The sequence below is a fragment of the Flagellimonas maritima genome, assembly GCF_003269425.1.
GTDB lineage: Bacteria > Bacteroidota > Bacteroidia > Flavobacteriales > Flavobacteriaceae > Flagellimonas > Flagellimonas maritima.
In genome coordinates this window covers 3,461,714-3,519,384 of the sequence record NZ_CP030104.1, presented here as the reverse complement: position 1 = coordinate 3,519,384, position 57,671 = coordinate 3,461,714, and the positions used below count along the sequence as shown (strand labels likewise).

Annotated in this window: 51 protein-coding genes and 1 pseudogene (2 of these 52 running past the window's edge); 35 read left to right on the top strand and 17 right to left on the bottom strand. The window is 35.7% G+C overall.

The genetic code is table 11. The features are described from left to right. The 4 genes in view from HME9304_RS15640 to HME9304_RS15625 are tightly spaced (at most 16 nt apart) and all read left to right on the top strand, a layout consistent with a single transcriptional unit that may run on beyond the window. A protein-coding gene (locus HME9304_RS15640) for a 3-hydroxyacyl-ACP dehydratase FabZ family protein (RefSeq protein WP_112379468.1) crosses the window boundary here: on the top strand, positions 1-28 show its end. It extends 431 nt beyond the left edge of the window; 28 of the gene's 459 nt are visible here — the last part of the coding sequence; its start codon lies beyond the left edge, outside the window; its stop codon occupies positions 26-28. Next, positions 18-1,298: a beta-ketoacyl-[acyl-carrier-protein] synthase family protein gene (locus tag HME9304_RS15635; protein WP_112379467.1), complete on the top strand. Its 1,281-nt coding sequence runs from the start codon at positions 18-20 to the stop codon at positions 1,296-1,298. The genes HME9304_RS15640 and HME9304_RS15635 overlap by 11 nt, the downstream gene beginning before the upstream one ends. 16 nt (positions 1,299-1,314) lie before the next feature. Then, positions 1,315-1,569 (top strand): acyl carrier protein, encoded by a 255-nt coding sequence (locus HME9304_RS15630; protein ID WP_112379866.1) that lies wholly within the window; start codon positions 1,315-1,317, stop codon positions 1,567-1,569. After that, a complete protein-coding gene (locus tag HME9304_RS15625) occupies positions 1,566-1,994 on the top strand; it encodes a hypothetical protein (RefSeq protein WP_112379466.1) in 429 nt (142 codons plus the stop codon). Before HME9304_RS15630 ends, HME9304_RS15625 begins: the two co-directional genes overlap by 4 nt. 18 nt (positions 1,995-2,012) lie before the next feature. Here HME9304_RS15625 and HME9304_RS15620 read toward each other — a convergent pair whose 3' ends face one another. Next, complete coding sequence (locus tag HME9304_RS15620) at positions 2,013-2,528, bottom strand: YceI family protein (RefSeq protein WP_112379465.1); 516 nt, start codon at positions 2,526-2,528, stop codon at positions 2,013-2,015. A 269-nt stretch (positions 2,529-2,797) separates the two neighbouring features. On the opposite strand from HME9304_RS15620, the gene HME9304_RS15615 reads away from it, so the two are divergent. The 11 genes and pseudogenes from HME9304_RS15615 (at position 2,798) to HME9304_RS15565 (ending at position 15,863) form a co-directional block, all read left to right on the top strand. Continuing rightward, positions 2,798-3,166, top strand: a complete 369-nt coding sequence (locus HME9304_RS15615; RefSeq protein ID WP_112379464.1) for a hypothetical protein — start codon at positions 2,798-2,800, stop codon at positions 3,164-3,166. Positions 3,167-3,255: 89 nt separating this feature from the next. Then, positions 3,256-4,172: pseudogene (locus HME9304_RS15610) on the top strand (EamA family transporter). A 171-nt stretch (positions 4,173-4,343) separates the two neighbouring features. Continuing rightward, the gene (locus HME9304_RS15605; RefSeq protein ID WP_112379463.1) at positions 4,344-4,802 is read left to right on the top strand and encodes a cold-shock protein; all 459 of its coding nucleotides are present in this window, start codon (positions 4,344-4,346) and stop codon (positions 4,800-4,802) included. A 118-nt stretch (positions 4,803-4,920) separates the two neighbouring features. Continuing rightward, entirely contained in the window at positions 4,921-5,478 is a 558-nt protein-coding gene (locus HME9304_RS15600; RefSeq protein ID WP_112379462.1) for a DUF4251 domain-containing protein, read from the top strand. A 177-nt stretch (positions 5,479-5,655) separates the two neighbouring features. Beyond that, entirely contained in the window at positions 5,656-6,396 is a 741-nt protein-coding gene (locus HME9304_RS15595) for a hypothetical protein (RefSeq protein WP_112379461.1), read from the top strand. 10 nt (positions 6,397-6,406) lie between these two features. Next, positions 6,407-9,181 (top strand): TonB-dependent receptor, encoded by a 2,775-nt coding sequence (locus tag HME9304_RS15590; protein WP_112379460.1) that lies wholly within the window; start codon positions 6,407-6,409, stop codon positions 9,179-9,181. A 53-nt stretch (positions 9,182-9,234) separates the two neighbouring features. After that, positions 9,235-10,362 carry a DUF4249 domain-containing protein gene (locus tag HME9304_RS15585; RefSeq protein WP_164674860.1) on the top strand — a complete coding sequence of 376 codons (1,128 nt, stop codon included), beginning with the start codon at positions 9,235-9,237 and terminating at the stop codon, positions 10,360-10,362. A 13-nt stretch (positions 10,363-10,375) separates the two neighbouring features. Continuing rightward, positions 10,376-12,148 carry a hypothetical protein gene (locus tag HME9304_RS15580; RefSeq protein ID WP_123877550.1) on the top strand — a complete coding sequence of 591 codons (1,773 nt, stop codon included), beginning with the start codon at positions 10,376-10,378 and terminating at the stop codon, positions 12,146-12,148. 9 nt (positions 12,149-12,157) lie between these two features. Further along, a complete protein-coding gene (locus HME9304_RS15575; RefSeq protein WP_112379457.1) occupies positions 12,158-13,354 on the top strand; it encodes a DUF4249 domain-containing protein in 1,197 nt (398 codons plus the stop codon). Positions 13,355-13,509: 155 nt separating this feature from the next. Then, positions 13,510-14,709: a PQQ-dependent sugar dehydrogenase gene (locus tag HME9304_RS15570; protein ID WP_112379865.1), complete on the top strand. Its 1,200-nt coding sequence runs from the start codon at positions 13,510-13,512 to the stop codon at positions 14,707-14,709. Positions 14,710-14,759: 50 nt separating this feature from the next. Beyond that, positions 14,760-15,863 (top strand): MBL fold metallo-hydrolase, encoded by a 1,104-nt coding sequence (locus tag HME9304_RS15565; protein WP_112379456.1) that lies wholly within the window; start codon positions 14,760-14,762, stop codon positions 15,861-15,863. Between the two features lie 24 nt (positions 15,864-15,887). Here HME9304_RS15565 and HME9304_RS15560 read toward each other — a convergent pair whose 3' ends face one another. Next, positions 15,888-17,156, bottom strand: a complete 1,269-nt coding sequence (locus HME9304_RS15560; protein WP_112379455.1) for a mechanosensitive ion channel family protein — start codon at positions 17,154-17,156, stop codon at positions 15,888-15,890. A gap of 94 nt (positions 17,157-17,250) precedes the next feature. Beyond that, positions 17,251-18,258: an App1 family protein gene (locus tag HME9304_RS15555; RefSeq protein WP_112379454.1), complete on the bottom strand. Its 1,008-nt coding sequence runs from the start codon at positions 18,256-18,258 to the stop codon at positions 17,251-17,253. 297 nt (positions 18,259-18,555) lie between these two features. Here HME9304_RS15555 and HME9304_RS15550 point away from each other — a divergent pair, with 297 nt between their 5' ends. Continuing rightward, positions 18,556-19,074 carry a hypothetical protein gene (locus HME9304_RS15550; RefSeq protein WP_112379453.1) on the top strand — a complete coding sequence of 173 codons (519 nt, stop codon included), beginning with the start codon at positions 18,556-18,558 and terminating at the stop codon, positions 19,072-19,074. A 71-nt stretch (positions 19,075-19,145) separates the two neighbouring features. Further along, a complete protein-coding gene (locus HME9304_RS15545) occupies positions 19,146-20,279 on the top strand; it encodes a DUF2254 domain-containing protein (protein WP_112379452.1) in 1,134 nt (377 codons plus the stop codon). On the opposite strand, the gene HME9304_RS15540 is transcribed toward HME9304_RS15545, so the two are convergent. Both HME9304_RS15540 and HME9304_RS15535 read right to left on the bottom strand, forming a co-directional pair. Further along, positions 20,276-20,683, bottom strand: a complete 408-nt coding sequence (locus HME9304_RS15540) for a hypothetical protein (protein WP_123877544.1) — start codon at positions 20,681-20,683, stop codon at positions 20,276-20,278. The genes HME9304_RS15545 and HME9304_RS15540 overlap by 4 nt on opposite strands. 16 nt (positions 20,684-20,699) lie before the next feature. Further along, complete coding sequence (locus tag HME9304_RS15535; protein WP_112379450.1) at positions 20,700-21,011, bottom strand: hypothetical protein; 312 nt, start codon at positions 21,009-21,011, stop codon at positions 20,700-20,702. Between the two features lie 167 nt (positions 21,012-21,178). On the opposite strand from HME9304_RS15535, the gene HME9304_RS15530 reads away from it, so the two are divergent. The 5 genes from HME9304_RS15530 to HME9304_RS15510 all read left to right on the top strand — a co-directional run bounded on the left by HME9304_RS15530 (position 21,179) and on the right by HME9304_RS15510 (position 25,581). Continuing rightward, positions 21,179-21,547: a hypothetical protein gene (locus tag HME9304_RS15530; RefSeq protein WP_112379449.1), complete on the top strand. Its 369-nt coding sequence runs from the start codon at positions 21,179-21,181 to the stop codon at positions 21,545-21,547. Between the two features lie 139 nt (positions 21,548-21,686). Continuing rightward, positions 21,687-22,061, top strand: coding sequence for a cupin domain-containing protein (locus HME9304_RS15525; protein ID WP_112379864.1), 375 nt, complete (start codon positions 21,687-21,689; stop codon positions 22,059-22,061). A 287-nt stretch (positions 22,062-22,348) separates the two neighbouring features. Then, positions 22,349-23,518 carry a BamA/TamA family outer membrane protein gene (locus HME9304_RS15520; protein ID WP_112379448.1) on the top strand — a complete coding sequence of 390 codons (1,170 nt, stop codon included), beginning with the start codon at positions 22,349-22,351 and terminating at the stop codon, positions 23,516-23,518. Between the two features lie 217 nt (positions 23,519-23,735). Continuing rightward, positions 23,736-25,280 (top strand): vitamin K epoxide reductase family protein, encoded by a 1,545-nt coding sequence (locus tag HME9304_RS15515; RefSeq protein ID WP_112379447.1) that lies wholly within the window; start codon positions 23,736-23,738, stop codon positions 25,278-25,280. A 100-nt stretch (positions 25,281-25,380) separates the two neighbouring features. Further along, positions 25,381-25,581, top strand: coding sequence for a TIGR04149 family rSAM-modified RiPP (locus HME9304_RS15510; protein ID WP_112379446.1), 201 nt, complete (start codon positions 25,381-25,383; stop codon positions 25,579-25,581). A gap of 141 nt (positions 25,582-25,722) precedes the next feature. Here the strand turns inward: HME9304_RS15510 and HME9304_RS15505 are convergent, their stop codons facing one another. Both HME9304_RS15505 and HME9304_RS15500 read right to left on the bottom strand, forming a co-directional pair. Next, positions 25,723-26,349: a hypothetical protein gene (locus HME9304_RS15505; protein ID WP_112379445.1), complete on the bottom strand. Its 627-nt coding sequence runs from the start codon at positions 26,347-26,349 to the stop codon at positions 25,723-25,725. Beyond that, positions 26,346-27,230, bottom strand: coding sequence for a DUF6734 family protein (locus tag HME9304_RS15500; RefSeq protein ID WP_112379444.1), 885 nt, complete (start codon positions 27,228-27,230; stop codon positions 26,346-26,348). The genes HME9304_RS15505 and HME9304_RS15500 overlap by 4 nt, the downstream gene beginning before the upstream one ends. Before the next feature lie 308 nt (positions 27,231-27,538). Between HME9304_RS15500 and HME9304_RS15495 the strand changes: the two genes are divergently transcribed. Then, a complete protein-coding gene (locus HME9304_RS15495) occupies positions 27,539-28,804 on the top strand; it encodes an amidohydrolase family protein (protein WP_112379443.1) in 1,266 nt (421 codons plus the stop codon). 287 nt (positions 28,805-29,091) lie between these two features. Continuing rightward, positions 29,092-29,976, top strand: a complete 885-nt coding sequence (locus HME9304_RS15490) for a LytTR family transcriptional regulator DNA-binding domain-containing protein (RefSeq protein WP_112379442.1) — start codon at positions 29,092-29,094, stop codon at positions 29,974-29,976. A gap of 156 nt (positions 29,977-30,132) precedes the next feature. On the opposite strand, the gene HME9304_RS15485 is transcribed toward HME9304_RS15490, so the two are convergent. From HME9304_RS15485 to HME9304_RS15475, 3 genes are all read right to left on the bottom strand, one after another. Further along, complete coding sequence (locus tag HME9304_RS15485; protein WP_112379441.1) at positions 30,133-30,993, bottom strand: sigma-70 family RNA polymerase sigma factor; 861 nt, start codon at positions 30,991-30,993, stop codon at positions 30,133-30,135. 177 nt (positions 30,994-31,170) lie between these two features. Beyond that, a complete protein-coding gene (locus HME9304_RS15480; RefSeq protein WP_112379440.1) occupies positions 31,171-32,301 on the bottom strand; it encodes a M23 family metallopeptidase in 1,131 nt (376 codons plus the stop codon). Between the two features lie 70 nt (positions 32,302-32,371). Further along, complete coding sequence (locus HME9304_RS15475) at positions 32,372-33,202, bottom strand: alpha/beta fold hydrolase (protein WP_112379439.1); 831 nt, start codon at positions 33,200-33,202, stop codon at positions 32,372-32,374. A gap of 338 nt (positions 33,203-33,540) precedes the next feature. Here HME9304_RS15475 and dcm point away from each other — a divergent pair, with 338 nt between their 5' ends. The 3 genes from dcm to HME9304_RS15460 are packed head-to-tail and all read left to right on the top strand — an operon-like array spanning position 33,541 to position 38,465. Further along, positions 33,541-34,590 (top strand): DNA (cytosine-5-)-methyltransferase, encoded by a 1,050-nt coding sequence (gene dcm, locus HME9304_RS15470; protein ID WP_112379438.1) that lies wholly within the window; start codon positions 33,541-33,543, stop codon positions 34,588-34,590. A gap of 3 nt (positions 34,591-34,593) precedes the next feature. Next, entirely contained in the window at positions 34,594-37,173 is a 2,580-nt protein-coding gene (locus HME9304_RS15465; protein ID WP_112379437.1) for an ATP-binding protein, read from the top strand. Continuing rightward, positions 37,170-38,465, top strand: coding sequence for a hypothetical protein (locus tag HME9304_RS15460; RefSeq protein ID WP_112379436.1), 1,296 nt, complete (start codon positions 37,170-37,172; stop codon positions 38,463-38,465). The genes HME9304_RS15465 and HME9304_RS15460 overlap by 4 nt, the downstream gene beginning before the upstream one ends. Positions 38,466-38,563: 98 nt before the next feature. Here HME9304_RS15460 and HME9304_RS15455 read toward each other — a convergent pair whose 3' ends face one another. Both HME9304_RS15455 and HME9304_RS15445 read right to left on the bottom strand, forming a co-directional pair. Beyond that, positions 38,564-39,184 (bottom strand): JAB domain-containing protein, encoded by a 621-nt coding sequence (locus HME9304_RS15455; RefSeq protein WP_112379435.1) that lies wholly within the window; start codon positions 39,182-39,184, stop codon positions 38,564-38,566. Between the two features lie 508 nt (positions 39,185-39,692). Next, positions 39,693-40,955 carry a TlpA family protein disulfide reductase gene (locus tag HME9304_RS15445; protein WP_112379433.1) on the bottom strand — a complete coding sequence of 421 codons (1,263 nt, stop codon included), beginning with the start codon at positions 40,953-40,955 and terminating at the stop codon, positions 39,693-39,695. Between the two features lie 885 nt (positions 40,956-41,840). Here HME9304_RS15445 and HME9304_RS15435 point away from each other — a divergent pair. The 4 genes from HME9304_RS15435 (at position 41,841) to HME9304_RS15420 (ending at position 48,240) form a co-directional block, all read left to right on the top strand. After that, a complete protein-coding gene (locus HME9304_RS15435) occupies positions 41,841-43,331 on the top strand; it encodes a hypothetical protein (protein ID WP_112379431.1) in 1,491 nt (496 codons plus the stop codon). A gap of 497 nt (positions 43,332-43,828) precedes the next feature. After that, positions 43,829-44,086, top strand: a complete 258-nt coding sequence (locus tag HME9304_RS15430) for a type II toxin-antitoxin system ParD family antitoxin (protein ID WP_112379430.1) — start codon at positions 43,829-43,831, stop codon at positions 44,084-44,086. Further along, positions 44,073-44,372 (top strand): type II toxin-antitoxin system RelE/ParE family toxin, encoded by a 300-nt coding sequence (locus tag HME9304_RS15425; protein WP_112379429.1) that lies wholly within the window; start codon positions 44,073-44,075, stop codon positions 44,370-44,372. Before HME9304_RS15430 ends, HME9304_RS15425 begins: the two co-directional genes overlap by 14 nt. A 373-nt stretch (positions 44,373-44,745) precedes the next feature. Further along, positions 44,746-48,240: an nSTAND3 domain-containing NTPase gene (locus HME9304_RS15420; RefSeq protein ID WP_112379428.1), complete on the top strand. Its 3,495-nt coding sequence runs from the start codon at positions 44,746-44,748 to the stop codon at positions 48,238-48,240. Positions 48,241-49,184: 944 nt separating this feature from the next. On the opposite strand, the gene HME9304_RS15415 is transcribed toward HME9304_RS15420, so the two are convergent. Continuing rightward, positions 49,185-50,000 (bottom strand): universal stress protein, encoded by an 816-nt coding sequence (locus HME9304_RS15415; protein ID WP_112379427.1) that lies wholly within the window; start codon positions 49,998-50,000, stop codon positions 49,185-49,187. 187 nt (positions 50,001-50,187) lie between these two features. Here HME9304_RS15415 and HME9304_RS15410 point away from each other — a divergent pair, with 187 nt between their 5' ends. The 3 genes from HME9304_RS15410 to HME9304_RS15400 are packed head-to-tail and all read left to right on the top strand — an operon-like array spanning position 50,188 to position 53,514. After that, positions 50,188-50,802, top strand: a complete 615-nt coding sequence (locus HME9304_RS15410; RefSeq protein WP_112379426.1) for a hypothetical protein — start codon at positions 50,188-50,190, stop codon at positions 50,800-50,802. Between the two features lie 10 nt (positions 50,803-50,812). Beyond that, on the top strand, positions 50,813-51,313 hold the full coding sequence (locus HME9304_RS15405; RefSeq protein WP_112379425.1) for a (2Fe-2S)-binding protein: 501 nt from the start codon (positions 50,813-50,815) through the stop codon (positions 51,311-51,313). 5 nt (positions 51,314-51,318) lie between these two features. Further along, complete coding sequence (locus tag HME9304_RS15400; RefSeq protein WP_112379424.1) at positions 51,319-53,514, top strand: xanthine dehydrogenase family protein molybdopterin-binding subunit; 2,196 nt, start codon at positions 51,319-51,321, stop codon at positions 53,512-53,514. A 20-nt stretch (positions 53,515-53,534) separates the two neighbouring features. On the opposite strand, the gene HME9304_RS15395 is transcribed toward HME9304_RS15400, so the two are convergent. From HME9304_RS15395 to HME9304_RS15385, 3 genes are all read right to left on the bottom strand, one after another. Next, entirely contained in the window at positions 53,535-54,329 is a 795-nt protein-coding gene (locus tag HME9304_RS15395; protein WP_112379423.1) for a hypothetical protein, read from the bottom strand. 120 nt (positions 54,330-54,449) lie between these two features. Further along, entirely contained in the window at positions 54,450-55,643 is a 1,194-nt protein-coding gene (locus HME9304_RS15390; protein WP_112379422.1) for a Gfo/Idh/MocA family protein, read from the bottom strand. 11 nt (positions 55,644-55,654) lie between these two features. Next, positions 55,655-56,953 (bottom strand): alpha/beta hydrolase family protein, encoded by a 1,299-nt coding sequence (locus HME9304_RS15385; protein ID WP_112379421.1) that lies wholly within the window; start codon positions 56,951-56,953, stop codon positions 55,655-55,657. A 134-nt stretch (positions 56,954-57,087) separates the two neighbouring features. Here HME9304_RS15385 and HME9304_RS15380 point away from each other — a divergent pair, with 134 nt between their 5' ends. Continuing rightward, positions 57,088-57,567 (top strand): hypothetical protein, encoded by a 480-nt coding sequence (locus HME9304_RS15380; RefSeq protein ID WP_112379420.1) that lies wholly within the window; start codon positions 57,088-57,090, stop codon positions 57,565-57,567. 60 nt (positions 57,568-57,627) lie between these two features. On the opposite strand, the gene HME9304_RS15375 is transcribed toward HME9304_RS15380, so the two are convergent. Continuing rightward, positions 57,628-57,671, bottom strand: partial view of a class I SAM-dependent methyltransferase gene (locus tag HME9304_RS15375; RefSeq protein ID WP_112379419.1) — the final stretch only. Its footprint extends 610 nt past the window's final position; the window shows 44 of its 654 coding nt (coding positions 611-654); the start codon falls outside the window, past its right edge; the stop codon is at positions 57,628-57,630.

The following is a 57,671-nucleotide window of genomic DNA, read 5'->3' as shown; positions in this document are numbered from 1 at the left end:
GCTAAAACTTAATCTTGATGGAAAATAGGGTAGTGGTCACCGGTTTGGGGGTATGTGCACCCAATGGAATCAATCTTAAGGAATTTGCAAATTCCTTAAAAAAAGGTATCAGTGGCATTCGATTTCATTCCGAGTTAGAACAACTAAATTTTGGATGCCAAATAGCTGGTAAGCCATTAATTAAAGAATCTCATTTAAACAATTACTTTACTAAATTACAATTAAGGGGTCTTAATGCAAGTGGTATAGTTTATGGTGTGCTTGCAGGTATAGATGCTTGGAGCGATGCAAATCTTCCAATTCCAGAAAGTGATGAAAATCCTGATTGGAACAGCGGAATCATTTTTGGTACGGGAATCCTTGGGGTAGATAAGTTTAGGGAAGCAATCTATAAGGTAGATGAAGGCAACGTGCGACGATTGGGCAGTACTTCAGTAATCCAGACCATGGCAAGTGGAATCAGTGCGTATCTGGGCGGTATGCTAGGTTGCGGAAACCAAGTAACTACAAATTCCTCTGCATGTACTACTGGGACTGAAGCTATTTTAATGGGATATGAGCGTATTAAATACCAAAAAGCACAAAGAATGCTGGTCGGGAGCTGTAGTGATAGTGGTCCTTATGTGTGGGGAGGTTTTGACGCTATGCGAATACTCCCAAGAGATTATAATACCAATCCGGAAGCTGCGAGCAGGCCCATGAGCGCTTCTGCCGCTGGTTTTGTTCCCGGTAGTGGGGCAGGAGCTTTGATATTGGAATCTTTGGAAAGTGCAGTACGGCGAGGAGCAAAAATATATGGGGAAATTCTTGGTGGTTGCATTAATAGCGGAGGGCAAAGAGGCGGAGGTACCATGACAGCTCCAAATAACGATGCCGTGGTACGTTGCATACAATCAGCAATACAAAATGCCGGCATTGGTCCACAAGAGATTGATGCTATCAACGGACATTTAACAGCTACCATAAAAGATACAGTTGAAATACATAACTGGAGAAAAGCTTTGAAATTTTCCAATGGTGAATTTCCTTTGATTAATTCATCTAAAAGTCTGTTCGGGCACTGCCTTGCCGCAGCGGGAAGCATTGAGTGTGTGGCAACCTTGTTGCAATTTCGAGAAAAACAGATTTTTGGAAATATTAATTGTGAAGATGTGCATCCTGAGATATCCAAAATGATAAGTATTTCTAAGATTCCCCAAACTACAATTGATTTTATTCCAAAAATTATCGCAAAAGCAAGTTTTGGCTTTGGTGATGTAAATGCCTGTATTATTTTTAAATCTTTTAGTCAGGATTAAAACATTAATATTGAAAATGCAAGAAAAAGAAAGATATCAAAAGTTAAAGGAAATTGTAAAAATCTATCTGCCAGATGATGTTTCTGCAGATTCCATAACAATGGAAAGCAATTTTACGCAAGATTTGAATATCAATTCGGCAAATTTAGTGGATATCGTACTGGACGTCGAAGATAAATTTGATATTATGTTGGAAAATGATGATATGGATGGAATGCAGACCGTTAGAGATGCTTTGGGCATTATAGATAAAAAAATTGCTGAAAAGTGAAAGACTTTAAGAGTTTTGCTTTGCAAAAACTTAATGTGGATAAGCAATTGTTGCTGCTTTATTGCGTCATCTACTTTCTATGGGGATTGGGGATGAACTGGTTCGGTGCCCAGGTAGAGATTGCAAAATTTACTTTTTGGTGGCAAGTGATTACTTGCTATATATTGTATATGGTACCCATATCATTGCTATTGCGAGGGTTACCTTTTCATGCACAGTATGCTTATGGTTTGGTGGCCATGGGCATTTTGGAATTCAGCGGTTATGCTTTGCAAACTTCCTATGCTTTTCCCAATAATATTTTAGATGAGCTTTTCAATATCCGTAATTTTAGTTTGGGCATGGCCCTTTTCTTTGCACTGTATTTTCCGTTGGGAAATTGGGGAGTGAATAAAATTTATAGTTTCATCTTTGATAAAAAATAGAAATGTTTAAAAGATAACCTATTGGTCTGTATCAAATACCATTTTAACCTTCACTAGATTATCTTCTCTATTCTTCTTTATTTTAATTCCGTAATCAATTGAATAAAGGCTTGTTGTTCCAATAAGTTGATTTTTATTTTGGGTAAAATTTATTGTGATTGGCTTTGTAATGTTCTTTATGGTCAAATCGCCTGTTACCACCAGTTTCTTTTTGTGTAGTTTTACTTGTTTGCTCTGAAACGAGATTATTGGATAATCATCCACATCAAAATATTTCCCGCTTTTTAATGACCAATTACGCAATCCGTTGTTGGTGTCGAGGGTCTCTGACGCAACCGAGCCCTTAAAGACCGAGTTCTCGAGATTTTTCCAATCAATTGAAGAATTTGATTTAAAACCGGATATAGTCCCCTTGGTTTCCTTGGAAACAAACTCAAAGGATATAACAGCACTTTTAATCTTTATCGTTTGCCCTTTAACAGTACAGTGAATTAAACTAATAACAATAATTATTGAAAAGAAAAATTTTCGCATAGGGAAGATTTTTTGTTTAAAAGTAGGAATTAGGAATTTAAGAAGAATGAGAAAAATAAAAATCGATTTTGTTTAACCTTGACTAATTAATTGATTTTTGTTGCTTGAGGAAAACATATCACTAACAAAAATTTTGAGACACCCATATTGAAAAATATCAAATAATTGTACATCAATATTTTACATTTAATATTTTATGTTGCCGTGAGTGTTAAATATTTAAAAACCACGTTAATTTTTGAAAAATATATAGGATAATTACTAACTTAATGAAAAGTTTAAACCCTTTGATCGATAAACAAACTGCAATGACTGATATAGATGCAAAAGACACAGTCAAAATCCAAGAACTATTGGTTCGCATGGAGCGGAACAACAATATCATTCAAAGACTTTCCAAAAAATTAAATTCATACACGTGTGAGCCACATGATTCCCATTGTTTTGAAAAGCTTTACGACCTTAGGCATAATTTTAAAAATTTTTCAGGGCAACAAAACCAAATCATGAGACTGCTCAAACAAAAAAACGTAGTAGCAGAAGGTTTACGAAAAGAAATACAATTGCATCTTGAACGTTTTAAAAAATTGGAAAGGGATATTGCTTCCTATCTACTCGATATCAATCAGTATTCTTGATTCTTCAGGCTTTTTATCAATAGTATGCAAAACATCGATTATCTTCTCTTGAACATCCGTAATATTGTAGATTATTCTTCAATATCGAAATGGGAAAATCTTCAAACAAAATACTTATAATAGTTGCTTTTTTTGCCATTTATGTAATATGGGGGTCAACATATCTTTTGAACAAGATTGCGGTTTTGGAACTTCCTGCCTTCATGTTGGCTTCGTTTAGATTTACTATTGCAGGAATTTTAATATTGGTCTTGGCAAAACTCATGGGAATTAAAATCAGAGTTGCCAAGAAACAACTTCTGAATTCGATTATAGCTGGTTTTCTTTTTTTAAGCTTTGGCAACGGGATAGTTGTTTGGGCACTTCGTTATGTTGATACAGGTTTTGCCGCACTTGAAATATCTGCTCAACCTCTCATTGTTTTGTTGCTTATGCGTATCCTTCATGGTAAAAAGATTCAACCCATGTCAGTAATTGGCGTTGTATTCGGTATCATTGGAATCTATCTTTTGGTAAGTCAAAAAGAGATTATAGCAAAAGAAAATTCCGTTACCGGGATGGTCATGATTTTTTTATGTATGCTAAGTTGGGGGTATGGCAGTCTTTTTGTTGCTAAAGCAGATATGCCTTCCAATTATTTTGTAAATACAGGATATCAGATGTTTACGGGGGGATAATACTTGCGTTTATGAGTTTGGGATTTGGCGAGGAATGGATTTCTCCAATAAATTGGAGCGAAAAAGTTCAATGGGTCATGGTGCTTTTAATTGTCTTTGGGAGTATTCTGGCTTTTACATCATTCAATTATCTACTAAAATCCGTTTCTCCTGAAAAAGTGGCAACTTCTACTTATGTAAATCCCATAGTAGCTCTAATATTGGGATGGTATTTTTTAAATGAACAGATAACGACACAATCCATTATCGCCGCAATAGTTTTACTTACAGGGGTTTATTTCATCAATACAACAAAAACTTTGGCGATTTTTGAAAGATTCAAAAAGTAAGTGCCATATCCCTAATTTTAACTACATAAGTTTCAATTATTGGTAGTACGGTACAATAATTATGAATCACTAATAATTATTGAAAAAATGGTGCTTTAACATGGTGTCATTTATTATCTTTAAACAATTCAACAATATTAACTTTATAAAAACAATTCGCAGGTAAAATTTATGGCTAAATCGCAACAGACATACAACAAATCGGAAAGGGAAAAAAAACGCTTAAAGAAAAAAGAGGAAAAGCAGAAGAAGAAAAATGCCCGAAAAGCGGAAGCAAAAGAAAGTGGTAAAACAGGGATTCAATTTGCATATGTTGATTACAATGGAAATCTGACGGACACACCACCTGATCCATCCCAAAAAATAGCTGTTGAAGCAGAGAACATAACTCTTGGCATACCCAAAAAAGAAGATGTGGAAGAAGAGGAGTTCGATCCAATAAGAAATGGAAAAGTTTCTTTCTTTGATACTTCAAAAGGATTTGGCTTTATCATTGATTCTGAAACACAGGAAAAATACTTTTGCCATGTTAGCGGTTTAATTGATGAAATTGCTGAAAATGATAAAGTATCCTTTGAATTGGAAAAGGGGATGAAAGGGATGAATGCTGTAAGGGTGAAAAAGATTTAGTAGTCTTATCCAGTTCTTTTTTTAAAATCGATAATCTAAAACTCTCCCCTATAAAATAAATTCAAATGGGAAAAGATTAAAATTTCATATTTTGAAGTGTATCTATAATATATCAAGTATGAATTCACCAAAAAGAACAATATTCATTTTACTTTCTATAGCCATTATTGGTTGTGCATCAAACCCTAAGCCTGAATATTCTAAAGAACAGGTCGAGAGGTTAGATCAAATTGTTTCCAATAATTCTTTTGCCATAACAGCCCGTTGGGCTTGGCCGTTAGCTACAGGCAGTCTTGGTAATTTGGCAAATGCCGGTTTGCTTCCATGGGGTAGTACTGCAAGTATGATTGATATATCTGGAAGCAATAATTACTTACATATCTTAAAAGATAGTGTTGTAGCAAAGTTACCTTATTATGGCGAGAGGCAAATGGGCGGTACTTATGGCAATACGAACAATGGCATTCAATTTGACGGAGCTCCCAAAAACTTTAGAATGACAAAAAACGATGATGGCAAAGGATACAAACTTGATTTCCTTATAAACAATAACATGGAAACCTATGATGTAAACGTGAATCTATATCCTAATCTACAAAGCCGTATTAATATAACCAGTTCGCACAGAACCACAATATCTTATAAAGGGGAGATTAGTGACTTTTCTTCCAATTAATTTATTTTAAAATAATTTTCTGAAAACTAACTCAAAAATTCAAGATATATCTTTCTTCAAAATAAATCTCATCCATAAAAAAATTGAATCTTACTAATAAGAATTTATTATGAAAACTAAAGTGTTAATATCCTACAATACAGTCAGAGATATAAAATCTTGTTTTATTTTTAAAGCATGAGAAAGTATTTCTTCATTACTTCCAAGTTAATTTTTACAATTCTATTTATAAATAATATTGAGGCTCAGTCAGATATTAAAAAAGACGATTTGTATGAAACCTTCGATAAAATTGTTGGGGTGGAAGTCTCAGGCCTTTATAATGGTATTCAGTACAATAATGAATATATTGTTTTAGATGAAAAACATCAGTTTCTTGAAACTGATGAGTTCTTAGAAGGTTTCATAGGATATGATGGTCAAGATTATTATGGGACTTATATGAAGTATGATTTGTTTTATGATGAAATTATCGTGAGACCGCAAAATTCATCAAGTGGTTTGGCATTTAAAATTATTAAGTCTCTTGTAGACGAATTTTCACTGAATAGTAAGAGGTTTATCAATATCAAAGCACTAAACAGCAAAACCAATGAGCCTTTTGGGTATTGTGAGCTACTTTCAGAAACCGAATTCTTCAATCTCTATAAAAAGTATAAAAAGAAACCGGCAAAAAAAGCTAGGAGCGGTAAAATATTCTACGAGTTCAATCAAAGTAGTACCTATTATCTAAAATACGGGAACGAATATAATCCTGTAACAACAAGAAATGATTTAATTTCAATTTTCCCCGATTATAAATCTGTGATAAAGGATTATTATAAGGGATATAGACAACTTTTAAAATCAGACCAAGACACCTTTATCAAATTGCTTATAGCTCGATTAAATGAGTTAGAGCAGTTAAAAACAGCGTAGAACCAACCACATGAGATTAATCTTTTTACTAATATGTTTGATAACGGTAAATTTTGCCCTAGGGCAAAATGATACAACAAAAATATCCTTATCCTTTGATGATATTACTATTTCTGAAGCATTGTCAAAGATTGAAGAAGTTTCGGATTATGAGTTTTACTATCTAAAAGAATGGCTTGGAACAAATTTAATATCAGGGGATTACAATTCTACTATAGATGTTATTTTAGAAGATATTTTAGGGAAAATAGAAGTTAATTTCTATATACTAGAAGCGAATAAAATAGTCTTGACGAAAAATAGTATTATTTATGACTCGCTACCGAAGGTTTTTCAAAGAAATAGCACAGCAGATACCATAACCAACCAAGATTTACAGCTCTTGGAAGAAGACGATATACCAATACTCGCTACAAAGTCAGATTCCAATAGTCCTTCTACCATTAAAACCTATAGAGTGGGAAAAAGAAATAGGGGACAACGCTCTAAATCTGCCATCCTCAAAGGAGTCATCCTTAACAATACAACAGGTGAACCCATACCGGATTTACAAATCATTGTAAGAAATGAGAACAAAGCTGCCATTACTGATATAAATGGAGCTTACGAAATACAATTACCACTAGGAACCCATATTTTAGAAATGATTGCTTTAGGTATTGAGAACACAAAGCAACGGGTAGTTTTATATAATGATGGCAGTCTTGATTTCACTTTAAATGAGAGTTTAGAGCTTTTGGATGAAGTTATAGTTGAGGCAGATGCAGATAAAAATGTGGCAACAACTACGAGTGGTTCTGAAAGAATTGATGCAGAAGAGTCAAAGAATATTCCATTGGTTTTAGGAGAGAGAGACGTTTTAAGAGTGGCAACCTCACTACCTGGAATATCAACGGCGGGTGAGGGTTCTGCAGGATTTAATGTAAGAGGGGGTAAATCAGACCAGAATCTAATTTTATTGGATGATGCGGTTGTTTATAATCCCCAACATTTTTTTGGGATTTTTTCAGCATTGAACCCTTTTGCCATTAGTAGCTTAAATGTCTATAAAGGGAGTTTCCCTTCAGAATATGGCGGAAGGTTATCTTCTGTATTTGATATCAAAACCAAAAACGCAGACACTCAAAAAATTAAAGGAGAGGCATCGATAGGTCCGGTTACTAGTAATGCTGTGATTGAGCTTCCTGTTTTTAAAGATAAATCTTCATTATTATTAGGAGGTCGAGGAGCGTACGCAAACTGGATTTTACGCTCATTGGACGAACCTGATCTGGAAAATAGCGAGGCCTCATTTTATGATTTTTTAGCGAATTACAATCATAAAATTAATAGTAATAACAGCATAAAGGCTACAGGTTACTATAGCAGGGATGATTTTAGTATAACATCTGATTCTCTTTTTATATATAAAAATCAGCTTGTCTCACTCAAATGGGATCATGCTTTTAACGAAAAAACCACTAGTAGCTTAATAGCGTCAAATAGTCAATATAATTTTGACATAGAATTTGATGGGGATTCTAACGATGATTTTCTGTTTGGATACAAAGTGAATGAAAGTGAGGTAAAACTAAAAATCAATCACATTAAAGACTCCAAGTTTTCATATAATTATGGAATTGCAAGTAAATTGTATAATATAGATCCCGGTAATCTAGAGCCATTGGATGAGAACAATTCTATAGTCGAGCCCAAGTTCATTGATCAAGAACGAGGATTGGAATCAGCATTCTTTCTTTCTGCAAATCTTGATATAACGGATAAATTATCAGTTGAGGCAGGAGTCAGACTTTCAAATTTTTTAGCCCTGGGACAAGGCTCCCAACTAGTCTTTGAGGAAGGTCAGCCTAGAAATCAAGGTTCAATTACCGATACGTTAAATTTTGAGAAAAATGAGGTAATAGAATCCTTTTTTAATCCAGAACCCCGCATTTCTGCTAGGTATTTATTAAATCCGAGTTTATCCATAAAAGGTGGATATGGTAGAACATACCAATATATTCATAGGCTATCCAATAACACAACTGTCTCACCGATTGATACTTGGAAAATTTCGGATTCTAACATTGAACCTCAAAGTGCGGACCAATTTACATTGGGTCTTTTCAAAAATATCGATGGAAACACATTTGAACTTAGCCTCGAAGGATTTTATAAACGTTCTGATAATATTCTTGATTTTAAAACTGGAGCCCAAATATTACTCAACGAAAACATTGTTTTGGAAACATTGCAAGGTGAAGGAGAATCATATGGGATAGAGTTCTTGATACGAAAAAATAAAGGTAAGCTCAATGGCTGGCTGGGATACACATACTCTCGCTCTTTTATTAAATTTGAAAGCGAATTTCCTGAAGAACAGATTAATAATGGTGATTTTTTTCCTTCTAATTTTGACAAGCCCCATGATTTAAGTCTAGTTACCAATTACAAATTCTCAAAAAGATTCAGTCTTTCCACTAATTTCACCTACCAGACTGGCAGACCAGTCACGGTTCCTGTTGGCAGTTTTTCTTTTAACAATTCTGAATTTGTGGTTTTTAGTGATAGAAATAGTTTTCGTATTCCAGATTTTTATAGATTGGACATCGGTCTTAATATAGAGGGTAATCATAAAATCAAAAAGTTTGCCCATAGTTTCTGGACAATATCCATATATAATGTCTTGGGAAGAAACAACCCCTTCTCGGTTTTTTTCGTTACAGAAAATGGCGAAGTGAAAGGTCAGCAAGCATCGATTTTCAATATTCCAGTACCTTCAATTACGTATAATTTTAAGTTCTAGAAAGGATGGTTTTAAATTCGAGAGTTGAATATAACATATTAACACTAGCCGTGTTGCTATTGTGTATTCTTGGCTGTACCGAACCTTTTACAGCACCAACGGAAAACTTTGAAGATATTTTGGTCATTGATGCACTTATCACAACTGAGGAAAGATCCCAAGAGGTAAATCTTTCGAGAACCTTTCTTTTTGATGCTGAACTTGAAGCGGAAAGTGGAGCTGTGGTTCGCATTATTGGAAATGATAACAGCACGTATTCTTTTACAGAACAAGAGCCCGGCAAATACATTTCCGATACTTCGTTTGGGGCGGCATCCGGGGTGCTATATTCCCTTTCCGTTGTTACACAACAGGGTGATTCCTTTACTGGAGGCCCTGTGTCAATAGAACAAAAAGCGGAATTGGAAGAAATACGGGCAGTTAGAAGTACTACAGAAGACGGCGAGGAAGGTATTGCGATTGTAGCGGATGGCTTTGACCCTACGGGAGAAGCAGTTTTTTATCGGTATGACTATGTTGAGACGTTCAAAATAGTTTCTGTTGCTAACCCTCAATTTGATTTAATCGTGGTATCTGAGAATCCACCGCTCTTGGAAAAGGTACCTAAGACCAGACAAGAAAATATATGTTATAGAACACAGTTTTCCAATTCAATTCTCCTTGCGACTTCAGAAAATCTTACTGAGAGTAGAATTGAGAATTTTCAAGTAAGGTTCATCCCTAAAACAGCCTTTGAACTTCGTACACGCTACAGCATATTGGTAAATCAATATATACAATCTCGAACGGCACAAAGCTTTTATGAAGATTTAAGGGATTTTTCCAATGTGTTAACTGTATTTGCCCAAACCCAACCTGGTTTTATAGTAGGTAATATCGTTTCTGACAATGGAAGTAGCACACGTGTTTTAGGGCTTTTCGAAGTTTCACAAGTAAGTTCAAAACGTATATTTTTTGAGTATGATGATTTTTTCTTCGATAATAGACCACCAGGATTTATAAGAGATTGCCCCGTTTTGGCAGGGGGAAGTCGAGATCCGATTTTGTTAGACCTTATTAAAAGAAAGACCCATAAATATAGAGGAGACGGGGACCCAACGGGATTTGTTGTTAGCCCATTTGGCTGTATAGATTGTACTGTTTATGGAAGTAATATCGAACCTGATTTTTGGGAAGAATAATATTGATAACAATATGAAAATTTTAATCAGTTTTTTTATAATGATTTTATCAGTCCAAAATTATGGACAAAATAAATCAATTGCAAAAGATAAAATAAAGGTATTAGAGAATACTGCCCAAGAAAGTATTTTTGTGCATTATAATTCATCTTTATTTATGGTTGGTGAATATATGTATTACAAAATTTATTGTTTGAATTCAGAAACCAACAAATTAAGTCATATAAGTAAGATAGCTTATTTAGAATTGGTAGATAAAGAAGGAGAGCGTGTATTTAAACAAAAGATAAGATTGGATAATGGTTTTGGTCAAGGGGATTTCTTTTTACCAGTTGATACGCGATCTGGAAATTATAAACTAGTTGCGTACACAAAGTGGATGAGTAACTGGGGCCAAGAAATTTTTTTTAGTGACGATGTGATTATTTTAAATCCATACAGTAATAATCAAAGGGATTTTCTTGAATCAGAAGTCTCTAAGGAAGATTTACAGAGCAAGAGTGATTTAAGACCTTCCAATTCTGCGCTATCTGAGTTAAATAAAAGTCCTCTACAATTATTTATTTCAAAAAAAAATTATGGAAAAAGAGATGAGGTTATTATGGAATTTGAAGGAATTAATTCCAAAAAAATTCCAGATGGAGAATATTCGATTTCAGTAAGAAAGTATAGCCCAGTTTTCCCAAATCAAAAAAAAACGACTGTTGATCATTTAGAGTCAAAAGAGATTTCACCACCTACATTTGATAATAATATTACACTTCCTGAGCTAAGAGGAGAACTTGTTACTGGTAGAGTCGTTGCCAAAAGTACAGATATACCGCTAGAAAATCTCAAAATAGCTTTTTCTGTTCCGGGTGAGGACTATCAATTAAAAATTGCCAGAACAGATGTCCTTGGTCAGTTCCATGCCAACATTACAAAACCCTACAGAAGTGAAGAAATTTTGATTCAACTTATCGACGATAATGTCGATGGACTTACTATTGAGTTAGATGATTTTGCTAGTCCCTTCAATTCAGATAAGGTTAAGTTTGAATCTTTCAGATTAAATCCCGAAATGAATGATTTAATATTAAAGAGAAGTATTCAGAATCAGATAGAAAATGCTTATTTTAAAGTAAAACCTGATACAATAACAAGTAATGTTAATGAACTCAATTTCTATGGTACTAAGGGTATAACTTATCTTTTAGACGACTATACTAGATTCCCTACTATCAAAGAAACGGTTCTTGAAATTTTAGATAATGTATGGCTTACAGAAAACAAAAATGATAAATATGTCTTTAATTTAAGAACACTCAATGGAGAATTTAACAATTCAGAGTTTACGTCCCTACTTATAGTAGATGGGCTTTTTGTCAAAGATCAAGATTATTTCATAAATAACTTCAGTTCAAATTCAATTGAACAAATCAATATCGTAAAAGAATATTATAGGATGGGATCCCAGATTTTTGATGGAATAATTGATATAAAAACATTCGACCAAAATTACGCTGCACTAGCAAGCAAAAATGATATGACAGCTCTGAAACTGAATAGACAGACTGAAATTAAAAACTATTTCCGCCAAAGTTATGGGAACGAATCCTCAAAAGATTTAGAACGTATTCCTGATTTGAGGCAACAACTTCTATGGCTTCCAAATTTTGAAATTGATGATACTCAACGTATAACTTTTTTTACTTCGGATTTAAAAGGTGATTTCGAAATATCTATAGAAGGATTCACTCACACTGGAAAACCGGTCTCTATTCTAGATACTATTACCGTTGAATGATTTTTGACAATGATTTATATGATATTGGAGAATTCAAAATTTAGGCGCAGCATATGTGTATTTGCAGTATTGCTGTCTTTCTTTATAGGATGTACTGAGCCTTTTGAGGCTCCTGAAGAGGACTTTGAGGATATCTTGGTTATAGATGCTCTTATTACCAGTCAAGAAAAACATCAGGAAATATATATCTCCAATACTTTTTTGTTCGGTAGTACAGTACAAACGGAGAATGGAGCAAGCGTTTCAATATCCGACGATATGGGTAACAACTTCGTATTCAGTGAGGCCGAACCTGGTACTTATATCTCTGATGCTACTTTTGGTGTTCAATCTGGAGTTTCCTATACACTTTCCATAAATACCTCAAATGGAAATTCTTTTAGAGCAGGGCCATTATTAATTTCGCAAGATGCGGAACTAGAGGGTATAATACCCGTAAGAAGTACTGATGATAATGGACAAGAGGGTATTTCAATATTGGCAAACAGCTTCGATCCAGAGGGTGAAGCAGTTTTTTACAGATATGATTATGAGGAGACCTTTAAAGTAGTTTCCGTGGCTGATCCTATTTACGATTTAGTAGTTGTTTCCGAAACACCTCCAACGCTAGAGAGAGTTGCTAAAACTAGGGAGGAAAATATTTGTTATCGAACACAGCTCTCAAACGAAATATTGATAGCGACTGCTGAAAATTTATCAGAAAGCAGGATACGGGATTTCCCAGTTAGATTCCTTCCCAAAACAGCTTTTGAACTTCGTAGTAGGTACAGTATATTAGTGAACCAGTATGTTCAATCACGGACCGCCCAGACATTTTATGAAGATTTGCGCGATTTTTCAAATGTACGTACGGTTTTTGCCCAAACGCAACCGGGTTTTATAAAAGGCAATATTGTTGCTGAAAACACTAACGGAACAAGGGTATTGGGACTTTTCGAGGTTTCACAGGTAAACTCGCAGAGAATATTCTTGGAGTACGAAGATTTTTTTTCGGACAATGACCCACCTAATTTTATAAGAGATTGTCCTACTGATCAATATCCTTTAAGTAGTCCAATACTTTTTGATCTTATCAAATCCGGTACACATAAATACAGAGGTGAGGAGCCCACTCCTCTTCAAAATCTATATATAGTAAGTCCAAGGGGATGTATAGACTGTACGGTTTATGGAACTACAGAAGTACCTGATTTTTGGGAAGAATAATTAAGAAAATATAATACAACATATTAATCAAAATATGACCTTTATATATTGAACTCTTGATTAAAGAAGTATTCACAAAAACCAGATACAATTTTATCATAGTTTTATATTTAAAAAAAAGTTTTTACGTTAAATGGAATGTAACCAACAAAATCATGAAATTAAAACCCTTGGCCCTAAAATTGATTCTTTCTTCCTTATTGATCTCATACATCACATCTTGCAACGAAAAAAAAGAAGGACCTAAAGAACCTATTGGGGAAAACGAAGAAAATCAGGTTGATACCACCAATCTCCCGATAGAAAATTTAAACCTGCCTGATGGATTTAAAATTTCGGTATTCGCAGAAGGAATCGACGGTGCTCGATCTATGGCAATGGGCGATGACGATACGCTTTTCGTGGGAACCAGAAATGAAAATACAGTTTACGCACTCAAAGACACTGATGGCGATTTTAAGGCTGAAAAAATAATGGTTTTGGATTCAACACTGGAAGTTCCAAACGGAATAGCTTTTAGGGACGGAGCTTTATATGTTGCGGAAGTTGGGCGGTTGCTCAAATATCCAAATATAGAACAGAATTTGTCCAACCCGCCACAACCCGAAGTAATTTACGATGATTATCCAAAGGAATTTCATCACGGATGGAAGTACATTGCTTTTGGTCCAGATGGAAAATTATATGTCCCCGTTGGCGCACCTTGCAATATCTGTGAAAGTGAAGATGAACGTTTTGCATCTATTACACGTATGGACCCGGACGGGAGCGATAGGGAAATATATGCCAAAGGGGTTAGAAATACAGTGGGCTTTACATGGCACCCAGAAACTGGAGAACTTTGGTTTACGGATAACGGGCGCGACATGATGGGAGACGACATACCTCCCTGTGAACTTAATAAAGTTACTGTCCCAGGTGATCATTTTGGTTATCCCTACTGCCACGGAGGAACGGTAAAGGACCCAGAGTTTGGAGATAAATTTCCATGCGCTGATTTCATACCTCCCGTACAGAATTTAGGAGCACATGTAGCCCCTTTGGCAGTTAAATTTTATACCGGCAATATGTTCCCTAGCGAGTATAAAGGCCATGCTTTTATAGCAGAACATGGCTCTTGGAACCGTTCTTCAAAAGTTGGTTATAAAATTTCACTGGTTAAATTAGAAGGTAATAAAGCTGTAAGCTATGAAACTTTTTTGGATGGTTGGCTCAATGAGGACAGCCAAGAACAATTTGGCAGGCCTGTAGATATTTTGTTCTTGGAAGACGGGTCCATGTTGATTTCCGATGACTACGGAGATGCTATTTATAGGGTTTCCTATTCTGATACTCAAGTGGCGAGCATAAACTAAGGACTGAAAAAATCCAGTTATTGAAGAGGCTAAAAAAAAATTTAAAAAGAATGCTTTTCTTCATTTTGGGCCTCATTGGGATTCTTGTCATCATATATTTCATCTTTGTAAATTTTTACCCAAGCTTTGGAGGAAATGTTACTAATGAGCTTCAAAAAAGTTATTCCGGTTCAGCTAATTTTTCAAATGGTAAATTTAAAAATGTAAAGAATGTACCTGAAGATTTGGGTTTCTGGCAGACGTTGGGAATTGCAAGAAAATTTTTCTTTACAAAAGTTCCCAAAGGAGTACCTGAAGAACCAATTCAAGTTCAAAAGTTGGATTCAGCAGCTATAGCTGATTACAATAGTGATACAAGAATGATTTGGTTTGGGCATTCTGCTTTTCTCTTACAAATAAGCAATAAAAATATATTGATAGATCCCATGCTAAGCAATGTACCGGCACCACATCCATTGTTGGGAAGTGGACGTTTTAGTAAAGAACTACCATTGCAAATAGAAAAACTGCCACAAATTGATGCTGTTTTGATCTCTCATGATCACTACGACCATCTAGATTATGAATCCATTCGCAATTTAAAACATAAGGTCGGACATTTTTACACACCGCTGGGTGTTGGTATCCATTTACGGGCGTGGGGTGTGCCACAAAATAAAATAACAGAATTGGATTGGTGGGAAGAACAAAATTTTGATGGTTTGAAATTTGTCTGTACTCCAGCGCAACATTTCTCTGGGCGAAAGATCAATGACCGTCAAAGTACATTATGGAGTTCATGGATAATCCAGTCGGAGACCGAAAACATTTTCTTTAGCGGCGATAGCGGCTATGCCAATCATTTTAAGGAAATAGGGCAAAAGTACGGCCCATTTGATTTTGCCTTGATGGAATGTGGGCAGTATAATGAATCTTGGCCTGATATTCATATGTTTCCCGAGGAGACAGTGCAAGCAGGGTTGGATGTGAAAGCCAAATACATTATGCCCATACATTGGGGAGCATTCAAGCTCTCACTTCATTCTTGGACAGACCCTATTGAGCGTATCTCCAAAACGGCAAAAGAACTCAAGGTTCCATTGATAACACCCAAAATCGGTGAACCAATAATCCTTGATAAATTTCCTGAACCAAAAGATACATGGTGGCGTTAAGAATATATCCGGAAATGCTTTAATCTATTTAGTTTCTACAATTTTGTCCAAAATTGGATTTAAAGATGTGGGTAGCTCAAAAATTTCAAGTTTAAAATAGCGGAGTGCCGCCAATAAATGGTCAAATATATCAGCCATAATATATTCATAGCTTTCCCATCGCTTGTCACTGCTAAAAGCATATATTTCCAAAGGAATTCCCTGAGGGGTTGGACTCAATTGACGTGTCATCAAAGTCATATCCTTATTGATGGCAGAATGATTTTCAAGATAATTCTCAATGTATTTACGGAAAACCCCAATGTTGGTTAGATTCCTTCCATTGATTGCCAAGTCCTTATTAATTCCGTTTTCTTTATTGTACGACCTGATTTTCTCATTTCTATTTTCCAAATATGATTGAATTAGCTCAATATTTTTAAGGGATTCAATATCTTCTGAAGTTAAAAACCGAATGCTTTTCTGCCTAATGATCAATGCTCTTCTGATTCGTCTTCCACCGGATTTCTGCATGCCCCTCCAATTTTTAAAAGAATCCGATATCAGCGCATAAGTAGGAATGGTTGTTATGGTCTTGTCAAAATTTTGCACCTTGACCGTTGCCAAACTGATTTCAATAACATCCCCGTCCGCGCCATATTTCTCAAAAGTTATCCAGTCTCCAATACGCACCATATCGTTGATGCTTACCTGTATACTTGCCACCAGACCCAATATGGAATCCTTAAAAATGAGGAGTATTACCGCGGAGGCAGCCCCTAGTGCAGTAAAGAATTTCCATATTGTAGTATCTGTAATAATTGCAAAAATTGTCAGAACACCACCAATCCAAGCAAAAATCATAAAAACCTGAATATAACTGTCAAGAGGCTTATCCCTTAAATGTGGTAAGGTTCTTAAATAATCCCTAACAGTTGCGAGCAGTTTCCTTACCAATGTCAGAACCAATAAAACGGAAAATATCAAAAGTATTTTCAAGATTATAGAACCCGCATAGTCAAAACCAATAAAAGCCAACGGCATGAGTTCAAAAAGCAATAACAACGGTATTATGTGCGCCACATATCTAGGAACACTGTTGGCCACAAGAAAATCGTCAAAATTGGTTTTTGTTCTTCTGGCTAAACGTATTGAAAATTGGCGTAAAATCTTCCATAGAACAAAATCCAATAGCCAAGCTATAACTAAGATTACCAAGAATAGAACAATCAAATTGATGTAGGAAGCCATAAATTGCTCCATTCCCGTTTTCAGTAAATATTCGTAGAGTAATCGGCTATATTTGGTGTCCATATTTACAAATAGAATAAAATCATTTTGCAAAAATATGGCTTAATCGGTAGGAAGGCTGTACTAAAGCAATACTTTTTAAATATATGAACAACCCTTAATCAATAATAAAACCTTTCAATTTAGCATGTTCCAAAATAGCTTCGGTGTTATCTACCTGTAACATTTCTACATGCTTGGTATCTTTTATATATTGGGTCAAATTTTTTGTTTTGGACCGGTTTCGAACGTTTCTAATATAAATAGATAATATTCTATTCGGGAACAGCTTCGCAATTTCAGAATAAATTTGTGGGTCAAGGTCCTCTGCATCACCGATTAGGATGAAATTCATCTTTGGATAACTTTCAAGAATATGTTTTATTTTAATAAACTTATTGCCCTCTAAAAATGAGGTTCGCTTCTTATTTTCCAAACCTATATCACGCAAGAGCAATGTGCCGCGCGGAAAATTGTTCTTTTCAAGAAAGGCAATTAGATAATCATATAGATTCCATGGGCTATTGGACAAATAGAAAAATGGATTTTCTCTGTATCCAGTGCTTCCTCCGTGTAAAAGGGTGTAGAGTTCTTGTGCACCTTCAAGCGGCAGTCTTTTATCACTGTGCTTTCCTAAAGTATTTACCAAAACTTTCCATTTTAATATGGAGTCCAAACCCGTATGTAGCACTGTTTCGTCCATATCACTGATGACTCCAAACTCACAAGTTTGGGAGGGCTTCATGACGGGGTGTGTTATGGAAAAAAGCTCCATACCGTTTTTATTTAATTTATAGGTAATGGGTATCCACAGTGTACGTTCATGGTTCAGTGACATGCCATGAGCTTTATTTAGGTATATATAGCCTTCATTATCAGAAACCAAAGTTTCTTGACCGCCTTCCCACGTTACATAGACCTTGACATTTTCCTTTTCATCAGTTTCAAATCTTTTAAATGACCTGAACAGATTGCCGGATATTGAATCGCTGGAATGTTCATCCAATCCTTCATCTTCAAGAACCCTTGCCTGTGCATGAATTTTATCGTTGGTGGCATAACCGCCATATGGCATAATGATTACTGGGTCCGGGTCATCGATTAATCGGGAAATGTATCTGAACATATTATTTTATTGATTATTGATAGAAGATTTTCTGCTCCTAAATTAGGACTCCAAATATTGATACCTTAACTCCATAAAAATAAATTTTAATCGTCTTGAAATGAAGAATATGGTCTTGGAAGGTTCAATCAATTTCTGATAAGGTTTTGTGGCAGAACCAGTATATGGGTTAAAATATAATCTTTCAGAGCCTATTTATTTTTTGCGGGAGGGTATATTGCTATTGCAATATATTTAATTCTGAAAGAATACATTTTAAGCACTATAAATAAAGATTACAATCATAAAAATTTATATATGGACAAAAAAATGAAGTATACAGTTTTTATAGTTTTCGCTACGTTGGTTTCCTGTAATCAGATTAAACAACAATTTTCAGATGGGGAATCAGAAGAAAACAATTCTGTTGAAAAAATTTCAGAAACACCAATGGAACCATTGGAAACTGCTTTTGAGCAAGAACATAAAGTAAAGGAGTATTTGATCGCTGATTTCAATACCGATGGAAAAAAAGACACTTTATTTCTATCGGCAAACGCAGAAATTGATGACCAGAGAAGAATTGTTTGGAACGATGCACAATCTTGGAAAGTATATATCAATATTAATGGAGAGGCAAAGAACATCTATGCTGAGGATATCCAACTTGGTAAACTGGAACTTTACTATGACCGTGAAAATAATTTAATCTATCTAGTGGAGAACGCTCCTTATCAAAAAAAGAAATTCAAGGTTGCTCCAAAAAGTAATTTTGAAGTGACAGAAATTGATAAAGCGCCAGAGATGATAAAATTTGAAGCTTTGACACTTGATTAATTTTTCAAAACTAAATGAATCGGATCATAACCATTCCAAGAAATCCAACTGCCTGTTACTAAAAGCTTTCCATGCTGTTGTCCCTCATTAAACGCATTTTTAAAAGTATATCTTTTATAACTTTTCTTATTTCGGCGGCGTTTGGAATGCTAGCCGTTTTATTGGTTCTCTTTCCAGACAATCTTTTTGAAAGCTACCCCAAGCTCTTGATCAAAAATCCAGATAATATAAAGTTTATCCTAGCTTTTACAATTGGTGGCCTGTTTACCCTAACTATTTTCACCTATACTATGTTGATGAACGTATTAAACAGAAGTATCAGTAATTATTCCCCTCGGCTCATACCCTTGATACTGCACGAACGTCACCACCAGATTATATTGGGCACTACCAGTGGGACCATTATTTATTGCCTTGTCCTTTCTTTGTTCGTCTCCAGTGAATCAAACGATAAATTTCCTACGCTTGGAGCACCACTGACCATTTTTTTTGGGATTGTCTGTGTTTTTATGTTCATCTATTTTATTCACGCGGTATCGCAAAGTATACATGTAAATTATGTGGTCAGGAGATCCTATGAGCATACAAAAAGAATTATTTTGGATATGTTGCAAATAAACGATAGACTTTCTTGTGTTGAGGATGATAAAGCCAGATGGAACCATTCCATCTCATTTGAACATTGCGGCTATTTGAATGCGATACGAAGGGAGAAACTTCTTCGAATCTCCGCTAAATATAATGTTCATTTCAAACTACTAAAACCAATGGGCAGCTTTGTATATGAGGGAGAGGCAGTACTAAGTATTTCCAAGGAACTTGATAAAGCATTGGAGAAGAAAATAAAAAGATGCATAGCAATAGATCGAAACGAAGCTGTGGATGTGATTGAAATCGGTTTTAAGCACCTTGTGGAAGTTGCCGTAAAAGCGAGTTCTCCTGCAATCAATGACCCGGGCACTTCCATTATAGTAATAGATTATCTTACACAGTTATTTTTATTGAGAAAAAAAATACCCTCTTTTAATAGGGTTGATTCACATAACGATGGAGTTTTATATTTTAACCTCATTCCCTTGGAACAATTAAAAAAATACGTGTTCAGGGAAATGGAAATATATATGAAAAATGACGATATACTGTTGCAAAAACTTAATGAATCCAAAAAAATTCTTTCAGAACTTAATCCTGAAGTACCGAATTAGAATTCCGTCAGTTGGTTTCGATTTCTATTACCATACCCATTTTCCATCAAATAAAAGAACAACAGGCCAGAAAAATACATGAGGACATCAAATACATCTGCTGTGTAGCGATCGTTCACACTGGGCAGGTAATATTCAAAATATATGGTGAAAATGACCGTAATGAGTACTAATAGCGAAAATGGTATGCGCAACGTAATATCAGATTTAATATAGCGGACCGCGGTTTGGCAAATAAAAAGAACAATGGGCATGCACAAAAAATCATTTAGATGGTTATTCACAAATAATGGAAGGCCAATAGCAAAGTATTGTGCCATATAAATTATTATTGCCAGTATGGTGAAGACAGGGAAATAGATTTTTGATATATAATACATTACTTTTTTTAGAAGTTTTGGCATACCAATTACTTTTAATTTATGCAGCAATATACCCAAGCACAAAGGCCAAAAAAGACCCGATCGCGATAACGATTACCCAAATGGAATAGAAAAATTTGGCCGTATATCTTATTAAGGGGTTTGAGTGTTCTTTCGTGCTTTCAAAAAACAGTGAAATTTTATTGGGTTTCTTTTCTTTATTTTCTTGCTGTTTTTTTTGTGTACGCCGTTCCCTGTCCAGCTCACGTTTTAAGTTTACGTTTATCAATTGCCCGCACTGTTTGCAATGGTCTCGGTTCAAGTTGACCGTTCCACAGTTTGTACATCTTCTATATACTTCTTTATCCATAAAATTTTAATCAAAAATCACTATATTTTTCAGAAACACTAATTTCAGTATAAAATAGAATTAAAAAATTATTTTTCCAATATAGATTTCAACCATTATTACATTTTAGGAAGGCACTATTTATCTGGACAAATCAAAAATTAATCTAACCTTAAAGTATAACGATTATGGACAATACACATTTTACACAAATCTTTGAAGCTGATTCCAAGGCCCTACAAATGGGACTGGTTTTAAGGAAGCTGGTATTTTCATCTTTTTCAAATATTGATGAATCCATTGCAGGGGGAGCGAAGGTAAAATTGGCTTTGTACAGTAGGGGAGGAAAAAATAATGTACTATGCGGAATCCAAAAAGGGGCAGGGGATTCCTGTATGCTGTACGTACATCATATAGATAAGATAGACCATGATAGATTAAAGTTCAGTGGAAGTGGTAAGCATGCAAAAAGAATCAAGTTCTTTGACGAAAAAGAAATTGTCGAAGATGATATCGTTTGGTTGTTCAATTTGGTAAAACAAAATGCACCTTATTAAATTTTGTTCTTATGGTTTCTTTAGAATAAATACTGCATATTTTCAATTTGACGTGCATTATGTTCAGAAAAAAGCTAAATATTTACTATCTTACTGGTATTCAAAGTTTTGTTCCCCTTTAACTAAAAGCATATTCAATATGAAAATAAGTAAAGAGGATATTCCCGTAACCATGCAATCTCCTGATACTATTATGAGGGCCCTCCCAAATTATGGCGGTATGACCGTATGTTTTAATGAACTTCCAAAAGGAACGGATTTTACACCTTTGCTAAAAGGTTTGGAAAACAATAGCTGTCATTGTCCACATTGGGGTTATGTTCTGGAAGGCTCCATACGCTGTATTTACGATGACGGTTCTGAAGAAACGGTAGAGGCCGGCGATGTTTTTTATTGGCCATCAGGTCATACTGCTATTGTAAAAGATGATGTAAAAATGATCGACTTTAGCCCAACGAAGGAATTCAACGAGGTTATCGCACATGTAGGTAAAATGATGGCTGAATCTAGCTGATATTGTTTGTCGTATAATTAATTGTTGCCAAGCTGAAGCTTGTGATATTTTTATCTGCTTGAATTTTTGATTGCTTAGGAAATAGGCCTTTTTTTATCTTAAATTTCTGGGAATGGTAAATACGTTCTTTAAAATCCTAAGCAATTCTTCTAATTGATTATAGCGTATTTTAATTTGCTCAATTGCCATAAAATTTACTCCAAAAGGTAACAGCTTTGTCATCTTGCCTTAATAAATTTATTTTTACGTGAATTTATCAATCAAGATTTCCCCAAATTATCCTTTACATGTTCAATCCCCGTGTTTCATGTTTTATTATTAGACCGCTACTTATTGTATTGTTATTTTTTTCGAATAATCGGCTATTAGGGCAGGATTTTAAGGATTTTAAAGAGATTTTTACGTTTTATCCCAATAAAAAGGCCGCTTTAGAGGACAGTACATTGTACATGGCCAAATTGGTGGCAGCACCCGTTATTAGCTTTTCGCCAGAAACAAGTTTAGGTATGGGCATTGGTGCCAAATACCTTTTTAAATTTAGGGGAAGTGGGGACGAGACGAGAACCTCCAATATGCCCGTAACATTGCAGTACACGTTGAACAATCAGTTTATCGTATACTCGGGGTTCGAAATATTCACCAATCAAGAAAGTTGGGTCATTGAGGGCAACCTTCGTTTTCAAAATTATCCCAGATTATTCTATGGTATCGGTCGTGATACGCCAAAGGATGTTGAGGAAGAATACAATTATTATCAAGCTCTTGTCGAACCCATTTTTTTAAAGCAAACATTTCGTTATCTCTTTGTTGGTGCCGGGATTCGGTACAATCATGTTTTTAACGTTGATACTATAGAAGAGGGTATATTGGAAACCGACCAGCCGACAGGTTATAACGGGTCTACTTCTGCTGGTGCGGAGCTTGCCGTTCTATATGATAATAGAAATAATATTTTGAATGCAGAAAGGGGTTGGTATATGGAGTTTACCCATGGTTTTTATGGCAAAATTCTGGGTGGCACCCACAAATTTGAACTCACCAGATTCGATTTAAGGCATTATTTAAAACCTTTTAGAAAGAAAAACGATGTTTTGGCATTTCAGTTGATAGGGCATTTCTCCCATGGTGATGTCCCGTTTTCCGAGCTCGCCCTTTTCGGTAGTGACGAAATTCTAAGGGGTTACCGAGAAGGAAGGTATGTTGAACGAAACCTCCTTGCGGGACAATTGGAATATCGAAAGACGTTTGGTGACTCAAGATACGGTATGGTAGCCTTTGTTGGTGGCGGTGACGTTTATAGAAATCTTGGGGACTTCAATTTCAAGAATATAAGACCCAATTTTGGATTGGGCCTACGCTTTTTGTTGGATAAAAAAGAAAATCTCAATATCCGATTGGATTGGGGGTTCGGGGATGACTCCAATAATATTTACCTGAACATTGCAGAGGCTTTTTAAGTGATGTTCCTGTCATAACCTCTACTGGTCATTCTTTGTAGTTTTATCATTTCCTCAGGGTTTCTTGATCTACAGTTCATCTAGTCAGCTGTGCAATAGCAAGAGGAAAATAATTGCGCATAAAGTATTAATCTATTTACGGATTTTAATTTTCTTGCATATTTAAGTAATAAATTACTTGTTAATTAATTATCTTCAATCAAAAAGCCTCTTACCGATGGATTTAATACTCTACAATACATTGCTCAGCTATTTTAAGGCTGTTGACATTTATGTTTCACCCAATGAGTTAAAACTTCAACTCTTTAGTCATCCAGACACACCTTCATTATACGCAGTATCAGAAACGCTGAATTTTCTTAAAATTGATAACGTAGCTGCCAAAGTGGAACCGGGGCAATTGGAGATTTTACCTGATAATTTTATTGCTTTCTTAAAAAATAATGAAGGAATTAAACATTTCGCCCATATAAAAAAACTGAAGAGTGGAAGTTTACTTTCCAATACCAACGATAAATTTTCTAAAAAAGAATTTTTAAAGCGATGGGACGGTATTGTCCTAATAGCAGATGAGGAAAATAAAAGGCAAGTTTCTACTGACGTTTGGAGCAAAATTCCATATATACTTTCAATTTTTTTGATACTGCTATTTTTTTGGTCTGATCCTTTCCTTCTTTCCTTCTGCATTATTTCAATAATTGGATTTTATCTTTCTGAAGAAATATTCAAGACCAGCCATAAAATGGTGTCATCTTTAGGGGAGAAGATTTGTGGAGAAGACAAAGAGAGGAGCTGTAGTACTGTATTGGATTCTGAAAAATATAGCATATTCGTATTTTCCTTTAATGATTTCCTTTTCGCCTTTTTCGCTTCAAACTTGATTTTTACAGTGTTTTCTGGAAGTTTTAATTTCATGCATATTGTGGTCTATACCATTGCACTTTTAACGGTCCTGACAACTGTCTTTATTCAAAAATTTATTGCAAGGGCCTGGTGTCCTTTATGTTTATTATCCAGTACATGTATTGTATTCCAAGCCATTTTCGTCTTTCTACATACAGATTTTCGGCAAATGTGGAATTTCTCCGACTCTCTAAGAAGCATACTCGAAGAAATATCTTTTTTTATTTTACTTTTCTCAATGGCACTCTTGATTATATACAACTTTCGGAAATTACGAATAGAGAACTACGGACTTAACGCCAATATAATTGATTTGCTCAGGTTCAAGCGTTCTCAAAGAATAATTGAAATGGTTCTTTCGGACTGTAAGCGTATTGACAATCTGAAGGTCAACAATGCATTAAAGTCTAGTAATAATGCAGCCCATGAGATTCGCTTGGTGTTATCCACAACATGCAGTTACTGTAAAAGCGCTTTTAATTCGTTCTATGCATTTTATCAACAAGAAGAAAATCGATATCAATTCCAGATTATCTTTAATCATCATGAAGTCAGTAGTTCAAAACGCAACCATGTAGCGGCAAATTTGATTCAGGAATATCAAAATAAAGGTTTTGATGCGTTGCTCCATCAGCTGCACAATTGGTTTAACAATTCTTTTTCCAATATCGATTTAGAGTCCTATTCGGGAAACATTAAAGATGAAAACTATGCTATATTATTTGAACAAAGGGATTGGTCCAAAGAAAACAGTCTATTTCATACACCTATTTTGATAATTGATGATATAATAGTCCCTGAATATTATGACAGTTCATTCCTTGGTGATATGCTAAATGCAATAGAGGAAAATAAATAACAACTATTGATTATAAAGTAGTTAAAATGTTAAAATATAAGTATTTAACACTTATTGGGTAGGATTTATCTTATAATATTTATATATTTAATTCATATTAATGGCAAATCTCCAAAGCCCCAATAGTGAAAAAGAGGAGGAATCATTAACATTATATGATATGGAAAAGTTGAATTTAAAGAATTTAAAAAAGCAACAGTTGGATGCTTCTAAAATGAAGAACATTTCAGGTGGATACGGCTACCGATGTCCAACGTACTATTGTACTTATGTTAACCCCAATGCAATTTGCTGTTGGTAGTTATCTAAATATTCTGTAAAAGAATAAATTTAAGTTCAGAGTTTGCCAATTTTGCGGACTTTGAACTTTTTTATGCACTTGTTTATTTCGTTTATAGCTTATAAATTTCCATACTTCAACAACACATGCTTTAAACTTTCTTTAATTCACAGGCAAAATGGTCCCGTAATAAAGAATTTGAATTTGCATAAATTTAAAAAGTACTTCATCAAGTTCCTCATGATTTATATCTAACGTATTTTTCATCAGTTCAAAAAGTTCCTGATAGGTAAATCTTTCTTCATACTTAATAATATCCAATAAAACAGAATCAAAACCTGTTAAGCTTATTTCTTTGGGGGCTATTGGAAGAAAACTGGGTATAAAAAAATAATGTGTATTACGTTGTTCCATATGATCAGGGTAATCAAAATTCCATAAATATGAACTTTTTGCAAGATAATTTGATATGGAAAGATTCATTTTAAATAAGCTTTGACGTTTTTTATCATCTGATTTAGAACAAAATAAGATAGCCAAATTTATTTGCTCCATAGCCAACTTTTCATTTATTCGAGCTGTTTCAAAAACATGATACCTTTGGATTTCGAGCTGATAATAATCTGCAATTATAGATTTTAGATTATCATTTGAATCCAATAATTGTTCAAGAATATTAAAGACATAATCCTTTTTATAGATGCTTAGGAAATTGGAATGATCGATTGAAGAAATCAATGGATTTTCGAATGTGTTTATCCAGTTCAGAAAGTTTTTTCGCGTATTCATAGGCTATGTTCATTACTGAACTTGAGTAATCGTTCATAATGTTCAGGATATTCCAATCGCAGTCTTACTACTATTTGTTCCATATAGGCCGTAGACAGCTTTAGGTGACTTAGTAAGTGAACATATTGGGTCTGGTGGGGTATACCATGAAAAGCCGCTAAATCAAGTTCACCATCAGGTTTATTGAACAGTGTGGCAACTTCTATCCCTTTATGCGCAATGATGTTGCTCAATAAAAACTGTTCATAATAAAGATTGAAGATACTCCCATGCATATCACTGATTTTATCGGTATTGTTATCTATCAACTCAAAAGCTTTACTTGTGTATAATTGAATTGTTTTTAGATCGTTGCCACCAATAATACCCGCATTGATCAATTTAAAGTTCTTTTCATTTTGAATGGTAAACTCCTTGGGCACATTTTTGAAATGCTCAAGTATATAAGGATGTATTTCGGCATATTGCCCAAAATCATAATTAAAACTCTGACAAAACACAGGAGCTTGGAGTATGGGATCAAGAACGGAACCGAAAAGAAAAACATCACCGTCAATATGGCAAAAGGGTTCCTTCTGTAGTTGATATGTATATAGTTTTCCTAATGCCCATGCACCCTCATTGTAATCCTTTATATCGTTCAAAGCATTGGAGAACGAAAGATATGGTAATTGCAGCACGTCCTTAAAAAGATATATGCCATAATCATCCGTGACCAAATGTAGGTTGGGATAATATTTTCTAATGGATAAACAACTATAGGTCCAAGCACAGTAAAACAAAAAAGAATTGGGAAAACCTCCATCATACCTAAACTTCCAATTGTTTTGGTGCTCAACATCAAAAATTGGTTTTGACCAAAAAGATTGAACAAAGCGCATAGAAGTCTATATTTAACTTATCTTAAATGTACGAAAAAAGTTACATATTTTTGTTTGATGCCAAGAATCGAAAAATCCTTTCTTGTAAAGCCGATAAGCAAATATATTCTATGTGAGACGCTGGGTTCTCCCGTAAATAATGAAGGTTAGGAGGGAAGTGCAACCGCATAGTCCCTATTAAATTGCAACATTGGCAATACACCCCGTCTATCAAATATTACCTTCTGTCCGCTACCGCTTTCCACCTAAAGATTATTTTTTTGATTGGTCCGCATTTAAGATTACTTCAATAAAAAGTAAATCTTAAGATGAAAAAATACTGTGTGCTTTTTGTATTGGTGTTTTGCATTTCCTGCAACTCCCAAAAAATCAATCATTCAAAATACGCGAAGACAAATTTTAATGCCAAGACCATGAAACTTATCGATGGTAATTGGTTCGATGGAAAAAAATTTAAAGAGCGGCCGGTTTGGTTAAAAAATGGACTTATGTATTACAAAAGTATTGAAGAAGAAGTTGATACGGTCATAGATTTATCGGGTAAATATGTGATTCCCCCGTTTGCAGAGGCCCATAACCACAATCTTGAAAGTGATTATAAATTGGATGAACGCATTGCCCATTATTTGAACCATGGAATTTTTTACGTGAAGCTTCTTTCATCTATTAAAAAGCGAATCGATCCTTTGATGCACAATTACAACAAACCGGACGGTTTGGACATCAGTATGGCACATGCACCACTAACGGCCACTGACGGACACCCAATCGCTCTGCGAAAAAAATTTCTAGAATACGGCCATTTTGATGGATTGTTCAATTCTATTGAAGAAATCGAATATCATGGCTATGTAATTATAGATGATTCATTGGATTTAGAGAATAAATGGGAAAAGATACTGTCCTTTTCGCCCAACTTTATAAAAATCAATCTGCTGCACTCAGAAGAATATGCAAAACGAAAAAAAGATACTTCCTTTTTTGGAAAAAAGGGGTTGAATCCAAAATTGGTCCCTGATTTAGTAAAGAGGGCACATGCGTCCAATTTAAGGGTCAGTGCACATGTAGCAACTGCTCATGATTTCCATGTTGGCGTCAATTCAAATGTTGACGAAATTGCGCATCTTCCGGAAATACACAATGGAAATCCAATTGCAATGGAAGATGCGGTCATGGCCAAAACAAAAGATATTACAGTGGTTACTACCATTTCGTTGGTCAAAAAAGATAAAGGGAAAGAAAACTATCAGGAATTGGTGGAAAATGTAGCCGCAAACTTAAAAATCCTTAAAGAAGCTGGTGTTACACTCGCAATAGGGTCGGATATGTACAATGACAATTCAACTGAAGAATTCAATTTTTTACATGAACTGGATATATTTACCAACCTAGAACTTCTTACAATGTGGACAGAGCATGCTACGAGTACTATTTTTCCAAATCGGAAAATAGGAAAATTAAAAGACGGTTATGAAGGCAGTTTTTTGGTACTGGACAAAAATCCGCTAAGCGATATTTCAAACATTTATCAAAGAATAGTACTCAGAATAAAAGAGGGTGTCATCTTAAAATAATACCCGTCACCCTGAACAGGTTGTAGGGTCGCACGAACAGAAAGAGGACAACGGGGATGGGATTCCGAAACAAGTTCGGAATGACGAAGGAACACACCACTTGTTTCAGGGTCGCATACTTAAAATCGGATGAAAACAGGATGAAAGCTGTTGGACCCCTCCTGCGGTTGGGCATGAATTCCAAGATTCCTGTTTTAAATTGCTCAAAAGTTTAAAACCTTGGTTTTTACACACAATTATTTATACAAGATATTTCATTATCATCCATTTTGATTTATCTTGAACGAATGAATTTTAATCTGGGCAAGGTTTCTAAGCATATCATATTCTGGTCGTTCTATCTTCTATTGTGGAGCGTACACGACCTTAATTACAATGTTGATATTCTGGAAAATATAAAGACGAACGCGGTTCCCTTTGTTTTTTATGCCTTATTGATATATGCCAACCTGTATATCCTAATTCCAAGGTTATTATTGCGAAAAAGAATCGCAAGCTATCTATTGCTGCTGGTTTTAAGTATTGTAGGGACAACTTTGATTACATCAAATTATTTTGCCTTTTATTTTGAAAACGTCACTGTGTCGACATCGGAATTTTTTGAATCCATACAGGGGAAAATTGCAGTTCTTACGGAAGTCATTATATCCTTATGCCTATCCATGACCTTGTTCCTGATAGATGAATGGTACAAAAAAGACCGGCTGATCAAAAATTTGGAACAAAGGCAGCTAAAATCGGAAACAGGCTTACAGAGCAACCAAATCAATCCGCACGTTCTGTTCAATTCTTTGAACAACATTTACACCCTATTGAACAAAAAAGGGAATCCCACTAATGTACAGGACTATATTTTTATAAAGGCGGACGGAATGGTGGTAAAGGTCTTTGTGGACGACATAACTTTTGTGGAAACGGCAAGCGATTATATTCACATTAATACCGCCCAGAAGGAGAAATATTTGACCTTGGTCTCTCTAAAACATATCATGGGCGAGTTGCCAAAGGAAAAATTCATTAGGGTACACCGTTATTATTTAGTGGGCATAGACCATGTCACAAAACTGGAAGGGAATTTAATTTATATCGGGAATATCAAAATCAAGATCAGTAGGGTGCTTCGCAATCAAGTGTACAAATCCATTATCGGTAATAGACTCATAGAACGCTAAACAGGAATTCAATTACAACAATCACAATATCAGAAAAATTAAGAGCCAAGAATCAAGACTTTTTTATCTTGGCCCTTGGCTCTTAAAGCAAAACGATTCTAAAACTGATATTGGTTATTACTCAAAACAGTTCGTTTATAGGATGCTTCTATGCATTTACAGATAAGCCAGCAAAACTTCATTGCGGGATTTTTTCCTGAGAATACGGATGGCTTTTTCCCTGATCTGTCTTACGCGCTCCCTGGTTATGTCAAAAAGTTCGCCTATTTCGCTCAAGCTCTTTGGGTTTCGTTCCCCAAGACCGTAGTAAAGCCGTATAATTTCACTTTCCCTGCTTGGGAGTGTGTTCAGTACTTGATTAATATCGGTTTTAAGCGAATCGTTCATCACTTTGGCATCTGGGCTGGTTGTTCCCTTTGATTTTATCACGTTGTACAAATTGGAGGATTCCCCTTCCTCAAAAGGAGCGTCCATGGACAGGTGCCTTCCAGAATTTTTCATCGCCAGTTTTACCTGGGCGGTACTCATGTCCAATTCCCTGGCAATCTCAACCGCACTGGGGGGACGTTGGTACATCTGTTCCAAAGAAGAGTACACTTTCTTTATCTTGCTGATTTCGCTGATTTTGTTCAAGGGCAACCGCACCATACGCGATTGTTCGGAAATCGCCTGTAATATTCCTTGGCGAATCCACCATACGGCGTATGAGATAAATTTGAAGCCCCGTGTTTCGTCAAAGCGCTGGGCCGCTTTCACCAATCCCAGGTTTCCTTCATTGATCAGGTCGGAAAGCCGTAGACCGTTCCCTTGGTATTGTTTGGCTGCGGAAACCACAAAACGCAAGTTGGCGTTTACTAATTTGTTAAGGGCAATTTGGTCACCATCACGAATTTTTCTGGCCAGTTCCACTTCTTCTTCTGCGGTAATCAAATCAATTTTTGATATTTCTTGAAAGTACTTTTCCAATGATTTGGTATCCCTGTTCGTGATTTGTTTGGTAATCTTTAATTGCCTCATATATTTCTTTATGTTTAAAGTTATGTTCTTATAAACTAATATTTTTTTGCAGAAATCCTAGTAAAAAGGGATTTTCTTTGAATTTCTTTTAAATATTTTGTGCTGAAAGGTGATAAAACAGTAGAATATTTTGTTACGAGGCTTTGCATACCTGAGAAAGAACGGATGCTGTTAAACTTAATAAGGACTTATAAGTGATCTGTATAAAAAGGCTTTCTGGCCTTCCTTGGTAAGAACATGCGTCCAATCTTTGGTTAGGCCCATTACCGTCACGGAATCCCTTCTGACCAATTCACCGACTTTTTTTGCTTTGGACGAGTTGGATACCCTCAAATTGGCCTTTCCGGATGAGATGATACCATTTTCCAGTGGAATTGAGGCAACTAGGTCAAAATCACTGATCGGCTCTTGTTTTTTTACAAACGGCAGAGGGTCTACTGCTCCACCGAACCTTTTATAGATTCCAAAATGTAAATGTGGGGAAGTGGTTTTGGCATTTCCAGTATTTCCAACAAATCCCAAAGTATCCCCTATCTGTACCCTCTGGCCCGAACGGACAGCAATACTGTCCAAATGTGCATAATACAATGAATTGCCAAAAAGTCCATCAGAAAGCCAGACCTGTTTACCGCCCAGGCCACGCTCGCCTACAGAAGAAACACTGCCCTTGACAACGGCAATTATGGGTGTACCCCGTTTGGCAAAAATATCGATACCCTTATGGGAGCGAGTGCCTCCACCCTTGGGAGCGCCCCAGAAACTTTGGATTGAACGGTTTCCTTTCCCAAGAACAGGGAAAGCATAGCTTGGATTTCGCTTTGCGAGTATTTTAAAATTTGAATATAGCGAGATTTCAGGTTGAACCAAGATTTTATATACTCCGGATTTCTTAACATAAAATGAGATGGATTTTTCGCCAGGTCGATTTTCAATGATTTTCTTGGATTGATTCGGTTCAGCGGGGGTCCAATCAAAAACATCCAAGAACACCTTCTCATCGATTGAATCGGTTTCAACGCTCAGCATAAAGTTCTCTCCCTCTTTCAATATAACAGTATAGCTGTGAACGGTCATGTTCGCCGGTCGGAACAATCCTTTTTCCAGATAAGGCAAGGCAATTTGAAGGCTATCCCGCAAGCCTTTTTTAAAGGCCCGTTCCCATTTCGGAAAAATAACGGTGTCCCCTTCAAAATTTCTTGCATAAACCTCCCGTGCCGAGGGCCTGGTGATAAGATCCGTGGCTTCCGTCAATTTTTTGCAGGAGACCACGGCTATAATCAAGATGATAATGATACAAAATTTACGCATCGAGAGCCAGTGAGACCTTATACGGATAAAGTTGGGAACGATAATTTTACACCATCCGTCCAAATGGGGTTCAGCTTTTTAAAAAATCTATTAAAATCGTGTTAAGCTCCTCCGCATGGGTGATGTTCAGGCCGTGCGGACCGCCCTTAATAATTTCAAACCTGTTATCTGAAATGCCCTTCGCCGCTTGTTCGGCCGAAGTTGCGATGGGTACAGTTTCGTCGGCATCGCCGTGAACGATAAGCGTGGGGACGGTAACGTTCTTGAGTTCTGGCCTAAAATCGGTATGCATCCAAGCGAGTGCGGCTTGGATGGTGGCACGGGGCGAGGCATGCGAAGCTATAATAAAGTCATATTCCAATTGTGCCTCCGATATTCTATCCGTATTGCCGTCATAATTATAAAATCCCTTATGGAAGTTTTTCAAAAACCCGACACGGTCGTTTTGTAGCGCTTCCTTAATGTCATTGAGCGCTTCCTCGGGCACACCGTTGGGGTTATCATCTTTTTGCTTGACCAAAGGAACTATGGAGCTAATCAATGCGGCCTTGTCAATACGTTCGGTACCATAATCTGTCAAGTAACGAACGACCTCCCCGCCGCCCATAGAAAAACCGACGATTACACACTCCTTTAAATCAAGCTTTTCTATAATGGTGTTCAGATCACTGGCAAGTGAAGAGTAATCATAAGCTTCCCACGGTGCGGAAGAAATCCCAAATCCCCTACGGTCGTACGAAATGCAGCGATATCCTTCCTCCACAATTTTCCAGACCTGTTGTTCCCAAGACTTTTGGCTAAGAGGCCACCCATGAATTAGGATTACGGGTTGCCCTTCCCCATAGTCCTCATAAAAAATATCAACGGGTTCCTTGGCTGTTTTATTTGTTATAAATGGCATATCTGTTTGTTTTTATACAAGATACAGCCATTGGACAATATGTGGTTAACGCATTTGATCATAAAACGTGTGCAATTGATGAATTTAATTGTAGGGAGGTAGAAGGTGGTAATGTCCGTGCCTACTAATTGGATTTCTGATTGTGATATTATTTTCCGTGGTATGGCGAGCCGAAGGGATAGGAGGGGAGTGACACCGAGAAACGAAGTGCATGAATTCCTATAAGAAAATAATTGGCCATGAATAAATGTGTGTGGAATAGGATTATGTTATTAATTTAAAAATAACTCATGAAATTAATCTTATATGGATATTGATAATTTCATAAATTCGTTTATATGGAATTTATTGACTTGTACGCTGGTATTGGAGGTATAAGATTTGCCTTTGAAGCTCACGGTAACGATTGCGTGTTTTCGTCTGAGTGGGATAAGTATTCTCAAATTACCTATAATGCTTTTCATGGAGAGATACCCTTTGGTGATATTCATGAGATTGAAGATATTCAAAATCAAATACCTAATCACGATTTATTAACTGCTGGATTCCCATGCCAGCCTTTTTCATTAGCTGGAGTTTCAAAAAAAAATAGTCTTGGAAGATTGCACGGTTTTGAAGATGCAACTCAAGGGACAGAGTTTTTTAAAGTGAAAGAAATATTACGAATAAAGCAACCAGCAACTTTCCTTCTTGAAAATGTGAAAAACCTAAAAAGCCATGACAAGGGTAAGACCTTTATTACCATTTGCGAATCGTTAACAGAAGTAGGATATACTTTTAAAACTAGAATCATCGATGCATCACATTGGGTACCACAACACAGAGAACGAATTTACATTATTGGTTTTAGAAACGATTTAAATATTGCGGCCGAACAGATTGATGATTTATTTCCAGATCCGCCAGTAAACAGAATCTATGAATTGGAGGATATTATTATTCCTGAAGTAGAAATAAGAGAAACACACGGAGATAAATATACTTTAGGACTTGGGACTTGGAATGCTCTCCAAAGACATAGAAACAGACATCAAAGATTGGGAAATGGTTTCGGTTTTAATATGATTCAAATGCCGTTTACAAATAACATTACGAGGACAATGTCAGCAAGATATTATAAAGATGGAGCCGAAATATTAATAGAACAAAACGGTCAAATCCCAAGACGTATTACTCCACTTGAAGCTTGTAAGTTGCAGGGTTTTCCTGAGCGATGCTATGATTTTTTTGATGGTACATTACCACAGCCAGTATCGGACTTACAGGCCTACAAACAATTTGGAAATTCAGTAGCTTTTCCAGTTTTAAATGCAATTGCAGGTAATTTGACTAATTTTATTGAGGAAAACCAACTACTTCAAAGAGGTGACGTCCTCAACGCGATATAAATAATGAGTATTTCTTCCATAATCGAAATCATAAAGAATTCTAAAGAAACCTTTGTAAAGTTGGTTTCTCCAAATGACGCTGGCGTAACTGGCACACATCAAGGAGGAATCTATTTACCTAAGAATTCAATTGACATGTTCCTTGACACACCTGGAATAAAAGGTCAAAATAAGGATAAATTTATAACCATAGATTGGTTTGACGATACTACTTCAAAAAGCAGAGTAGTCTATTATGGCAAAGGTACAAGAAATGAATATCGAATCACTCGTCTAGGTAAAAAATTGAAAATCAATGACTTAATTGTTTTAACAAAGTTCGACGATGATGAGTTCAAAGGGTTTCTCGTAGATGAAACCCAAGTAGCACAGTTTCTAATGGAATTAAATTTAAAAATAAACGAAATAGATAAAGGAATCGTTTTCAAAAACAACTTAAAAAATGAGAGCAGCCAAAATCTAATTCGATTTGAACGCGAAATTGCGGCTACTTTTAAACCGAGAGCAAGATTATTAATACAACTTGGAGATCAGTTAATTAAAAATGAAAGTATTGCAATTGTTGAGCTAGTAAAAAATTCTTACGACGCAGATGCAAACATTGTAAACATTTATATGGAAAATGTTGACGATGATGAAAATGGCATAATTATAATTGAGGATGATGGTTATGGCATGTCTTTAGAAATTGTTACTGATGTATGGTTAGAACCTGGCAGCGATTTTAAATCGAAAAAAATTGAAAACCTTGAGCTTACCCCTAAATATAAGAGACTTCCAATAGGAGAAAAAGGCATTGGAAGGTTTGGCGTCCATAAATTGGGAAATACAATTGAAATGACAACAAAAGCAGTAAATAATAATGAGGTTTTTGTTAAAATAGATTGGACGGATTTTAATGATTACAAGTATTTAGAGGATGTTCCTATAACTATTTATGAAAGAGATTCTCCACAAATATTCAAAGGCAATAAAACAGGAACCAATATCGTAATAAGTAATCTCAGAAAACAATGGGAAAGAGGTATAGCTAGAGGAGTAAAGAGATCTATCACAGCTTTGGTTTCCCCTTTTGAAGCAATTGATTCCTTTAAACCCAATTTTGATATAATTGATAAGCCCGGTTGGTTTGAAGGACTTTTAGACTGGAAAAAAATTAAAGAATTCTCTTTATTTCATTTCAAAGTGACCATTGAAGGAAATCGTATAACTAGTTTTCTTTACGAGTTTACCCCTTGGCAATCGATGCCTAAAATTTCTCCTACTAAAGTTGATATAGATGATAAGATTGTAAACACCTTTATAGGATTGGAAGATGCAGACGGAAGGTCATTTTCCTTAGGAGAACATGAAATCGGGGAAATAACATTTGAAGGTTACATTTTTGAATTAGATGCCTTCGTACTAAAAATGGGAGTTTCAGATAAATCTGGCTTTAAAAGATATCTCAAAGAAAATGGTGGAGTAAGGGTATTCAGAAATGGATTGAGAGTTTATGATTATGGTGAACCTGAAAGTGATTGGTTAGATTTGAATTTGAGAAGGGTAAACCAGCCAACAAAAAAAATTAGCAATAATATTGTTTTGGGAGCGGTCTATCTAAATCGGCGGCAAAGTTCAGATTTAATAGAAAAAACAAATAGAGAAGGGTTTGTAGAAAATAACGCGTACAAGGCATTCAAGGCATCTATATTACATACTATTGAATTAGTCGAAATTCTACGCTACAGCGATAAAGCTCGTTTAAAATCTGTTTACGGTCCAACACCAAAATCTGCACCTGTAATGCACCTTCTGGGGGAAGTCAAAGAATATGTGGATAGGAAAATACAGGATGCAAGTATCAAATCTGACTTGACCAAATATTTGGTAAAAATCGAATCAGATTACAAGAGAGTTACAAATAACCTATTGAAAGCCGCTGGGGCAGGTTTGAGTATGAGTGTAGTCATACACGAGATAGAAAAAATAATTGCTGAAGTAGCAAAGGTTATACAGGCAGAAAATAGTTCGGAAAGGTTAGTGAAACTAATAAAGCACCTTTCCTCCTTAATTGATGGATATTCTGAAATAATTAGCGAGTCAAGTAAATCTCATGAAGATATTAAAGATATTATAGTACAAGCTTTATTTAATACTGAATACCGGTTAGTATCGCATGATATTAACGTTATTAGGCTATTTGAAAGTTATATTGGTTCGACTAAATTAAAAATCGCAAGAAATTTATTGATTGGCAGTCTCATGAACCTAATCGATAATTCGATTTTCTGGTTGGAAAAAGCTGCAAAAGGAAATCAAAATCTAGCTAAAAAAGTTCTCATTAATCTAAGCGAAGATGACAAACATATTTATATAATTATTGCTGATAATGGCACAGGGTTTTTGATACCAACAGAAGACATTGTTGAACCTTTTGTATCTGCAAAACCAGGAGGAATTGGGTTAGGTTTGCATATTGCAAGTGAAATTATGGAAGCACAAAATGGAAGGTTATTTTTCCCAGATTGGGGTGATTTTATCATGCCTGAAGAATTTAAGGATGGTGCAACTATAGTCTTTGAATTTAAAAAACAGTTATGAGCATACCTTTAAATGGCAGAATCGCGATAGTTGAAAATGAACTCAAAGAAGCACTTCCATTAATGAAGGCTTTTTCGAAGAACCAAATACCTTATGTGTTTTATAAAGGTGACGATGCCACTTTCCTCCCAGATGAAAATTCTAGATTTAATGATATAAGAATTTTATTTCTTGATTTAAATTTAATAGATAAGGCTAAACCATCGGTCAAGCAAGTAAAGTCAGTTCTATATGGTGTACTCAAAAAAGTAATTTCAAAAGATAATTATCCATATTCAATTATCTATTGGAGTAAACAGGAGAATGATTATTCCAATTCATTAGAAGAACTTTTTCAGAAAGAATTGAAAGATAGAGCTCCCATTTCCATTGAGCGATTTATCAAATCCAGTTTTTTTACCTTAAGTGGTGAAAAAATAATAAATAATCTTGACTTGTTTAGGGAAATTCAGAAAGTCCTAGCGAAAGATCCAGTATACGGGTATCTTCTAAATTGGGAAAACAACATTCATATTTCGGCAGATAAGACGCTCCAAGAAATATTTAGTTCGTATCACAACTTTATTAATTGGTCACATAATGCAAATCATTTAGTTAACAAACTGGGAGTTAGTTATGCAGGGAGCAATACATATAACACTTCAAAACCGGATGTCAAACTGAAAAGTAGTTATAGTGCGTTGAACATTGTTTTTAATGATACAGTTGAAAACTACACAAATAATAGCGAGTTAAAGGACGTTAAAGAGCTGCCTGTTCCAAAAAGCGCTAAAGATTTGGATACAGTCTATAACATAAATAAGAAGCTTTTAATTTCAGATGAGAAGAAGCCATTATCTTATTCGGGCACCGTTATCGAAATTTCAGACAAAAAATTGAATTCCAAATTTGAAAAGTTACTGGATAACATTTTACAAAAGAAAGCTAAGAAAGCGGATATCATTAAAACGTCAAAAAATATTTGGTTAAACGTAACACCTTTATGCGATACGGTTCAGGGTAAATATATCCATCATAGAATGATTAACGGGTTACTAGTTGAAGAGGAATTCTGTAAATCTAGTGCGAAGATATTTTACAAGAACGAAGCTGTATTCATATCGCCATCGTTTGCTTATGATGGCAAAAATTATTCAATTGTTTTAGATTTTAAGGAATTTTTCACAAAGGATGCTTTGGGATACTCAAAAAATCGAAAGGCTATTTTTAGAGTAAGACAACAGCTTTTAGCGGAAGTTCAATCACGATTAGCAAGACATGTTAATAGACAAGGTGTATTATTCCTTGTCTAATGTTGAAATACAATTCCTTGGTTAAACGGCCTAAGAGAATTTTGGTAAAACAATAGGCGAGGGGAGCGGCCATATCTAGAAAAATACGAACAAGTAATCTATAGCTTCTTAATTGCTGAACTGGTCAATCCAGTAAGTTCTTTGATAGTATCATCATCATAACCCTTGGCCTTCATTTTCTTAGCAATTTCTAGCTTATTGTATTTAACCGCCCGTTTTTTCTCGGTATCAATTTTCCATTGCTCCAATTCTTTCTTTTCGGGTCCCATAATTTCAAACAGCCCGGATTTTTTAAGTTCGTCCATAATGCCCAGATCGGCAAAACTGGCATAGTCGGTCTCGGTAATGATAAGATGGTCCATAATCCCAATATTGATAAGTTTCCCCACTTTGAGCATATGGTCCGTAAATTCCCTGTCGCCAAGCGAAGGGGAAGTGGAACCGCTGGGGTGGTTGTGCACCAAAATAAGCTTTACGGCCAGTTTGTAGATGGCCATTCTAAAGACATCGGGCGGGTCCGTGTTGACACGGTTGACCGCTCCAAGGCCAATAAGCTCTATAAAAAGTATCTTATGGTCGTTGTCAAGGCCCACCACCCAAAAATGTTCCTGGTTTCTACGTATTTTGTTCTCCCGCATCAATATCTGCTGCATAATGGCATAAATATCGTTGGAGTTGAGGATTTTTATTTTTTGCTCTTTGGTCAGCCGTACGTTCATGTTTCAAATATACAATTTGTAGGTAATGGACAAATGCCGTTATCGGTAACGGGAGTATTTTATATCTTAAGAAATACCTGTTTTCTAAGTTTTTCGGTATCGGTAGGGTTGATTGTACACTTTTTAAGTGGGCGTCACTAGTAGCAGCTATACGAACAAGGCCATTTTTTTTTAGTAAAAAACGTATTCTTATGGTTCTCAATATTAATATCGATTTTTCCTTCAACAGTGTATCTATCTACATCAAATTTAAAAATATAGTCCCAAATGATGATTTTCCCATTTTGTCTATAGCTACGACTTTTAAAATGTTAGAGTTGATTATATTCATGAATTTTACTATTCTGGAAAGAGACCGATTACTAGGGCATTTAAAAACTGATAATAGGCTAGGGCAGAATAGCCTAATTAATAGTCCTATTAAAGTGGTTTCAAATATTGAATATTTATGAAACACCAAAAAGGTTTACAAAACCTAAAAGAATACTTCAATTAATTTTGTGATTATTCAATCCGCCAATATTGAATCAATACTTTGTAAGGTTTGAGACCCCCCCCTATATTCAATATCTCCATTGGAATTAATAAGAATAAACGTAGGATACGAACTGATTTTTAAATCTCGGATTAACTTTGGATGAGTACGGCCTTTGGCATCACCCTGAATATAAGCATGGTTCCAATTTAAATTGCTATCTCTTATATAATCCAAAACATTATCCAAGCTTTTATCGTAAGCTATACTTACTATGCGCAATTTATTCTTATAAGTATCATTTAATCTTATCAAATCTGGAGTAAGAGCTATACAGGGAGCACACCATGTACCCCAAAAATCTAATAGTACAAACTCATGCTTGTCTAATAGATATTTTGTAGAAATGGTTTTGTTGGATACAATGTCGAAGAACTGTAAATCTTCAATTTTCTCGCCCATTCTATAGCCCATTCGATTCTGGTTGCTCATATTCAGCCTATTCAGAACGATTTCTTTTCCATCAAAGTCCAACTTTTTTATATAGAAAAAATCATTTGCGATCTTAATTGTGTCTTCAACTTTATATGGAAAGAAAGTTCCATTTTTTGTTGGATTGGGAAAGGCTTGTTGTCTTTTAGAAATAAGGATGGAAGGATTTCCAAGAAAATTACTGCTCAATCCTATTTTATAATCAATCTTTTGATGTTTAAAAAATCCCTCCCAATGCTCATTAATAACACCAACCAATTTGTATAATTCTCTAATGGAGTCTTTAACAGGATGTAAATAACCATAATAGGGTATTGTTTGGATATAGTAAAAATCATTTATAGTACTGTCCCCTTCAAAGTTTTCAGCATATACCTTAAGAATTGGAAAGGAATCTTGGACGCCCAAATCATTACGAACTAAATATTTGGACTTCTGGGAGGCAATAATTAAGGAATCATCACTAAAGCTATAATTGTTGTTGTTGTCGGTAATTATGACTTGATTATTTCCTTTATACCCATTAACTGCATATAAAAAATTCTTTAGGTCAATATTGGAAGGATTGTTGTTCTGCTTGGACTTTTTATGCAGTTTCAGTCTAAAAAGAGCTAGTGAATCAAGCTTGGGAATTCCATTAATAAAATCAGGTATAGTATCGACATGTTTGAATGGCATGTTTACTCTTCTAAAAGGCTCACTTCCAATCTTTTTTTCAATGGAGACGACTATACTTGTCTGATTTTCCTTTTCTCTACAGGAAGCCAACAATAATATTATTACAATCAGAAGAAAACCTTTCATAAAAGTAAGATACAAAATAGGTAGATTGAAAGGAATTTCATTGTTTAATTTGCAAAATTAGTTTGGACAATACTTTATTTGTGCAATAAAAGGTTTTTTATATTTATTCATTTTTTTAGATTCATTAATAGATGCATCGACTTCTAATCCGAAGGACTCAAAAGTTTCATATATAGATAGAAGAGTACCGTAGTTCTGATGCCCACAAAGTCTTGACTTTATAAGTTTAAATGGGATATTGATATTTAAGATAGTTAATAGTCTATAAGTAACCTGCAAGCTATTTTCCGAAATAAGCTTGTTGATTATATAGCTAGTTAAAATTTTAATCATAGAAATAAAAGTATTCTATGAAAATAAATATTTAACATGAAATAACTGCCAAAACATTATCAAAATACCCCATAGTGTTTTACATAATACAATGTTTGTACTATAATGTTCTGCGTTATGTAACTTGAGCTTTGGAAAAGCAAAGTAATTGGTAAAATACCCTATTTAATTTTTCTTTTAAAAACCTCTCTGCAAAAGGTAATGAAATCGAGGAATGAGATTAGGCACTAGCCAAATCACATTTTAGATTCATGAATTCCTTTAAAAAACAAATAACAAGCAATGAATAAACTCTTATTAACTGACCGACGATAGGAGGGAGGGCAATGTGTGTGGAATGGGATTTTACTACAAATCTCAAATTCCATTCGTACAGAATTGTTAACCAGACATACATTCTCAATAATTAGGTAAGAAAAGTTTGATTAAATTGGCTTCAAGAATTAAAAGCCTATTTAGCAATCTTAGTTTGAAGTGGTTTAAATACTCTTCTTCTTCTTTACAATTTATTTCCCTCAATTATTTTATTTATTAATCGTTAAATCCGGTAAAATGAAAAATCAAGTGAAATACCTATTGGGAATAGTAATAATGGTTTCATTGTTCGTTCAATGCAACCCTAAAGAAAGTAAGCCCGACGATGGTGCCGGCAGCGATGTTTGTGAAACACGGGAACCTCTAAACACAGGAAAAATAGACCCAAAAACGGTAGAGGGTGGGAAATTCCCGGCTTATGAAATCGAATTTGATAGTTTGAATGAAGAAACAAAACCCTACTATGTTCCTAATGGTCCTATTCGTGGTAACCTCAAGCCATCGAATCAAGAATTCAAGGTAGACAAATATGATGATAGTACCACCCAAGCCGTTTCTTTTGAAGAGTATGATGAAATTGACGATGCTCCCAATATAAGTGCTATGCTCCCTGAACCTAGTGTAGCAGAGAATGGACAAACTATAATGACTACTGGAAATACCTGGATGTCGTTATCTTTAGATGGCGGACAAACATTTAATAGTGTAAACCCCACTACTATCTTCCCAAATGATTATGGAGGTCTTTGTTGTGATCAGGTACTTCAATATGTTTCAGAATTCGACATTTTCGTTTGGCTGTTACAATATCGGACGTCAAGTGGACAAAATGCTATCCGAATAGCCGCTCAAAAAACGCAACAAGTGATAAGCTCGAATGGGACTTCCTGGACCTATTGGGACTTCACAAATGACGCTTTAGCTCCCGCTGGGACCCTTGATTATAATGACATGAGTTTCGGTAACCAATTCTTGTATTGGACAAGTAGTATTGGTGGTGGTTCGAATAGGTATGTGATTCGCGTACCTCTTCAAGAGCTTGCTGCTGGTGTAACGGTGAACTATCAATTTACCGGAAGTACAAATGCATTTTGGTCTCATGTTTCCCAAAATGGGTCCAATGCTGTATTTTGGGCAGGTCATTCTGACAATAGTACTATGAAAGTTTATAGTATGCGTGATAATGAAAACTTCTACAGCTGGCGAGATGTAGCTATTAATTCCTGGCCCAATAATACAATGTCCTCTGTTGCCGCTGATGGTAATGATTGGTTAACTGATGCGTCTTGGAAAACTTATGTAAGGGCGGCAACAGTGAGGGAAAACAATGTGATTTTTGCTTGGAATGCATCTAATAACAGCAACTTTCCTCAAACTCACATACAAATTGCCGAAATTAATACTTCATCATGGAGTTTGGTGAATCAAATGCAAATATGGAACCCCGACTTTGCTTTTGCTTACCCTTATTTTGAAACGAATAGAAAAGGACAAATAGGAATTATTACGGCGTTTGGCGGAGACATATACAATTCCAGTAGTGGAGTTGGTGTATGGGGAGATTTTGTTATCTATTACCCCAGATTGAGCTCAAGAAGCTATACTAATTATGGCCATTATCATACAACCAGACGCTCAAGTTCAAATCCTGAAGAATGGGTTTCAGCAGGTTTTACGTACGAAACAGGCAGTACGATTACCCCATATTATGTTAGGTTTAAACATTGAATAATATCGACTACTGAAAGAGGAGGTGTTTTCGTTTAATTCACGCAGTATTTGACGTAATTGCAAAAATATGAATCCAAGTTAGGATGCCTCTGAATTCATTGAATATTTGAAAAGATTCCCTGATAAAGTACATGCTATATTTTATCTTCAAACTGCGATTTGATATAACAACAAATTATGTTTCGTTTTTGAAACATAATGTTCTGCGTTATGCAACTTTGCTTGGGAAAAGCAAAGTTTTCTTCCACGATTTCCCTGCAAATTTTTTCTTTTAAAAACTTTTTCTCGAAAGGAAAGGGAACACTTATTAACTGACCGACGGTAGGAGGGGAATGACACCGAGAAACGAGGTGCATGAATTCCTATAAGAAAAATAACTGGCCATGAATAAATGTGTGTAGAATTGGAATCTTAAAAATAGGCCCATTTGTTTGGAAGATTTTTTGGAATTCGCTAAATTACACCAATAGTATGATTATTTAAACAAATATAATATGGCAACTGTTCGAAAAACGGTAACCTTTACCGAAAAGCAGGATAAATGGATAAAAGCACAAATTGAAGCTGGAGAGTATACTAACGATAGTGAATATTTAAGAAACCTTGTACGTCAAGACCAAGCTAACAAAGCCACGCTCCTTTCACTTAAAACTAAACTCGTTGAAGGTCTCGAAAGCGGTATTAGTGACAAATCGTTACCTGAAATTATGAAGGAGGTCGAAGCACGAATGCGGCAAGATGGGCAGCTATAAACTTTCTGGCAAAGCTGAAATTGATTTGGCTGAACTATACGAGTTTGGCATATACAAATTTGGATTACCCCAAGCGCAGAAGTATTTTTATGGTATGCATGAAGCATTTGAAATACTTGCCGAAAATATAGATTTAGGTCGAGATGCATCCGAATTCATTACTGACTTGAAAAGATTCTCATATAAAGCACACACCATATTTTATCTGCATATGGCAAGTGAAATTTTTATTCTTAGAGTGCTAAGTCAGCGCATGGACTATGAGCGTAATCTTCAAAACGGCTAGGAATTCGTTCAAATTACTTATACTTATCGCTATTTGATATAACGTCAAAATAGAATTATAGCTTACGAATATGAACAAACTTTCCAGTAAAACGGCTTTGACATAATTGTACTATAATGTTCCGCGTTATGTAACTTGAGCTTTGGTTAAAAGCGAAAGTTTCTATATAATTTCATTGATTTTTTCTTTCTAAAAACTTTCTTCACAAAAGGTAATGGAATACTCTTTGCCCAAGCGACGATAGGAGCGAAGTGGTAATGTGTATGGAATGGTTATTAACTAAAAACTTACTACCATCTCGTCGTTTAATGTAATTCAATACTTGTTAAAATTTGTATCTTGAAAATTCTTAGATACTAACTATTATTATAAAATGCAGATAGAAAATTTACTTAACAATTTACCTTCAGTCTTAAGGAATTTTCTAAGAGGTGGTAGTTATAGGTTTTTAATTGGATATTTAATTTCTAGAGCTCTTCTTGAGTTTGGTTTATACTTCGCTCGAGAAGATGTAAATCAACTTTATGTATATATTATCGAATTATCCGGCAAATACTTTGGTGGCTTAATTATATTACTACTTAAAATTTTTGTGTTCACAGATAATTTATGGGTTTTTGGGCTTATAATTTTATTCATCGGAGTTCTTATGTATCTGAACCATAAAGAATCAAAACTCAGACATTCATCTTCCAACAATGCTTATGATAAACCTATGATTTCTGAATTTTATGTCGAACGTAAAATTGATAAAGAATTATTAAAGATAATTCGAAAGAACCATGTTCTTTTACTTACTGGAGAATCGTTTTGTGGTAAATCAGAAATTGCTAAAAGAATAGCTTTACATTTTGCTAAAAAGGGCTTTAACTATAAAAGAGTAGATAATTTCAGGGATGCTGAAAATTTTTTAAGTCTTAAAGGGGAAAAAAGAATTTGTTTGATTGAGGACCCTTTTGGTCATAATTTTGCAAATGAAAGCCCTAATGAATTTAGGAAACTGCAAGAGTTGGCAAAAAATCATAATCCTAAAAACAAAATAGTAGTAACTACTAGAAAAGAAGCTTTATTTTCTATTAAAGGGAGTAAAATATTATCTGATTATAATTTAAACAGTCATAAATGGAACGACTTAACAAATTCTAATTCAGTTTTTCTAATAAATATATGGTCAAAATTTAGTGCTGATACTGGGGTACTACCCGAAAATGTTCAGTCTATGACCGCAGCATTATCGAAAGGCATAAACCTACAAGTTGGACAGTTAATTCATCTTTCAAATATTCAAGAATTACAGGAAACTACTAAAACTCAAGCTGAACTTATACACCTTGCTCAGGTTGATGCTCATGAACTTAGTGAAGCTATTCTCAAGATTCCTAACAATACTTGGATTCTTGTATCACTCCTTAGTTTGTCTATAGATACTTATAATGGTGCGTCTAATGGAGACATTGCATATATATTATCGGATATCGAGAATGAGTTAAGCCTTGTAAAGTACTCTTCAGCTTATGGAAGATTTTTAGTAGAAGACCGAAGTGATGACTTTAAGTTTCCAACTTATAGCTCAGGGAATGATGGTCATATAAAATTTAGTGAAGAATTATCATTTTTAGAAAAACGAGGTTACATTAAATTTATAGAAGACAAATACGTTTTTTCTCATCCTCAATATATAGAAATAGGCAAATATGTATTTAAAGGTCTGAGCACTCCACAACAGAGAAAAATTCTTCCAAGTATTTTTAAAATATTTACTTGTCTAAATATCGAAATGGCTCATGTAGGCGCAAAATCTTTGGACTTTATTTACAACAATATAAACCCTGCTCATCATGAAGAAATAGTTGAACAAGCCTTTAAATTATTCGAGGACAGCTTTTTCCCGAAAGTAGGTGATGAAAGTTTTCTATTCCTTTTAAATAATTTTAAAAATATTCAAGCAAAAGAATTTCAAGAGAAAATAATGTATAGACTGGAATCTTTGGATGAGAAGGCAGGAATTCATTTTCATGAAAACGAACCAATTAAAACAGGTAATTCAAGCGGTCTTAGGAACTATTTTGTTGAAATGTCAAAAGAAAGATATCAAGAGGTTTGTACGCTCATAGATAACAAACAAAATGTTAGTCTGGAAGAAATCTGGGAAGCCTTAAAACTTGAAAAATTTAATAAATATACAGGGAATCTTAATATTGGTCTTATTGAAGTAAGTTTAAGAAGTAACGAAGTATTTATTCGGAATCTAGCGGCTTATCTTTTTTTCTTGAAAGAAGGAGATTCTGCAAATGAATCTTTAAGAGAAACTATCATGGTAGACCGTCATCCATCTGTTTTATTTAATGCTTTAAAGGGTTTTTTCGAAGGTTTGCCAAATTATGAAGAAGAGATTTATCAAAAATGCCTGAGTTTTTTCAGAAATACCATTGTAGAGAATTTCATTTTTTGCGTTAGGGCTAGCAACCTGTTAACAACCTTTTCTATAGACTATGGCCCAGAAAGTATTGATTGGGATAGACTGAGTGCTGAAGGCAAAATAAAAACGTGGTTTACTTGGGGAGAATTATTTCCACATTTCCTTAAAACATTTCCGCATAATGTTAAGTTCCCTCATACACCAAGGTTCGCAAGTACAATGGAGGATTCAAGGTCATTTGTTACAGCAGGGCAAGGACTTAATATAGCTACAAATCTATTCGATTATGTAGAAGCAAATTTACATCGTCGTTTATTCGATGGGTTTGAGCTAGGTATAATAGATTTTCTAGTCGATACTACAGCGGAATCCCCTAATATTCGATTTACTCTGTTTAAGAGAATTTTCTCAGTTCATGACACAGGATTTATTACTTATTCACTTAGTTGGTTATTAGGAAGATGGGATAAGATTACAAATGAGGAGAAAGAAGTGATTTATAGTTTACTTGAATCTGAACGAAAAGACTTAAGATGGATAAAAGCAGTTGCGATAACTGGTTATTCCGAACCGCCAAAGGAGCTACAATCAATTATTTTAGGTAAAGAAAACTACTTTAAATATTCTAAAAAAGATTTTATAGAAAAAATGAATCCAAGCCTATTTATTGATGCATTAACAATATTCTCTGGTCATCCCCAGCCGATATGGTGGTATGGTTACCATCATTCAGGTGAAAAATGGTCTAAAATCCTGAAATATATTTTAAAGAATAATATTTCTGAAGGATTTATAATTACTCTACGAGAATATTTAAATGATATTGTAAATGGGGCAACACAGCATCGATGGGGTAAAAAGTGGAAGGAACTTTGGATAAACTTGATAAAGAACCACCAAGATACAGACAGATTGGCCTTGGAACTGTTAATTATGATTTCGAAGTGTACGTGTAATTTTCACAATACTAAATTTCTCGTGGGTGAATTGATAGATGGCTATGAGAAAAAAGGGAAGGAAATCGATTTTCTTAACTTTTGTATTGCGCATATTGAGGCATTTACCACAACTACTCACAATAGAGATTTAATAGAATTTTTTGAGCATAAGAACTATTTATGGAATAGTATTATACCTAACCTTGATGGTCATAAAGAAATGGTTAGAATTCTTAATGAAATCGATGATTGTGATGATAAAGATGAACAATCTAAACTTGTTGAGTTATTGGTAAAACAGACCGACCAACATCCCGTGCGACTTGGGATTATTTTTGATGCTATCAAAAGACAAATTGAAAAAGGCATAATCAAAAATGAATCTTGTAAACAAAAATTATTGGAGATTTCTAATGATATTAGAGACCCTCAAGAAAAATTTAAAGATAAGTATGATGTGCATTACGATTTGGAAGATTGGAATGGTCTTCATAAAGACTATGATTCTTAACTGCAATTAGAGTCTGGCCTAAGAGAATTTTGGTAAAACAATAGGCGAGGGGAGCGGCCATATTTTAGGGGGCTGGTTACTATTTTTCTTGACAGTTTTATAAGGTTCTTAAACCTTATAGCAGTCTTAAAAGTCACAATGGATCCTAAAATATAGCGACTGAGCCGTACATTGTTTCCAAAATTATCTGTAAGCCTTGATTTTTTTATTTCTTTTTTTATCAAGAAAAAAAGATAAAAGAAACGCTTACAGGTTACAATGATGAAAGTCTATTTGACATAATGTTAGAAGTACTTAAAGAAAAGCTTCAAACAAGACGAGAGGTTAGCAAGGGCTAAGAAATTATCTCGCAGAGTAATTTTTAGCTGTTGCGGCAAGCTGTCGAGAATCTCCTGAAAAATTTATTTTTGGATAGTTTCTCGTAAATCGCATATTTGAAAAGAATCTAAAAGGTTTTGCTTTTTTTGGCGCTGGCCAAGCGTTGGCAAATTGTGTTTAGAAATAAGCGCCATAAAGCGTTTATTTTTAAAAAGCAATCGAGCGATTGGCTGTGCGGCAATTTTACATAACGACTAATTATGAGTACAGACGAAAGGTTTCTCGCTGGGGTTTCTAAGAATTTGAAATTTTCGAAAAAGTTTTTTCTGTGTAGAAATATTAAAGCTACGTAAATAAAACAGCTTGATGACCCTGTTGGTAATTCGCATAAAAGCTATAAACGTGAGGGATATTTTACATAATAGAATTATGACTTACAGCCGTTAAGTACCATTCCAGTAAAACGGCTTTGACATAATATCGCCGATATAGTGCTGCTCCCGATATCTGATATTATATCAAATGCAAGCATCAGCCGTTTTACACATTAGACAAATCTGTATCATAATCTATATTATGTAAAATAGAATAATGCATAACAGCCTCTCGTATGAAAACCCTATAACCTAGCGCAATATGAGAATGGGAATCTTAAGCTTTCGCAACAAAGGTTTTACAGAAGCCCACGTCCCGGACTGAAACAAATTATCATTGGATTGTTTCTTGGTTATACATAATAACTGTGTTCTTGTTTTTTCAATATACGTGGCCAAACCATCAATTGCATTGGAACCTTCAGAAAAAACATAAGAAATTTCATTGCCTTCCTTTATTTTCTCTTTTTGGGATTCCTCTTGTGCTCCACGGACGCTAAAATGTTTTATTCGCTGCGTTGTGAGCTTTTTTAGACTGTCAATCATATCATGCTCATTGGCTTCTGCAAGATTCCCGTATATCCCCAAAGAAATATCCTTGTTGGTATATAGCGTATTATTGTCACCGGTAATAAAAAGATGGCAATCAGTTTCGTTCAACAGAAAGCCTATTAAATCATCGGATAAAAAATTTATCAATTTTGGCTTCTCCTTTCCCAAAACAACAATATCAGGCTTGATCTTATCAATATGGTTTTTGATGGTACTTTTAATATTCCCATAGGACATTTTATATTCAATCGGAACTCCTTCAAGGTCACTCGTTGTACTGATCAGTTTTTCGAGTTTGCTTTTCGTATTACGTTTGTCCTCGTGGATTACTCTAATTGCCGATAATTGATTTTCAGATTTAACGACATCCGTCGGTGCCTTTACATGGAAAACTTCTATGCTCCCATCTATGGCCTTTGAAAGCGCAATGGTATTTTTTAAGGCGGTTTCAGAAGCTTTGGACAAATCCATTAAGACCATGAGTTTGTATGTGGCCCCTGATTTTTTCTGAATCATAGTTTAGGTTTCTATTAGCAGTTGTAAAAAGTGATATCCTTAAAAATAATACTATAACTTTTATAAACTGATAGTTTAACTTTTGATTAATAATTGTAAAGCCATTAAAAAGAGTCTTAAAGGAGCGTTCATTCTATATCCTAAATTCCTTAACTTTAGCTAGGGACCTTTGAAATTTATGCATCGTATGATACAACCTAAAATTGGCTATCCAATCGCACTTTTTGCTGTTGCAGGGATTGCATTGGCCCTAAATCATGGTCCTGTTGCCTCTACATATACCATCGTTCCCCAAGAAAGTACTGAAATTACCAAAGCCGGTACCCCATTTGATAAAATGATGGCCGTCCTTACCCATGAACGCTGTGTCAACTGTCACCCCAACGACAATATCCCCAAACAGGGGAAAGATAGCCACCCCCACTATTTTGGCATACAGGGCGGAACTGATGATATGGGATATGAGGCGACAAAATGTACTACCTGCCATCAATCCGAGAATAACGATTACTCAGGGGTTCCCGGTGCTCCTGAATGGGCGTTGGCCCCTGCCGAAATGTTCTGGGAAGGATTGAACCGTATTGAAATTGCCAAATCGATGATGGACCCGAAAAGAAATGGCGGTAGAACACCTGAAGAAACCATGCACCATCTTACAGAACATAAATTGGTGCTTTGGGCTTGGGAACCCGGTGTGGACGCCAATGGAAAGCAACGGGAACCGCCACCTGTTCCCAAAGACGAATATATAGCCGCGGTAAAGCAATGGTTTAAAGAAGGACATACTATTCCTGCTGAATAAAATTTTATTTATGACGATTTCCTTAAAAGTAAACGGAGTTTTGCACACTATAGAAAACATTGACGAAAACACCCCCCTACTCTGGATAATCAGGGATGTCCTGGACCTGAAGGGAACAAAGTTCGGCTGTGGCAAAGCGGCCTGTGGTGCCTGTACGTTACTTGTTGATGGTGAAGCGGTTCGCTCCTGCTCCTATGCCCTAAAGTTTGCGAACGGAAAAGAGATTACAACGATCGAAGGTCTGGGAACTCCTGAAAATCCACATCCCGTTCAAGAAGCATGGGTCGAGGAAATTGTACCGCAATGTGGCTATTGCCAACCAGGTTTTATGATGGCGACCGCAGCATTGCTGGAAAAAGTACCAAGTCCGACCGATGAGGATATAGACCAAAACATTATCAATATCTGCAGGTGTGGTACCTATTACCGCATGCGAAAGGCCATACATAAAGCATCCGCCATCAAAAATGGAGCTTCCCCTACTCCAACAACAAAGACAACCAATACGTAGTCATTATGGGCAAAAAAGAAAAAAGCGAAAAGAAAATATCGCGACGAAAGTTCTTTGTGCTCGGAAGTGTCGGCACTATTGGCGTTTTAGCTATCGGAACATACGTTTTTAGAGGTTCAATTCGAAGAGTCATTGCAAATCAGGTAAATTCTGCTGAACCACCTTATATGGGAAATACCGATACACCCACTATTTGGTTCGAGATATTACCGGATAATTCAGTGATGCTCTATTCCCCAAAGGTGGAAATGGGACAAGGCGTTTTTACGGGCTTGGCTCAAATAGCCGCTGAGGAGCTGGAAATACCTGTTTCGCAAATAAAAGTTACCCACGCCCCATCAATTTCAGGGAACATGGACGAATTTGCAACGGGTGGCAGTACTTCCATTTCTTCTCTATGGCAACCTGTTAGGGAGCTTGCCGCCACCATGCGGGAAATGATAAAAATTGAAGCTGCCAAGAAACTGGAGGCCAACATAATCGATTTAACTTTAGCAAATGGAATTATTTCAAATGGAAATCAATCCATTTCATATGCAGAAACAGTAAAAGATAAAAAGAACTGGGAAATTCCAGACACCCCCACCTTGAAAGATGTAAAGTCATATAAATTGGTAGGAAAACCAATTCCACGCGTTGATTTGCACGATAAAGTTTTTGGTACACCAATTTTTGGGATGGATGCAAAGATGCCCGATATGCTTTATGGTGCTGTCGTGAGGCCATCCGCAATCGATGCTACGCTTGTTGGTGTACATATTGTTGAGGCCGAGAAAATGCCGGGTGTGGTAAAAGTTGTTAAAGAAAATGATTTCGTTGGAGTTGTTGCCAATTCTTTACTAGAAGCAGAAAACGCCAAAAAAGCCATCGAAACCAACTGGAAATCAGAAAAATTCTGGCAAACTTCAGATATTGAAGCTATGGTTGAAGTTGGAAAGGGTAAACCTTTTGTAATCCAGAAAGAAGGAAATGTTGAAAAACTATTTGAAGATGACAAAGGGATTGTAATTTCTGAATTTAAAAGTCCTATCGGTGCACATGCGCAACTGGAACCCAATGGCGCACTTGCCCACGTAGAAGCAGATAAAGTTACCGTTATTATATCTACACAAGTAGTTAAAATTACTAGGGACGAGATTGCCGAGCGTTTGGGAATGGATAAAGAAAAAGTGAACATCGTTCCCACTTTTTTGGGTGGAGGTTTTGGGCGACGCCTGCATACCCCAAATGGAATGCAGGCGGCCGTTTTATCAAAAGCCGTTGGAAAACCCGTAAAGTGTTTTTTCACAAGAAAGGAAGAGTTTCAAAATGACACCTTCCGACCTCCCACCCATCATGTTTTAAAAGCAAAACTGTCGGAAAATGGAATGATTGAGGGGATAGAACATAATGTTTCGAGTGGTGATGTAGCCTTTGGCTCCCCAATGCTGCCCAGTTTTGCGGAGCCTATCCTTGGTGCAGATTTAGGAGCTTGGCGAGGAGGAATGATACAATATGGGAAAATTCCAAATTTCCAAGCAATTTCTTGGCGCGTAAAACTGCCTTTTGCCACGAGCTGGTGGCGTAGCCTAGGGCTGCTCGCAAACACATTTGCCATTGAAAGCTTTATGGATGAACTTTCTATCAAGGCAAAGAAGGACCCTGTGCAGTTCCGTTTAGATCAAATACAAGATGATAAACGGGGGATTCGATTAAAAAAGGTCATCAGGGCCGTTGCAAAAAAAGCGGGATATGTTGATGAAGTTATAAATGGAAGGGCTATGGGCTTCGCCGCTTCTACTGATGCAAATACTCCTTGCGCCCAAGTAGTCGAGGTTTCCATTACAAATGATAAAATTAAGGTCCATAAGGTCACTTGCGCAATGGACCCCGGTATTATAATAAATCCAGATCAGGTGAGGGCGCAGTGTGAAGGTGCAATCATTATGGGAATGAGCGCATCCATTTTTGAAAAAATGGAAGTAGTCGACGGGGAACTTACCCCAACCATCTACGGTCCATATCAAATGGCATTAATGAAGGATGCCCCCAAGGAAATCGATGTTGTTTTGCTTCAAAATGATGATAAACCTGACGCAGTTGGAGAACCACCTCTAGGGCCAATTGGGGCTGCAGTGGCAAATGCAGTCTTTAGACTAACCGGAAAGCGTATAAGAACAATGCCCTTACAATTTGCGTTGAATAATCACAAAAGTGCTTAAAAGTGGGTGATGCCGTTCTATTAAAATGTGACTTCTTGTGAATTTCCGTTCGGAGATGTAATAGTCGCAAGGTTGTCACATTCCCCGTCTCCAAAATCCACATTAATGATAAACCCATTCTTATTGATGTCAAAGCTTCCGCTGATAAGATGCCTACAGTTAAGCGTACCCTTTAAATTGTCAACGGTCTCTACAACATACGTATTTCCATTAGCTTCGACCTGCCAAATTCCACTAAAATCAAAAACACTGGTTGCCAAAGTATCCCCAAACGTAAAATCAAAGGTCTTTGTCCCACTTTCAGAAATTACAGCACCACTTTCATCCGCTACCAACATATCACTGATTACCGTAAAAGATATACGGTTCTCGTCAAGTGTGCTGGTAAGCGTATAATTTCTTGTACCATTTACTCTAAGCGTGCCTACATAAAAATCTGTGTATGTTGCAGTGAATGCAGCAGTTTCGTCAACTATAGCATAGACAACAGTTAATTTTCCGTTGATGTTATTGGTGCCGTTAAGTCTACAATTGTTAAAGTTGACAACAAAACCGGTCTGTGAATTTTCAACAGAATAACAGTTGTTGGACGAAGCAAAAGATTTGTCCATTACACTATTGGTCAGAAAAATTTCCGCCAGTACACTATCAACAGTCCCTGCTATTTTATCGGTCTCCAAAACGGTCTGTAGTTCAGTTTGCGAGAAGTCCTCGCTATCTCCTGAAGAATTTCCGTCTTCACTACATCCTAAAAAGTAAATTGAAATAAATACCAAAAGCGATAGCTTGTAGGCTATTTGAGTAAAATTGTTCATGCTACTTTATTGTTGGGGTTACGCACCTCTAACGTATAGCAGTATTTTTTAGTATTCTTTTGGTGGGTTAATCGACATAATACACTGTTGAAACGAAATACAAGAGCTACATAATCGGATTTATAAAACCTCAATTATTTCTGTTTGATTTGCATTGAATTCCATTCGTTTACCTGACCAATATGAAGCCGCTGCCAAATGCGATGGTTTCACTGCATTTAGACCCACACTGATTGGAGCTGTGAGCTTAGCTCCCGTTTTAATCGCATCAAAAAAGTTTTTGACGTGTGCATAGGTCAAATTCTCATTGTTCTCAAAAACTACTTGGTCACCTTTATGCGGGGTATAAATATATCCTGAGCGAAAAAGCTCAAGTTTTCCTTCTGTACCGTGAAAAAGTACCGAATCATGCGGATTTACGATAGGCATCACACTACACTCAAAAGTAAAGTTCCAACCTGCTTTGTATTGAATTATGGTATTCACAGTATCCGGATTCGTCCTATCATCTTTTAAATGATAGATTCCACCTGTAGTTACTGCATTTAAAGGATCTGTATCTTCCATCATCCATTGTGCAACATCGCCCCAATGTGTCAACAAATCGGATAGTATGCCTGTACCGTACTCTTTATAATGTCGCCAACCATCATATCTTGGCCAATAATAATCTGTTTTCGGAGCTGGGCCAAGAAACATATCCCATTTAAAATTCTGTGGCATAGGCTGCTGTTCCAGTTGTCTTCTTTGCCATCCAAAATTGCTCCAAACAGCCCTTACGAAGACAATATCTCCTAGTTTTTTTGAACCGCCAAAAAATTCCTCTTTTACACGCTGGTACATCTGCCCACTGCGCTGCTGCGTCCCTGTTTGACAAACCACACCACTATTTGCAACTGCTTGTTTAAGTGCATCTCCCTCTTTATAATGCAAGGTTACGGGTTTTTCAAGGAGCAAGTGTTTTCCCGCAGCTAAAATACGGATTGCATACCCTTTATGGAGATGATCTGGTGTTGCCAAAAGTATAGCATCTACCCTATCGTTTTTCAACACTTCTTCCAAATCATAGGTCATAGGAACTTCACCGAGCTCTAGATAATCAATGGTTCGTCTTACCTGTTGATCCCAAACATCACAAAATATAATTGGTTTTACTTGATTGGTCTTTAGCATTTCACCGAGAACCCATCTCCCGCGCCTTCCCGCGCCAACAACAGCAATCCCAATTTTATCATTTGCACCGAGAATATTGCCATACGAGGCGGCGGTCAATGCTGCTGCTCCAGTCCCTATAATAAAATCCCTTCTTTTCATATGATTGTTGATTATTCGCTTTTTGAAGCTGAATGCAGCAATTCCATTCCTATAGAGGTTCTTGGTTTAAATCCTTCCCAATTTCCTGTGTTTGCATTCGGTTTCAGGTTGAGGTACTTGGTATAATCAATCCCTTTTAAATGAATTCCAAAAAAAGCAGTGATAAAATGTTGATTGACATTATTGATTCTTCTCATGTCCCAAACCGAATCAGCATATCTTAAATATTCATCAATATGTAATCCCTTTTTCATTGTTGCCGGTACTGGAGGGTTCGGGGCTACATTGTGCCTTGCGTTTATGTAGGTTAGTAAATAACGATTGCTATTGACGGTACCTTCGTAAATGGACTTGATTCCATCTTCATATCCGGATACGTCATCCTCACTACCCGCTACAAACAGCGTGGGTGTTTTTAAATTAGCAAGTCCTTCTTCGTTCCATACACCATTGGTCATTCCCCATGGCGCTAGAGCAACAAAAGCCTTTATTCTTGAATCTATCGAATTTCTATAAGATTCGTTATCCATTGCCAGCTGATCCAGCGCATTGCTTCCACCGGTCATTGATTTAAAAAAAGCTACGGCTTCTTTACTATATCCTGCACCACAGGTATTTAGCCCTCCATATCCCCCCATGGAATAACCTACCAGTCCCGTATTTGAGGTATCGACCATTTCAGCGAGAAAACTATCACTTGATTGGTTGGAGAGTCGTTCAATTTCGTTTAAAACAAATAATTGATCAAGGGATCTATTGACCAAAGTACTTGTGAAATGAGCTGCATCTTTATAAGTAGAATCCGTATGATCAATAGAAACAACGACATATCCCTTTGATGCTAAGTTTTCAGATAAATAGGTAAACAGAAATCGTGAGCCTACGTAACCATGAGATAGAATGACCAAAGGGAATTTCCCTTTGTCTTTAACGATAACTGCATTTCTTAAGGCCCTACCTTTAAAATTAAAAGGTGTGACAGGACGATCTTCAGTACCGTTCTTGCCCAATACCTGGGTGTATATTTCTATTTCTTCAACATTGTCAGGAATAATTGCAGGATACCAAACTTCTATAGTAATAGGACGGTCATATTGTTTTCCCATGCCATTCTTTATGCTCAAAACATTCAATTGATCTTCATGTATCAAGTCAACGGTTTGGACTCCCACCCCATAAGAACCACGATAGGTGAGTTCTGGAGCATCAGGTAGCGCATCCCCGACCAAAAACTCACTTTGTGAATATAAATTTTGACAAATGGTGAAACTTAGAATAATACTGTAAAGTGTAGCAGATAGTTTGGTCATATAAAGAGGATTTATGAATCAATCTTTTAAATGTAGTAAAATAATATGCAAAAAATTGAAGATGAGTACCCGTGAACGATTGTATTCCAATGAATTCTGAATAAATTGTTTTATTTTACAGAAAAAATTGTGTTATGACTAACATTAAAAAAAGTTTTTTCATTTTTTTCTTAATTAGTACACTCTTATCCTGTAACATTAATGATGACAACAATGGCGTTGAGCCTCCCAATTTTAATGTTATCGGACTTTGGGACTTGGTTGAAGTCAATGTCAGTGCTGAACAGGATATTGACTCAAATGGTGCTGCTTCCAAAAATTTGGTGGATGAAATGGATTGTATTTTTGGAACCCTCTTGATAGATGGAGATTTGGTTTGGACTTATAATCAAACTCCAATAACCATAACCTCTATAACAAATGATCAATTTGCATTTAGTTGTTCAGATACCGTTTCAGCTTCGGGAACATGGTTTTCTGATGAAATTGAAGCTACTTTTTCAGGAGATGATGTGCTATCAACGCTCAAAATTAATGGTGGAATGCTTGTAAATGAAGTTGGTAATGAACTACCGGGCATTCAGAGTTTTGTTTATGAATTAAGAAAGAATTAAAATACCAATAAATTTTAATTGGATTTTCAGATTGCTTGAACTTGAATAAATTACGGATAATTATATCTTATTTTTTTCTGCTAAAATCATCCACATCTGTTTAT

Excerpts from the sequence above, each read along its gene's own strand:
- HME9304_RS15455 (WP_112379435.1), bottom strand. The coding sequence starts at position 39,184 with ATGAACGTACGGCTGACCAAAGAGCAAAAAATAAAAATCCTCAACTCC.
- HME9304_RS15520 (WP_112379448.1), top strand. The coding sequence starts at position 22,349 with ATGTTCAATCCCCGTGTTTCATGTTTTATTATTAGACCGCTACTTATT.
- HME9304_RS15410 (WP_112379426.1), top strand. The coding sequence starts at position 50,188 with ATGATACAACCTAAAATTGGCTATCCAATCGCACTTTTTGCTGTTGCA.
- HME9304_RS15580 (WP_123877550.1), top strand. The coding sequence starts at position 10,376 with ATGAAAATTTTAATCAGTTTTTTTATAATGATTTTATCAGTCCAAAAT.
- HME9304_RS15390 (WP_112379422.1), bottom strand. The coding sequence starts at position 55,643 with ATGAAAAGAAGGGATTTTATTATAGGGACTGGAGCAGCAGCATTGACC.
- HME9304_RS15590 (WP_112379460.1), top strand. The coding sequence starts at position 6,407 with ATGAGATTAATCTTTTTACTAATATGTTTGATAACGGTAAATTTTGCC.
- HME9304_RS15635 (WP_112379467.1), top strand. The coding sequence starts at position 18 with ATGGAAAATAGGGTAGTGGTCACCGGTTTGGGGGTATGTGCACCCAAT.
- HME9304_RS15575 (WP_112379457.1), top strand. The coding sequence starts at position 12,158 with ATGATTTATATGATATTGGAGAATTCAAAATTTAGGCGCAGCATATGT.
- HME9304_RS15445 (WP_112379433.1), bottom strand. The coding sequence starts at position 40,955 with ATGAAAGGTTTTCTTCTGATTGTAATAATATTATTGTTGGCTTCCTGT.
- HME9304_RS15530 (WP_112379449.1), top strand. The coding sequence starts at position 21,179 with ATGGACAATACACATTTTACACAAATCTTTGAAGCTGATTCCAAGGCC.
- HME9304_RS15630 (WP_112379866.1), top strand. The coding sequence starts at position 1,315 with ATGCAAGAAAAAGAAAGATATCAAAAGTTAAAGGAAATTGTAAAAATC.
- HME9304_RS15545 (WP_112379452.1), top strand. The coding sequence starts at position 19,146 with ATGCTGTTGTCCCTCATTAAACGCATTTTTAAAAGTATATCTTTTATA.
- HME9304_RS15400 (WP_112379424.1), top strand. The coding sequence starts at position 51,319 with ATGGGCAAAAAAGAAAAAAGCGAAAAGAAAATATCGCGACGAAAGTTC.
- HME9304_RS15380 (WP_112379420.1), top strand. The coding sequence starts at position 57,088 with ATGACTAACATTAAAAAAAGTTTTTTCATTTTTTTCTTAATTAGTACA.
- HME9304_RS15415 (WP_112379427.1), bottom strand. The coding sequence starts at position 50,000 with ATGATTCAGAAAAAATCAGGGGCCACATACAAACTCATGGTCTTAATG.
- HME9304_RS15430 (WP_112379430.1), top strand. The coding sequence starts at position 43,829 with ATGGCAACTGTTCGAAAAACGGTAACCTTTACCGAAAAGCAGGATAAA.
- HME9304_RS15505 (WP_112379445.1), bottom strand. The coding sequence starts at position 26,349 with ATGAATACGCGAAAAAACTTTCTGAACTGGATAAACACATTCGAAAAT.
- HME9304_RS15425 (WP_112379429.1), top strand. The coding sequence starts at position 44,073 with ATGGGCAGCTATAAACTTTCTGGCAAAGCTGAAATTGATTTGGCTGAA.
- HME9304_RS15385 (WP_112379421.1), bottom strand. The coding sequence starts at position 56,953 with ATGACCAAACTATCTGCTACACTTTACAGTATTATTCTAAGTTTCACC.
- HME9304_RS15615 (WP_112379464.1), top strand. The coding sequence starts at position 2,798 with ATGAAAAGTTTAAACCCTTTGATCGATAAACAAACTGCAATGACTGAT.
- HME9304_RS15550 (WP_112379453.1), top strand. The coding sequence starts at position 18,556 with ATGGACAAAAAAATGAAGTATACAGTTTTTATAGTTTTCGCTACGTTG.
- HME9304_RS15535 (WP_112379450.1), bottom strand. The coding sequence starts at position 21,011 with ATGGATAAAGAAGTATATAGAAGATGTACAAACTGTGGAACGGTCAAC.
- HME9304_RS15555 (WP_112379454.1), bottom strand. The coding sequence starts at position 18,258 with ATGTTCAGATACATTTCCCGATTAATCGATGACCCGGACCCAGTAATC.
- HME9304_RS15485 (WP_112379441.1), bottom strand. The coding sequence starts at position 30,993 with ATGAGGCAATTAAAGATTACCAAACAAATCACGAACAGGGATACCAAA.
- HME9304_RS15510 (WP_112379446.1), top strand. The coding sequence starts at position 25,381 with ATGGCAAATCTCCAAAGCCCCAATAGTGAAAAAGAGGAGGAATCATTA.
- HME9304_RS15435 (WP_112379431.1), top strand. The coding sequence starts at position 41,841 with ATGAAAAATCAAGTGAAATACCTATTGGGAATAGTAATAATGGTTTCA.
- HME9304_RS15460 (WP_112379436.1), top strand. The coding sequence starts at position 37,170 with ATGAGCATACCTTTAAATGGCAGAATCGCGATAGTTGAAAATGAACTC.
- HME9304_RS15475 (WP_112379439.1), bottom strand. The coding sequence starts at position 33,202 with ATGCCATTTATAACAAATAAAACAGCCAAGGAACCCGTTGATATTTTT.
- HME9304_RS15595 (WP_112379461.1), top strand. The coding sequence starts at position 5,656 with ATGAGAAAGTATTTCTTCATTACTTCCAAGTTAATTTTTACAATTCTA.
- HME9304_RS15605 (WP_112379463.1), top strand. The coding sequence starts at position 4,344 with ATGGCTAAATCGCAACAGACATACAACAAATCGGAAAGGGAAAAAAAA.
- HME9304_RS15495 (WP_112379443.1), top strand. The coding sequence starts at position 27,539 with ATGAAAAAATACTGTGTGCTTTTTGTATTGGTGTTTTGCATTTCCTGC.
- HME9304_RS15420 (WP_112379428.1), top strand. The coding sequence starts at position 44,746 with ATGCAGATAGAAAATTTACTTAACAATTTACCTTCAGTCTTAAGGAAT.
- HME9304_RS15570 (WP_112379865.1), top strand. The coding sequence starts at position 13,510 with ATGAAATTAAAACCCTTGGCCCTAAAATTGATTCTTTCTTCCTTATTG.
- HME9304_RS15490 (WP_112379442.1), top strand. The coding sequence starts at position 29,092 with ATGAATTTTAATCTGGGCAAGGTTTCTAAGCATATCATATTCTGGTCG.
- HME9304_RS15500 (WP_112379444.1), bottom strand. The coding sequence starts at position 27,230 with ATGCGCTTTGTTCAATCTTTTTGGTCAAAACCAATTTTTGATGTTGAG.
- HME9304_RS15480 (WP_112379440.1), bottom strand. The coding sequence starts at position 32,301 with ATGCGTAAATTTTGTATCATTATCATCTTGATTATAGCCGTGGTCTCC.
- HME9304_RS15620 (WP_112379465.1), bottom strand. The coding sequence starts at position 2,528 with ATGCGAAAATTTTTCTTTTCAATAATTATTGTTATTAGTTTAATTCAC.
- HME9304_RS15600 (WP_112379462.1), top strand. The coding sequence starts at position 4,921 with ATGAATTCACCAAAAAGAACAATATTCATTTTACTTTCTATAGCCATT.
- HME9304_RS15515 (WP_112379447.1), top strand. The coding sequence starts at position 23,736 with ATGGATTTAATACTCTACAATACATTGCTCAGCTATTTTAAGGCTGTT.
- HME9304_RS15560 (WP_112379455.1), bottom strand. The coding sequence starts at position 17,156 with ATGGACACCAAATATAGCCGATTACTCTACGAATATTTACTGAAAACG.
- HME9304_RS15540 (WP_123877544.1), bottom strand. The coding sequence starts at position 20,683 with ATGCCAAAACTTCTAAAAAAAGTAATGTATTATATATCAAAAATCTAT.
- HME9304_RS15405 (WP_112379425.1), top strand. The coding sequence starts at position 50,813 with ATGACGATTTCCTTAAAAGTAAACGGAGTTTTGCACACTATAGAAAAC.
- HME9304_RS15465 (WP_112379437.1), top strand. The coding sequence starts at position 34,594 with ATGAGTATTTCTTCCATAATCGAAATCATAAAGAATTCTAAAGAAACC.
- HME9304_RS15525 (WP_112379864.1), top strand. The coding sequence starts at position 21,687 with ATGAAAATAAGTAAAGAGGATATTCCCGTAACCATGCAATCTCCTGAT.
- HME9304_RS15395 (WP_112379423.1), bottom strand. The coding sequence starts at position 54,329 with ATGAACAATTTTACTCAAATAGCCTACAAGCTATCGCTTTTGGTATTT.
- dcm (WP_112379438.1), top strand. The coding sequence starts at position 33,541 with ATGGAATTTATTGACTTGTACGCTGGTATTGGAGGTATAAGATTTGCC.
- HME9304_RS15565 (WP_112379456.1), top strand. The coding sequence starts at position 14,760 with ATGCTTTTCTTCATTTTGGGCCTCATTGGGATTCTTGTCATCATATAT.